Genomic DNA, 54,421 nt, shown 5'->3' with positions numbered 1-54,421 from the left:
GTGATGCCCATCGTCAGTGAGGCGCTCAACGGCGAGGCCCTTTTCGCCGTTGCGTTCGCCGGCACTCTCGCGACCAGCGTGATCGGAATGGTGGCGACCGGAGCGTGGTCGGATGCTCGCGGACCTCGTGGCGCACTGTACGTAGCGGTCACGCTCTTCATCATCGGTCTGCTGATCTCGGGTTTCGCGGTGACGATGCACCAGTTCCTCATCGGTCGTCTGGTGCAGGGGCTCGGAACAGGTGGGCAGACCGTCGCACTGTATGTGGTCGTGGCGAGGCTGTACCCGCCGCATCTGCACGGCCGGATCTTCGCGGCTTTCGCAGCCGCTTGGGTCGTACCCTCGATGGTCGGTCCGTTCCTCGCCGGAGCGGTGGCGGAGTACCTCGATTGGCGTTGGGCGTTCCTGGGCGTCGCCGTGCTCACGGCTGCGGCGTTCCTGATGATCGCCGTCCGGCTCCGCGGTGTCGATCTGGGGAGAGGGGAGCCGCAGGACCGGCGAGCGCTCATCGTGCGACTGGTGCTCGCCGTCGTAGTCGCCGTGCTCGCCGTCGTTATCGGCTTCTCGGCGGATATGGACCCCGGTATCGGCTGGCCGGTGGCGCTCGGGGCCGTACTGGCGATCGGATTCGCCGTCCTGCCGTTGTTGCCCCGGCGCACGCTTCGGGCGGGGCCGGGGCTGCCGAGCGTCGTGCTGATGCGAGGCATCGTGGCGGGGGCGTTCTTCGCCACGGAGGCCTACATCCCGTATCTGCTGATGAGGAAGTTCGATTTCAGCGCGACCTGGGCCGGGATCGCCCTGATGCTCGCCGCCCTGGCCTGGGCGGGGGCATCGGCTCTGCAGGGGCGATACGGCGAGCGGCTGGGGAATCACCGGATCACGGTGATCAGTCTCGGCTCGCTCCTGATCGCGATGCTGTGCGTGCTCGCCGCCGCAGCGTTCGATGTCTCGGCTGCCGTCGTCGTGCTGGGTTGGGCGTTCGCCGGAGGCGGGATGGGGCTGCTCTACCCGCGCCTGACCGTGCTGACGCTGGCCTACTCGAACGTCACCAACCAGGGTTTCAACTCATCTGCGCTGTCGATCTCCGACGCCACCGGGTCGGCCGTCGCGATCGCATTGGCCGGGCTCGGTGTCGCCTCCCTCGGCGGTGAGGCGGGAGCGTTCGGCGCGGTGTTCGCGTTCTGCATCGCGCTCGTCGTGCTTGCTGTGGTTCCCGGCCTCAGACTCGGGCATGCGGCGGAGTCGCCGGCGCACTGAGTTCTCCGGCGAGGGCCGTGATCCCGAGATCGAACACGCGATCGAGTCCGGCGGTGACGTCGACCTCTCCCGCGTCGGGGAGGGCCCCATAGCTGTCAGCGTGCATGCGCTGCTGAACAAGCGTGGCGTGTCCGAGCACGAAATGCAGGATCGCTGCGCCTCGGTCTTCAGGGGCGGAAGCACCTTGCGCGTGCAGCGCCTCGGTCAGTGCGCTCTGGGCCTGTGAGGAGCCGAGCTGGAGGGCATAGGTGCTGAGGACCAGCTCAGCGCCGTCGCGGTAGGCGAAGAGCGCGTCGCGAATACCGCGTGCGGTCGCCAGCACGTCGGCGCCCCCGCGGGGGATCGATGCCGTGATCCGATCGGCGAGCTCGGCGAGCAGCTCCTGCTTGCTCGCGAAGTGCCAGTACAACGCGCTCGGCTGTACGTCCAATCCTGCGGCGATGCGCCGCATCGAGAGGTCTGCGAGCCCGACTTCGTCGAGCAGGGCGAGTGCGCTCCTGGCGACGCTGTCGCGATCGTGTCGTGCCGGATTGGGGTCTGGGCTCATCCTCCGATTATAGTGAACGACGTTCAGGTGAACACTGTTCAGGTCGAAATGCACGAGAGGTAGTCGCGGTGACGAGTTCCGCAGAGGTCACTCTCACCCCGATCGTCTTGGACGCGGTGTCTGTGCAGTTCGACGGCCGTTCGGTGCTTCATGACGTCTCGGTCGCGATCACGGCGCAGACCATCGCCGTCATCGGCGCGAACGGCTCGGGGAAGTCGACGTTCGCGCGACTCCTGAACGGCCTCGTCGCTCCCAGCAGTGGCACGGTGTCTGTGCACGGACTCGACACCGTGCGTGAACGCGCAGCCGTCCGCAAGCGTGTGGGCTTCGTGTTCACCAACCCGGATGCGCAGATCCTCATGCCGACGCCCGCCGAAGACCTCGCGTTGTCGTTGCGAGGGCGGCCGAAGGCGGAAGTGGCGGCTCGCGTTCGGGAGACCCTCGATCTGCATGGGCTCGGCGACCATGCCGACATCCCCGCGTCGAGCCTGTCCGGGGGCCAGAAGCAGATGCTCGCGCTGGCTTCCGTGCTGATCGCCGCACCACGACTGATCGTCGCCGACGAGCCGACGACGCTCCTCGATCTGCGCAACTCCCGCCGGATCGGAGATCTGCTGCTCGCGCAGACCGCCCAGGTCGTGGTGGTGACGCACGACCTCGAACTGGCCGCACGGTGCGAGACGGCAGTGTTGTTCGACGAGGGGCGGATCGCCGCCTGTGGGGCCCCCACGGCAGTCATCGAGACGTATCGACAGGCGTGTGCATGATCACGCTGTACCGACCGGGAACCGGAATCCTGCACCGCGCTCCCGCCTGGGCCAAGCTCGCCGCCCTGGCGGTCGGAGCGTTCGTCCTCTCCGTCTACCCGCACGACTCGGTGAGTATCGCCGTATCGCTCCTCGTGGTCCTGGCGCTGTACGCAGTCGCTGGACTGCCCTTCCGGGTGCTGTTCGCGGAGATCTGGCGTCTGCGCTGGATCGCCCTCATCCTTGCCGGAGCCCTCGTGATCTTCGTGTCGCCGGTGGCCGCGTGGATCAGTACAGGGCGAGTCGTGGCGGTGCTCCTGCTGGCCGGACTGCTGACGCTCACGACCCGGATGTCCGATCTCCTCGAGGTGCTGCACCGGCTTCTGCAGCCCATTCGTCGGTTCGGGAAGGACCCGGAAGCGATCGCACTGACGTTGTCGTTGACCCTCACGACCATTCCGGTGATCGCGGGGTTCGCCGAACGCGTGCGGGAAGCGGAGCAGGCTCGAGACGTACGGCTGGGCGTTCGCACCGTGGTGCCGTTGCTGGTGCTCGCCCTGCGGCACGCGGATGAGGTCGGCGATGCGCTGGCGGCGCGTGGCGTCGGCTGAGTCTCAGACGGCGGCGAGCACTCCCGCGCCCGGAAGCGGTCGAGGTGCCGTCCGGGATGCGAGTCGCAGCGCACCCGCGATCAACGCGATCGCGATGAGTGCGGTGGCGACCGAGGTGCCGGCAGCCAGGAGCAGCACGATGCCGATCAGGCCGATCAGGGTCCCGATGGCGAGTCGGAGCGCCGACGCCGTCGCTGGTGGCGCGGGCTGCGACTCGAACCGGGTGAACAAGACGGCGACGAGGGCCGTGAGCGCGAGCGCGGTCGCGAGCCAGAGCGGCCGACCTGCCCACCACTCTGCGCTGTCGAGTGCAGGCAGCATCGCGCCGGTCGCGAGGGCGTAGATCGCGGTGGCCCCCGCCATCAGGAGCAGGACTGGCATGTGCCAGAGATAGATCGTCATGGCGCGCACGGTCACGAAGCCGGTGAACGCTGCTACCTGAGGGCGACGACTGAACCGTTCGAGACGGTCGCGATTAAGTGAGATCAGGCTGGTGTGCGCGATGCCGACGAGCAGGAGGGCCGCGGTGGGCGGGTTGATGTTCGCGATGAGGTCGGGGGAGTACATCCCGGTCAGGAAGGTCGTGACGAGGAGGACCAGGGCGCCGATGCCGGCGATCACACGGACGCGGACGCTCAGCGCATCGATGCGTCCGTCGGCGAGGAAGAAGCCGAGCTGCTGCAGCGTCATCCACACGAAGGCGAGGTTCAGGAAGCCGAGCGCTTCGATGCCGGATGCGGCGCGCAGGACATCGACGGCGATCGAGGCGATGGCGAGAACGCCGATCGCGCGAAACGGAGCGCGCTCGTGGGCGGCGGCGAAGAGGGGGAGCAGCGCCTGGCACAGCAGGAAGACACCCAGGAACCACAGCGGTTGTCCGTACCGGAATCCCGCCGTGGCGATGAGGTCGGCAGGCACCCCGAAGACGGTGAGCAGCGCGAGTGCGAGGCCGATGACGGCGATCGTGTAGATGGCGGGGCGCAGCAGCCGGTGCACACGCCCTGCGATGAATCCGACGGACGTACCGCCGCGCTGCCGCATCCGTCGATAGGCGAGTAGCCCCGAGAACCCACCGATCACGAAGAACAGCGGCATCACCTGGAGGAGCCAGCTGAGTGGGGCGATCCATCCGGTTCCGTCGCTGGCGTTGTCGAATACGGGCGCCGAATCGGCGACGGTGACGCCGACCATGATCGAGTGCAGGAGCACGACGCCGAGCACACAGAGCGCGCGGACGAAGTCGATCCCGGTGTCGCGGGATGCGCGCGGGGGAGCAGTGGTGATGACGGCGCGCGGTGCCTGGACGATGGCCATGATTCCTCCTCGGGAGCGGTGTCCCAGGAGACTATGGACGCGGTGTCGGTGGGGGCATCACCCTCGGGTGCCGTTACGACCCCCTACGACGGGGTGAGTCAGGAGGATGGCTCCACGAGTCCGGTGTCGTAGGCGAGGATCACGGCGTGCACGCGGTCACGCAGGTTCAGCTTCGCGAGCACCTTGCCGACGTGCGTCTTGACCGTCTGCTCCGCGATGAAGAGGTCGGCGGCGATCTCGGTATTGGAGCGCCCCTTGCCGATGAGCACCAGCACCTCGCGTTCGCGATCGGTGAGCTCGGCGAGTGAAGTCGCCGATCGGGGTGAACGTGGCCGCCGTCCGGCGAACTGCTCGATCATGCGTCGCGTCACACTCGGCGCGAGCAGAGCATCTCCGCCGGCGACGACGCGCACCGCGTGCACGAGCTCTTCGGGCAGCGCATCCTTCAGCAGGAATCCGCTGGCACCCGCCTCGAGTGCGTCGTACACGTAGTCGTCGATGTCGAAAGTCGTGAGCATCAGGATCCGTGGCACATGCGCGGCAGGGTAGGAGGGGCCGAGGATGCGTCGAGTCGCCTCGATACCGTCGAGCTCGGGCATCCGCACGTCCATGAGGATCACATCGGGATCGAGACGCGCCGCCAAGGTGACGGCTTCGGTGCCGTTCGCGGCTTGCCCGACCACTCGGATGCCGTCGTGGGCATCGAGGAGGGCGGCGAACCCGGCACGGACCATGGCCTGGTCATCGGCGATGAGCACGCTGATCGTCATGGATTCTCCTTGTCGAGCGAAGGGACAGCAGTCGTGGCAGTCGAGTCGCCGTCGAGGGGGAGCACGGCGGTGACATCCCATCCGCCACCCGCTGCGGGTCCTGCGGATAGGCTCCCGCCGAGGATCTCGGCCCGTTCACGCATGCCGCGGAGTCCGTAACCGCCACCGTGGCCTTCGGGACTGCGCGGTGGGGCGGCGTTATGCACCAGGATGCGGATGCTGCGGGCTTCGGCATGCAACCGCACGGCGATCCGTGCACCCGGCGCGTGTCGAACGGCGTTGCTCAACGCCTCCTGGACGATACGGAAAGCGGCGATCTGCACGGCAGGGGTGGCGGTGACCGCGGCTTCTCCGCCTTCGAGCGCGAGCCCGACCTCGACCCCGGCGCGGCGGATGCTGTCCACGAGGGTCGGGATGTCGTCGATACCCTGCTGCGGCGCGAGCTCGGCGTTCTGGTCCTCCGTGCGGAGCACGCCGAGCATGCGTCGCATCTCGGTGAGCGAGCTTCGGGCCGTTGCCGCGATGTCGTCGAACTCGGCGGTCGCGGCGTCGTCGAGGTCCGGGATCCGATACTTCGCGGTCGAGGCCTGCACCTGGATTACCGACATGCTGTGCGCGACGACGTCGTGAAGCTCTCTGGCGATCCTCGTGCGCTCCTCCACGAGCGCGCGTCTGGCCTCCTCGAGCGCGCTGTGCTCCTTCTCGCGGGTCAGCTCGGCTGCGACCCTGACCCGGCCGGCGACCAGTGCCGCGATGAGGAACATGGCGGAGGCGACGGCCGTCGTCACGATGAGGTCGGCTGTCGCGCTGGCGGACGACTCCGGCAGCGCGACCATGTCGGGCCGGAGCACGGGGGCGAGAAGTGAGGCGATCACGCCGAGGATCAGGGTGTAGGCGCCCAGCCGTGCACCGTGGACGAACGTGACGACGCCGACGAAGAGGACGAAGACGAGAAGGGCGGGGACGGCCCAGGGCCACGGCGATCGGATGGCGAGTTCCGGCGCGACGGTCAGCGGCATCGTGAGCGCCCCGGCGGTGAAGAGCACGATGGCCCAGTATGGGCGGGAGATCGCGAGCACCGGCGAGACGCACAGTGCGGCTCCGAGAATGAACGACAGCGGCAGCGGCGTGCCGTACAGCACGGTCTGCAGCGAGACGATGAGAGCGTACAGCGCGACGACCGCCGCATACAGCGCCCCGAGGGCTGCGGTGCGGCGGCTGATCCGTTGGCGGCGCGGTGTGCGCTCTCGGCGGCGGGCCATGACCCTCATCCTGCCAGCTGCGGAGCGGGCTCACGGCGGCGACGGACCGCGGCGATCCGATCGATCACGATGCCGATCACCAGTGCGATGACGATTCCGAGCCCGGCGCTGAGCAGGGGCTGGTCCTTGATCCAGGCGCCGGCGAGCAGCCCGATAGCGAGACTGAACACGCTCCAGCTGAGCCCGGCGATCAGGCTCAACGGGAGGAACCGGCGCCAAGGGAAATCGAGCGCGCCTGCGGACATGTTGACGGCGACGCGCCCGACCGGGATGTATCTGGCGCCGAGGATGAGCGTGGCGCTGCGCCGATCGAGCGCGCGTTGGGCGTGAGCGAACGCCGCAGCCACTCTCGGCCGTCGCATCCACGCGAACCGGGTCGTGCCGAGCCCTCTGCCGATCAGGTAGGCGATGTTGTCTCCGATCGCCGCCCCGATCGCGGCGACGACTCCGAGCAGGACCAGGTTCCCCTCACCGGTGGACGCGGCGACGGCCGCAGCTGCGACGAGGACCGTCTCGCTGGGAACCGGCGGGAAGAAGCCGTCGATGATGGTGACGGTGAACAGGACCAGATACAGCCAGGGCGAGGCGATCGCCTGCATGATGAGCTCGTTGAGGATGTCCACTCCCGCACGCTATGCAAGGGGTGCGGGTGGGGGCATCCCTCTGGGGTATCGGACGCGTCACTCTCCGGACTGATCTTGCTGGAAGCGACTCCCGGCCACGCGGCTTATACTGGGAGGCTGGCCGATCGGCCGAACAACCTCCCTGAAAGAACGGACGTCCGCTGTGCTCGCCGTGCACGACCTCGAGATCCGCGTTGGTGCGCGCCTGCTGATGGAGAACGTCTCGTTCCGCGTCGCCGACGGAGACAAGATCGGACTCGTCGGCCGCAACGGGGCCGGGAAGACCACACTCACGAAGGTGCTCGCGGGCGACGAGCTGCCCTCCGGGGGTAACGTGACCCGTTCGGGTGAGCTCGGCTACCTGCCGCAGGACCCTCGCTCCGGGAACCCGGAAGACCTCGCCCGCACCCGCATCCTGGACGCGCGCGGGCTCGGACAGTTGAACCTCGGGATGACCGAGGCGTCGCTCGCGATGGGATCGGAAGACCCGGCCGTCGCCGAGAAGGCGATGAAGCGCTACGCAGCTCTGACCGAGAAGTTCGAGGCTCAGGGCGGTTACGCGGCTGAGGCTCAGGCGGCATCGATCGCGCACAACCTCTCTCTTCCCGACCGGATCCTCGACCAGCCGCTCTCCACTCTCTCGGGTGGCCAGCGTCGCCGTATCGAGCTCGCCCGCATCCTCTTCTCGGACGCACAGACGATGATCCTCGATGAGCCCACCAACCACCTCGATGCGGACAGCGTCGTGTGGCTGCGCGAGTTCCTCAAGGGGTACAAAGGCGGGCTGATCGTGATCAGCCACGATGTCGAGCTCGTCGGCGAGACGGTCAACCGGGTGTTCTACCTGGACGCGAACCGCCAGGTGATCGACACGTACAACATGAACTGGAAGAACTACCTGCGCCAGCGCGTCGCCGACGAGGAGCGTCGCAAGAAGGAGCGAGCCAACGTCGAGAAGAAGGCGACGACGCTGCAGCTGCAGGCGGCGCGCTTCGGCGCAAAGGCCTCGAAGGCCGCTGCCGCCCACCAGATGGTCGCCCGCGCCGAGAAGATGCTCGCCGGCCTCGATGACGTGCGCCAGGAAGATCGCGTGGCGAAGCTGCGGTTCCCGAAGCCGGCCGCGTGCGGCAAGACCCCGCTCATGGCGACGGGCCTGTCGAAGTCCTACGGTTCGCTGGAGATCTTCACCGACGTCGACCTCGCGATCGATCGCGGTTCGAAGGTCGTCATCCTCGGCCTCAACGGTGCGGGAAAGACCACTCTGCTGCGGATGCTCGCCGGCGTCGACAAGCCCGACACCGGACAGCTCGAGCCAGGGCACGGGCTCAAGGTGGGCTACTACGCCCAGGAGCACGAGAACCTCGACGTCAACCGCTCGGTCCTCGAGAACATGGTCTCTGCCGCGCCGCACATCACCGAGACCGAGGCGCGCAAGGTCCTGGGGTCGTTCCTCTTCACGGGAGACGATGTCCTCAAGCCTGCGGGCGTTCTGTCCGGTGGGGAGAAGACGCGACTGTCACTCGCGACGCTCGTCGTCTCGTCGGCGAACCTGCTGCTCCTCGATGAGCCCACCAACAACCTCGACCCTGCGTCGCGCGAGGAGATCCTCGGCGCACTCGCGCACTACGAGGGCGCTGTCGTCCTCGTCTCGCACGACCCCGGTGCCGTGCAGTCACTCAACCCCGAGCGCGTGCTGATCCTCCCGGACGGCGTCGAGGACATCTGGAGCCAGGAGTACCAGGACCTCATCGAGCTCGCCTGACCTCTCGTCGACCAGTGTCGGCGGCCGGGGATAGCGTGGGCGGATGGATCTGGACCACATCCGGGCCGTGTGCTGGGATTGGAACGGCACGCTGCTCGACGACGCGGATATCTGCCGCCAGGTGATGAACGTCGTGCTAGAGGAGCACGCGCTCTCCCCTCTGCCCGATGGGCATGCGTACCGGTCCGTTTTCCACTTCCCGATCCGGGATTTCTATCGTTCGGTGGGGGTCGCCGACGACCGGTTCGTCCCGGCTGCGACCGCATACCTCGAACTGCTCGACTCGCGGGTCGGAGAGGCGCGCCTGCACGTCGATGCCCGCGCCACGCTCGCGGCGCTCGGGGAGCGTGGTCTTCGCCAGGTACTCGCCTCTGCGACGCTTCCCGATGCTCTCGCGCGACAGATGGCGCCGTACGACCTTGATGATGCGTTCGAGGAAGTGCTCTCGATCGATGACCCCTATCGCGCGTCTAAGCACGACGTGATCGCGCGATGGCTGTCGAGGTCCGGGCTCGAAGCCGGAGAGGTGCTCATCGTCGGCGACACCAATCACGATCGTGAGATCGCGGATGACCTCGGCGCGCAGTTCCTCCACTTCGATGGCGGCCATCAGGTCTGGTCCGGTGACACCCGCCGGATCGCGGCACTCGGCGAGTTGATGGAGCTGCTGGCACCGATCGCCGATCATCGCGACCCGGTGGACCACGCCTCACTCATCGGCCGAACAGCCGATGGTTCCGTGGCATAGTCGAGAACATGACGACCGAGCAGGCTCCCCTCCCGTCAGAGATCAGCGGGTGGCTGCGTGCCCAACCTTCGCTCACGGGGACGGCACCACCATTCGGCTCCGCAGGGGTTCCGGATGGCCCGGTTCCGCTCTTCCTCGAGTGGATCCGAGCGGCGGTAGCCGCAGGCGTCCCCGAGCCGCAGGCGGCGACTCTGGCGACGTTCGACGTCGACGGCATGCCGGATGCCCGCATGTTGATCCTCAAAGACGTCGATGAGCGTGGATGGGCATTCGCCGGAGCACGTTCTTCGCGCAAAGCCGCCCAGCTCGCAGCGAACCCCGCGGCAGCGCTGAACTTCTGGTGGCAGCCCGTCATGCGCGCAGTTCGAATCCGCGGCCGTGTCGAGGAGGCGTCTGCCGAGGAGAGCGCTGCCGACCTCGCGGCCCGGTCCGCAGACGCACGTGCAGGGATCGCTCCGGGGGATTGGGTGCTCTGGCGGATCGTCGCCGCGCGGGTCGAGTTCTGGCAGGGCGCGTCTGACCGGAACCACGCACGGATCGTCTTCGAGCGCGCGGACGACGGCTGGAGTCGCGCGGAGTCGTGATCGGGGCCGAAGCGGGACGGTGATCCGCGGAGGCGTTCAGCGCACGTCGAGCAGCTCATCCTCGACATCGGCGTCGTGGTCTTTGCGTCGGGACTTCTTCACCGGGGCAGGAATGCCCTCGACCTCTTCGCGGTGCTTCACGATCTCGGTGCGGATGATGTATCCGATGAAGATGAAACCCATCAGGGCGAACAGGATCCACTGGATCGCGTAGGAGAGGTGCGGACCCGGGTCATCGGTGGGGGAGTCGAAGCCGCCCAGCGTGCCTGACCCCGCCGGAACTTCGCTGATGATGCGCCCGTAGGCGCCGGTGATCACATCGCCCTCGATCAGCTTCGCAATCGTGGGCAGGTTGATGGTCGGCACCTGTCCCTCCGGTGCGCCACGACCTGAAGCCGGAACCTGCTCACCGGGACGCAACCGCACGGTCACCTCGACCTCGCCCTTCGGCGGCGCCGGAACCGCGTCCGGGGCATCGCCATCACCGGGCGGAACCCAGCCGCGATCGACGATGAACACACGTCCATCGACATCGCGGAACGGAACCAGTACCTCGAACGCGCTCGTTCCGCCATGAGGACGGTTCCTCACCAGGAGCTGCTGGTCGGCCAGGTACTCGCCCTGCAGAAGCACCGGGTGCCACTCGTCGCCCGGATCGAGGACGCCGTCATCGCCGATGAGGTCCGCGAGCGGCACGGGGGTGGCGTCGTAGTTCTGCTCCACGAGCTCGATCTGCGCCGCGCGGGTCTCGTTCCTCTCGAACTGCCAGTTCGAGAGGAAGACGCACGCGACCGCGAAGCCGATCGCGATGAGCACATAGACAGCCCATCGGGTCCATCGTCGGCTCATGCGGGAACACCGTCGCGCACGCTCACGGGGAAGTCACGAGCCGCGAGGTAGTCGTGGAGGAAGTCGACGTGTTCATCGCAGGCCAGCCAGATCTTCTCGCGATCGGCGGCATGGATGCGGGGATTGCGCCACACCACCTGCTTGGTAGCCGCGCTCCGGCAGCCGGCACGCGAGCATTCATGATCTGTCATGCGTCTTTCGGGCCTTCGTGAATCGTGAACACCGGAGGTGCGGTCGTGTCGCCTTCGATCGGAGCCGGCCTCGGGGCATCGAGTTCCTGCACCGGGGACTCCGCGGTGGTGTCGGTGCTGTCACTCCCCGCGTTCGCGAAGACGACGGCGATGTACGGCAGCACGGCAGCCGAGATCCCGAAGACCCAGGTGTACCACCCGTAAGGCTGCACCAGCACCATGAGAGCGAAGCACACGACGCGGATCGACATCGTCAGGACATAGCGGCGCACACGATGGTCTGCCTCATCCCGCGGAGACCGCGGCAGTGAGGTGACGGCCGGGACTTCACGCGCGTTCTTCACGATGCCTCAAGCCTACGCCGGTGCGGACCTCCCGGCGTGCCCGTTCGGTGGCGGTCAGCTCGAGAAGAGGTACGGAAGACTGAACGCGCCGACGAACAGGAAGCTGATGATGGTGCTGACGAGCACGAAGGCGCCGACCGCGACCACCAGATAGCCGAGGATCAGGCCGGCGATCGCCATGCCCCGGCCGCCGAGCGCCGGGTCGCGCTTGGTCTGGCCGAGCGCCATGTGACCGGTGATGACGGCGGTTATCGATGCCAGCACGGGGATGATCGCCCAGAACAGGACGATTCCGGCGATACCGCACACCAAGGCGGTGATGGCGAGTCCGCTCGTGGGGCGCGGCGTCGTCGAAGGGTAGCCCGGTGCGGCGTATGGCGCGTAGCCGGACTGTGCTGGTGGCGTGCCGTACTGTGCTGGTGGCGTGCCGTAACCCGGGTGCGCCGGCGGCGGGGCATAGCCGGGCTGCGGTGCAGCGGCAGGCGGGAGCCCATAGGCCGGCTGACCTGGCTGAGCGTAGGTGGGCGGTGCGCCGGGATAGCTCTGAGTAGGCTGCGGGCCGGGCGGCACTGGGTAGGCCGCAAGCGCGGGTGCGGCAGCCTGCGTTGCAGGAGGTGGCGGCGGTGGCGGCGTGAGCGGCGACGCGTCACCTGAGGGAGGAACCTGGTTTTCGCTCACGATGCAGCCTTTCGTCTCGCTCAGGCTTTCAGCAGCGTTCGAGTCTGTCAAACGCAGGAAGCCAGCCGGCCCGGGCATCGTCGGTAGGATCGATGACGGCTCGGAAACCCCAGGCCACCGGCCCAGATCAGGAGTACCCCCAATGAGTGCTGACCGCGTCGTCCTCGTCACCGGCGGAAACCGCGGCATCGGCCGCGCGATCGCGGAGCGATTCGTACGCGATGGCTACCGAGTGGCGGTCACTGCTCGCAGCGGTGAGGGCCCCGAAGGCACGCTGACGGTTCGCGCGGATGTGACGGATGCCGTGGCGCTCGATGCCGCGTTCACCGAGGTGGAACAGCAGCTCGGACCGGTCGAGATCGTCGTCGCGAACGCCGGGATCACGAAGGACACGCTCCTCATGCGCATGAGTGAAGACGACTTCGACAGCGTGGTCGCCACGAACCTGGGCGGTACGTTCCGCGTCGTCAAGCGCGCATCGAAGGGCATGCTGCGCGCGCGCTTCGGGCGCATCATCCTGATCTCGAGCGTCGTGGGTCTCTACGGCTCCGCGGGCCAGGCGAACTACTCGGCATCCAAGAGCGCTCTCGTGGGATTCGCCCGTTCGATCACCCGTGAGCTCGGAGCCCGTGGGATCACGGCCAACGTCGTGGCTCCAGGATTCATCGAGACCGACATGACGGCGGAGCTCCCCGAGGAGACACAGAAGCAGTACAAGGCGAGCATCCCCGCGGCACGATTCGCCACGCCCGATGAGGTCGCAGGTGTGGTCACCTGGCTCGCAGGCGACGACGCCGGCTACATCTCGGGTGCGGTCATCCCGGTCGACGGCGGCCTCGGGATGGGGCACTGACCCCGGCTCTCGACTTTCAGCGAGCGATCGCGGAGTTGAGGAGCTCGCCCAGTCTTTCCGGGACGGAGAACTGCGGCCAGTGGCCGGAGCCGATTCTGATGACCTCAGCATCGTCGATTGCCCGGTACTCGTCGGCGTAGGACCCCCACTGATCGATCATCGCTTCGAACGCGGGCTGGTCGAGGTCGCCCATCAGCAGGGTTACGGGTACCCGATATCGGGCCGGGTTGTCGAGTGCGATGCCGTCGGTCGGCACTCGCGCAGGAACGCTGCGAGTATGCGGCTCCGTGCGTGCCCGCGTGGCATCGTCGAGATCGCTCACGTCTTCGTCGGGGAAGAAGCCCCAGCCGGGGAAGGGCACGACCCCGTCGACGATCTCGAACTCGCTGATCCCGCTCCCGGGCGGCGGCGGAACGGTATCGACGAAGACGACCCGGCTCACGTGATCGGGGCGTGCGTCGGCGACGCCCCAGGCGACGTTCCCCCCGCCGCTGTGACCGACCACCACGACGTCGCCCGGCACCGCGTCGACGGTTGTCACGGCGGCCGCGATCCATTGCGCGATGCCGATCTCGGAAGAGGTCGACGCCGGTTCGTCGAGGCCGGGGAGCGTGAGGGCGTGCACGCGATGGCCAGCCTGTTCGAGCGCCGGCGTCACGTCGTCCCAGCTGGAGGCATCGAGCCAGAGTCCCGGTATGAGGATGATGTCCATGAGCAGACGCTAGCGGCCGGCACGGACGTTCTCCATGGGGATACGCCTACGGCAGCAGCGCGATGACCTCAGACAGGTCTTGCGGACCGATCACGAGACTGGCCGCCTCGCGCACCGCGGGCTTCGCATTGAAAGCGAGCCCGAGGCCCGCGACCGCCATCATCTGCAGGTCGTTCGCGCCGTCGCCGATCGCGATGGTCGCGTGGGGTGCGACACGGAGTTCCTCTGCCCATCGCTGGAGCGAAGACGCCTTCGCGGCTCCATCCACGATGTCGCCGTCGACTCGTCCGGAGAGGAACCCGTCAGCAGTCGAGAGACGGTTCGCTCGCCAGCGATCGACACCGAGAGCGGGTGCGACGTCGTCGAGGATCTCGTGGAAGCCGCCGGAGACGACGCCAACCACACCACCGCGGTCGTGGACGGCCGCCGTGAGTTCGCGCACGCCGGGTGTCGGCTCGATCCGCGCACGCACTCGATCGAACGCAGAGACGGGCACGCCTTCGAGGGCGGCGACTCGGGAGCGCAGACTCGCCGCGAAGTCGACCTCACCACGCATCGCAGCTTCGGTGGCCGCCTGCACCTCGGCGCGGCGACCGGCCTCGTCGGCGAGCAGCTCGATCACCTCGTTGCGGATGAGGGTGGAATCGGCATCGAGGACGACGAGGAATCGCGCGGTGGTCACCCGTCGAGCCTAGCGAGCGCCCGAGCGGTCGATGCGCTGCGTGACGTCTTCAGCGTTCGATGAAGACGCCCTTGCCTACGACGGTGATGCCGGATTCAGTGACGGTGAAACCACGGGCCAGGTCGCGTTCGCGGTCCACGCCGACGGTCGCTCCATCGGCCAGCACCACGTTCTTGTCGAGGATCGCCCGATGGATGCGCGCTCCCTGACCGACATGCACGTGGTCGAACACCACGGAGTCCGTGATGGTCGAGCCGCCACCGGCGAGAGTCCACGGACCCACCACGCTGCGTTCCAAGTGGGTGCCGGACAGCACGGACCCGAGCGAGACGATCGAATCGATCGCGTTGCCGATCCGACCGACCGAGTCGCGGACGAACTTCGCCGGAGGGGAGTTGACCGCCTGCGAGTGGATAGGCCACTCCATGTTGTAGAGGTTGAAGATCGGCAGCGTCGAGATCAGGTCGCGGTGCGCGTCGTAGAACGAGTCGATCGTCCCGACGTCGCGCCAGTAGGAGCGGTCGCGAGGAGACGACCCAGGCACCTCGTTCTGCTTCATGTCGTAGTAGCCGGCCTCGCCGCGCTCGACGAAGTAGGGAACGATGTCGCCGCCCATGTCGTGCCCGGACACCGGCGATTCTCCGTCGGCCTCGACTGCGGCGATCAGCGCGTCCGCGTCGAAGATGTAGTTGCCCATCGACGCGAGCACTTCGTGCGGGGAGTCTTCGAGACCTGCGATATCGGTCGGCTTCTCCAGGAACTGCTTGATCCGCCCCGATTCCGCGTCGGCGTCGATGACGCCGAACTGCGACGCGAGCGCGAGCGGCTGACGGATGCCGGCTACGGTCGCCTTCGCGCCCGACTCGATGTGCGCCTCGAGCATCTGCCGGAAGTCCATCCGGTACACGTGATCGGCGCCGATGACCACGACGATGTCGGGCTTCTCGTCGTTGATCAGGTTCATGCTCTGCAGGATCGCGTCGGCTGATCCGGAGAACCATCGCTTGCCGAGTCGCTGCTGCGCGGGGACCGAGGTCACGTAGGAGTCGAGGAGGGCCGACATCCGCCAGGTCTGCGAGATGTGCCGGTCGAGGCTGTGGGACTTGTACTGCGTCAGCACCACGATCTGCCGGAGGCCGGAGTTGATGAGGTTGGAGATCGCGAAATCGATGAGTCTGTACTGTCCGCCGAACGGCACTGCGGGTTTCGCTCTGTCGGCCGTGAGAGGCATGAGGCGCTTGCCCTCGCCGCCGGCGAGGATGATCCCGAAGACCTTCTTTGGAGCGGACATGGCTCCACCATAGATGCCTTCCTCCTCGCTGTACTAGCGTTCAGACATGCGAGTTGAAATGATCACGAAGGAGTATCCGCCGGAGGTGTACGGCGGTGCCGGCGTGCACGTCGCCGAGCTCGTCGCAGCCCTCAGGGAGCACATCCAAGTGCGGGTCCGCGCGTTCGGGGCTCCGCGTGAGGAGACGGATACGTTCGCGTACCGCGCACCCGTGGAACTCGCCGGCGCGAATGCCGCGCTGCAGACGCTGGGCACTGATCTCGAGATCGTGTCCGCGATCGCGGGTGCCGACCTCGTGCACAGCCACACCTGGTACGCGAACTTCGCCGGGCACCTCGCTTCGCAGCTGCATGGCATCCCGCATGTACTGACGGCGCACAGCCTCGAGCCCCTCCGACCGTGGAAGGCGGAGCAGCTCGGCGGTGGATACGCCATCTCCAGCGGTATCGAGCGGCTCGCCTACGAGAATGCCGCAGCGGTGATCGCCGTGAGTGCCGGGATGCGTGCCGACATCCTGCGCAGCTACCCCCAGGTCGACCCTGCGAAGGTGCGCGTGATCCACAACGGGATCGCTGTCGAGCGGTGGCGTCCGGTGAAGGATGCGGCATTCCTGGAATCGATCGGGCTGGATCCCGCACGACCCTCTGTCGTGTTCGTCGGGCGCATCACGAGGCAGAAGGGCCTGCCGTATCTGCTGCAGGCCGCCCGACTCCTGCCGCCGGAGGTGCAGCTCGTGCTGTGCGCCGGCGCTCCGGACACGCCGGAGATCATGGCGGAGGTCCAGGAGGGTGTCCGGCTGCTCCAACAGACGCGCGACGGCGTCATCTGGGTGGAGCGGATGCTGCCGCGCGACGAGCTGTCGGCGATCCTCACGGCGGCGACGACGTTCGTCTGCCCGTCCATCTACGAACCGCTCGGAATCGTGAACCTCGAGGCGATGGCGTGTGGCGCAGCCGTGGTGGGAACGGCCACGGGTGGAATCCCCGAGGTAGTCGCCGACGGTGTCACCGGTCGACTCGTGCCGATCGAGCAGCTGCAGGACGGCACCGGCACGCCCGTGGATCCGGAGCGCTACGTGGCCGACCTCGCGGCCGTGCTCACTGAAGTGGCGATGGATCCGGAGCGGGCACGCGCTTACGGCGAGGCCGGACGCGAGCGGGCGCGCGATGACTTCAGCTGGGCGGCGATCGCGGAGACGACGCGCGCGCTCTACGCGGAGCTCACCGCCTGAGCCGATAGGCTTGATGCATGCCGAGCGCTCTGGAATTCACCGACGTCGTCGTGCGCCGTGAGGGGCGCAACATCATCGATCACGTGACGTGGGAGGTCGATGACGACCAGCGATGGGTGATCCTCGGCCCGAACGGTGCGGGCAAGACCACGCTTCTGCAGCTGGCCGACACGCTCATGCACCCGACGGCGGGAACGGTGACGGTACTGGGGGAGACCCTCGGTCGCACCGACGTGTTCGAGGTGCGTCCGCGCATCGGCTTCGCCTCGTCGGCGATGGCCAAGCGTGTGCCTCGTGATGAGACGGTCCTCAACACCGTGCTCACCGCCGCTTATTCCGTGCTGGGCCGCTGGAACGAGAACTACGAAGACATCGACGAGCGCCGTGCACTTCGGGTGCTCGGCGACTGGCGCCTCGACCACCTGGCTGAGCGCACTTTCGGCACACTCAGCGACGGCGAGCAGAAGCGCGTGCAGATCGCGCGAGCGGTGATGACCGACCCGGAACTCCTGCTGCTCGACGAGCCGACGGCCTCGCTCGATCTCGGCTCTCGCGAAGAGCTCCTCGCGCTGCTCAGCGGATACGCATCCTCGCCGACCACCCCCGCCATGCTGATGGTCACGCACCACGTCGAAGAGATCCCCGTGGGGTTCACCCACGTCATGCTGATCCGTGACGGTGCCGTCGTCGCGGCGGGCCCGATCGCCGAGACGCTCACAGCCGAGGCGCTCACCGACACGTTCGGCATGCCGATCGTGCTCAGCAGCGAAGACGGCCGCTACGCCGCCCGCGCAGCATCATGATCTGCGTCTGATAGAATTGACCCTTGGTGCTCTCTGCACCGCAGACTTCCCTCGTCCCTGGCACAATCCAGGGCAGCAACTAAGGAATCCCATGAAGACTGACATTCACCCCGAGTACAAGGCTGTCGTGTTCCGCGACCTCGGCTCGGGCGAGACGTTCCTCACCCGCTCGACCGTGACCGGCGACAAGACCATCGAGTTGGACGGCGTCGAGTACCCCGTCATCGACGTCGAGATCTCGTCGGCTTCGCACCCGTTCTACACGGGTAAGCAGCGCATCATGGACTCGGCCGGCCGCGTCGAGAAGTTCAACCAGCGCTTCAAGGGCTTCGGCGGCTCGTCCAAGTAACGACTGCCATGAAGAAGGCCCCATGCTCCTCGGAGCGTGGGGCCTTCTTTCATTCTCAGACGTGCGCTTCACATCCGGCCGTGTTCCGAGCCCTCAGATGTCGAGTCGGATCCGGCCGTCGTCGATCGCGTCCGGGGGATCGCCCGGCGACGGCGCCGGGGCGGTCCGCTGCGTCTGGCGGTCGCGCTCCATCCCCGCTTCGTGCGCAGTCGGCGACCAGACGGCATCGAACGCGCCGCCGAGCCCGCCGCCGCTGGTCTCGTACTTCTTCTCGATGGGTACCTTCGAGAATCCGAAGGCGATCATGACGATCACGACGGAGACCAGGAGCAGCAGTACTCCGACCGTGATGATCACGCCCACACCCTGTTCCATGGGTCCAGCGTAGGCGGCGGGTGGGACGAGGGCATCCTCCTCGAGGCGGAGATGTCAGCGGATGCGACGACCGTGCGCGAGGTCGATCAGATGCGATAGCACCGGTCCCGAGCGCAGGCCGTTGTGCTCGTGCTCGCTCGTCTGCCAGAGCTGCACGCCCGGGATCAGCTTCGCGGTCTCGAGAGAGAACTCGTAGGGCACGTAGACGTCATTGACGTAGACCGCGGCCGCACCAGTCGCCCCGGACGCGGCGATAGCTGCGGCATCGTAGATCTGAGGCCACTCGAACTCGGCGAGTTCGAGCGTGACATCGCGCCACGGCTGGAACGCGGGCACCGTCTCGGTCCACTCACGGCGGATGTGCTCGCCCGTGAACAGTGTCGGGTCGTCGCGGAAGTCTGCGGGCTCTGTGCGTTCGGCCGACCACCGGGTGGCGTGGCCGTCGGCGTAGCTCGACTCGTGGAACGCGAAGTACAGCGGGTTGCGGCCGTCGTAGGGCATGGCGTGCATCAGGTCGTATCGGAAGGCGTTGGAGGACGGATCGCGCTCGAGGAGGGACCACACGGCCTGCCAGCCGTCGTTCGTGCCGAGGGCCGAGCCCATCGATCGCAGCCGCGACCGCGAGACGACCTCTCCGTCTGGAAGGACGATGTCTCCGGCATCCGCCAGCTCGACGAGCCGTCGCATGACGTCGCGGTGCTCGGGGAAGCGTCGGTAGTAGCGCTCCGAGGAATCGCGCATCTTGTCGTAGCAGAGCGCGTACACATCATCGGGGTGGCGTCCGACCGCACTGAGACCGCCTGTGATGAAGACGTCTTCGAGGGAGTCGGCGTCGGTGGAGAGGTACGCCAGGGTCGTGAAGCCGCCGAACGACTGCCCCAGCACGCTCCAGGTCGTGGCGCCCAGGTGCTCGCGCACGGCCTCGCAGTCACGCACGATCGCATCGGCGCGCAGGTGGGTGAGGTGCTCGGCCACGGCTGCGGCGCCGCGATCGAGGTCCTGGTCACCGACCGGTGTCGAGCGTCCGGTACCGCGCTGATCGAGAAGCACCAGACGGTAGTGGGCGAGCGCTTCGTCGAGCCAGGCAGGGGAACTCGACGAGTGGAACGGACGCGGAGCCTCGTGCCCCGGTCCGCCCTGCAGGAACACCAGATAGGGGAGCGCTTCACCGCCCTCGCGGGCGACCACGCGCGCGAAGATGTCGATCGTGCGGTGGTCGGAGGGGTCTCCCCACACCAGGGGGACGGTGAGCGTGTGCTCTTCGACGGTGAGATCCTGCAGTTTGCGGACGACGGTGCTCATGTTCACATCACATTTCCGATGTAGGAGTACTTGACGAAGACCTCCGAGGCGATGCCCGACTCCTCGAGCACACCCTGCACAGCGGTCATCATGTAATTGGAATCCCAGCCCATGTAGAGGAAGTGGCCCTCGCCGAGCTCGTCCCACTGGCCCTTCCAGGCCATGTCCTGGTAGATCGGGCCGCCGTGGGCGGCGCAGTAGGCCAGAGCAGCGGTCCTGTTGTCGGTCCACGCACGGCGGAATACCCGGTTGAACAGGTACTTGACGTCGGGAACCTCCCAGCGCTCACCGCGGTACTCGACGTAGTCGAACTCTCGCTCCCACCCGGTCGGCCATCCGCGGCGTCGCACCGCATCCAGGATCGGCGTCAGGCCGTCGTCGTCGATCTCCGGCAAGGCGGGCCGCGCCCAGATGCGGATCAGCTCGGCCGTGAGGGCGATCGTGCGCCGTGTGATGGCCGCCGTGTTCCAGGAGTCGACGTCGGTGAGGTCGCGCGTCGCCGGCACCGAGCTGCGTGGGTACGCCTCCGTGCGCTTCACGGGGAACGGGGCGCCGAACACCCGTTCGGTGAGACCCTGCTCGAGCAGAGTCAGGTTGCCGAGGGTCGGGGCAAGGGCACGATGGCTGTTCTGCTCATCCTCGGAGTAATCGATCCAGGTTCGCTCTCCGTCGCCCGACCAAGAGTCGCCCGGCGCGGTCGGGACGATGTGCTCGATGTCGAAGGAGTCGAGGTCGTCGACGCCCTCCAGCCGTCCCAGGACGTAGGCGGGGTGGGGGAGTTCGCTGTACTTCAGGACCGCGCTCACGCGTTCGTCGGAGGGGGTGATGCGCGCGAACGCGCGTGCGAGCGCATCGCGACCGTCGCGACGTGCACGGCAGAGCCTCGCGACGAGTCTCTCCGCCGGCAGATTCACCAGAGCGCGGCGGAGGAACAGGGCCTGCAGCCACTCCAGGGTCTCGATGAGCTCGGAACGGTCGATGATGCCGCGGGTGTGATCGCTGTAGGCGCTCATCACGAGCGGATAGGAGGAGCGTCCGAACGTGTTGATGTGGCGGAGCTGCCGAGCGATCTCGGGATCCTGCTCGCGGGACGGGTCGAGGAGGACCCCGTAGATCTCGGCGTAGTGCCGCCACTGCGTGGCATCGGCCTGTAGGTGGGCGACGTCGACACGGGGGAATGACTGCCGGAACGCGCTGTAGACGCCGTGTTCGCCGTTGGCCGCGACCTCACGGCCGGTGACGAGCACGAGGTAGTGCCGCCAGAACGCGCCGATGGCCTCGCCGGTGTGATGTTCGATCGGCACCCAGAAACGGGCCTCGACATCGACCTGCTCGGCGTGGCTCAGACCCATCAGGATGTAGTTGTGGATGAGTTCGTGGTCGCGCAGCGGCTCACCCGTCGAGTTCAGACTCTCGAAGATCTGCTGCGCATTCGCCTGGGCGCCGAGGGTGATCGACACGTGTTCGAGCTTCTGCAGCCCGCGCCAGATGGCCGGTACCTCGTCGACGTGGATCTGGCTGCGGAAGAAGGCGTAGTTGTCGTCGAAGCGCGATTCACGGTCTGCGTCGTCGCGGCGATCGAGCACCACGGATTCGTACAGGTCGGCCCAGGCAGCATGGGGGCGCAGCTTCGTACTGCCCGGAGCGTCGGAGCGCACCAGCACACGTTCGAGGGCTGTGGCCAGAATCGGATCGGTGTCGCGGACCGCGTGATGCAGCGCGGCGACGAGGAGCATGAGAGTGGTGATGCGCTGCTGGCCATCGATGAGGATCAGATCGGAATCGGCGGATGCGCCGTCTTCCGCGGAGAGGATCGAACCGATGAAGTGACGGTGGGCGTCGTCTTCGCGCGCCACGGAACGGATGTCGGAGAGAAGCCGTTCGCAGCCCCCGATGTCCCAGCGATACTGCCGTTGGTATACCGGGACGACGATGGTCTTCGTGCCCGCCGCGAGCCACTCGATCGTGTTGACTGCTGTCGCCTCGACGTTGGTCGCGGTGCTCATGCTGGTGTCTGGTCCTCCCGATTCGACGGGTGCCGAGGCCTCGCCGGGGCGCCCCGATCAGTCTATTCGGTTATGCACGGCCGACCTCCGAAGGGCTCGCGGGAGTCGCTGTTAGGCTTGCCTTATCAGGGCCTGTTAAAACGTGCTGGCCCCCGATGAAAGGAACATGACTCGATCATGGGTTACATCAAGTCCGCTGCCCTCGAGGAAAAGGGATTCGTCGTCCTCGACAGCTACAACCAGGAGCTCGACCCCAAGGAATGGCTCGACATCGAGTACAACGACTGGAAGTCGTCGGGTGACACCCGCTTCGCGCCTCTCGCCAGTGCCTTCGGTGACATCGAGTGCAACGGGTTCTGGAACCACAAGCCGCCGCGCACCGACAAGGACGGCGTCTGGATCGACTCGCAGACCGAGAAGGCCCCGAACCTGACGCGTCGTGCACAGGAGCCGGGTGCCAATGTCGGGCGCTGCCGCGTCATCGAGCTGCAGCCCACCCCCTACGGTGAATGCCTCTACAACCTCCACCAGGACGACAACAACCGTCTGAACCCGGACGGGACCGGTTGGGTCGTCCGCGGCTTCTTCAACCTGACGGACGACAAGGACAGCTACTTCGTCCTGCGCGAGAACCGCACCGACCCGAGCATCGAGTACCGCATCGCTCTTCCGGCCGGCGCCCAGCTCATCGTCGACACCCAGCGCCTGTGGCACGCCGCGACGCACAACGGCACCGAGCCGCGTTACTGCCTCATCACGTCGTGGACCTCGGGTCCGGAGCTCGACGCCTACATCGAGAAGTACAACGGCACCGATGACGTGCCCAACTACGAGGTCGACCAGGAGACGCTCGAGCTCGGCTATGCAGAGCAGGCGCGGAAGGACGCCGCTCGCGCCGCCTACTATGCCGCGAAGGGCCAGCAGGTCAAGCAGGCCATGAGCGAGGCCTGACCCTCGTCAGACTCACGACCGGTTTCCGGTCCGAAGGCCCCGGTCTCCGTGACCGGGGCCTTCGTCATGAATGACATGCTTGTGATTTCCGGGGAACTCGGCGAGAATGGGCGCACAACCGCATATTCTCGCCACTTCGTGGTTCAGGTCGTTGGGGAAGACGCACCTGATGAAACGGAGAGATCATGGCGACGGCTTACGCACGCGGAGTGGTGTTCATCCACTCTGCGCCTCGCGCGCTCTGCCCGCACCTCGAATGGGCGGTGGGTCGCGCTATCGGGCGTGCAGTGAACTTCGACTGGACCGAGCAGCCCGTACTCAACGGTGCGCGACGCGCGGAGTTCTACTGGGACGGCCCCGTCGGTACCGGCGCTGCCCTCGCGACGTCCATCCGCGGATGGGAGCACCTCCGCTTCGAGGTGACCGAGGACCCGACACCTCGAAGTGACGGCGGTCGCTGGCTGCACACACCCGATCTCGGCATCCACTATGCCCAGACTGACGCTGCCGGCAACATCGTCATCGGCGAGGATCGGATTCGCTACGCCATGGAGATCGCGGCAGGAAGCGCGGTCGAACTGCAGCGCGAACTCGACATCGCGCTCGGCTCCGCCTGGGACGAAGAGCTCGAACCGTTCCGCCACGCCAGCGACGACGCCAGAGTCGTCTGGCTCCACAAGGTCGGCTAGCCCGACATCACAGACCGGGAGCGGGGGAGGCGTGAGTATCGGATGCCGGTGAGTGATCCCGGACGCTGAGAAGACGTATCCCCGCTCCGCACGACGAGGACCCCGCCCCGGGAACGAGGCGGGGTCCTCGTCGTCGGGTCAGATCACCGCGGCGTGCTGGAGCTCCTCGGAGGGGGATGCGCTGCCTCCGCGTACGTCCGCCCAGGCGAGGGAGAGCCGCTGCATCGCCTCTGCCGTGCGGTCGGGCGGGAGAGTGATGGGGATGCGCAGTCGGCGTTCGAGTACGCCGCCCGTCGTGAAGCGGGGACCGGGCGGCAGGATGAGACCCTGCTCGCGTGCGGCGAGCGAGAGTGACGTCGAAAGCGGTGCGCCGATGTCCACCCAGGCGGAGAGCCCTCCCGGTGTCTGCGGCATCCGGAAGCCCGGGATCTGCCTGATGCCCTCCTCGACTGCGGTTCGCCCTGCATGGAGGCGCCGGCCGACATGGGCGGTGAGGGCGGGCATGTCGGCGAGCAGTTCGATGGCGATGCACTGCTCGAGCAGGGCGGTTCCGAGTTCGAACGAGGGCCGGACGGCGAGCAGCCGGGCGATGATCGAACGCTCAGCGCGGATCCAGCCGATACGCATCCCGCCCCACGCGATCTTCGACATCGAGCCGACGGTGATGACGTTCGGTCCGCTCGCGGCCATCGGCGACGGCGACCATCCGCGGTCGATGTCGAGTTCTGCTGTCGTCTCGTCGACGATGAGGTGCGTGCCCACGTTGCGCGCGGTCGTCACGACGCGCGACCGCTCCTCGTCGGGCAGGGTCGCGCCGGTGGGGTTGTGGAAATCGGGGATCAGATAGGCCACATGCGGGCGCGCGCCGAGCAGCGTCTCATTGAGATGCCGGATGTCCCACCCCTCGACATCGACGGGCGTGGGCACCAACCGGTATCCGTGGCGGTGCAGGGCTTCGAGGGCATGCGGGAAGGTCGGCTGCTCGACCAGGGCCCGCTCGCCGCGTCGTCCGATCGCGGTGAGGATCAGATTCACCGCGTTCAGTGCCCCCGAGGTGATGATGATCTCGTCGGCGGAGGTGGGCGCGCCGCGCTCGCTGAAGCGCCGGGCGACGGCTTCCCTGAGCTCGGGGAGGCCCTGGAGTGAATAGCCGCTCGTGCCTCGCAGCGCGGCGAGACGGGGGAGGGAGCGCACCGTCGCGTCGTACAGTCCGGGCGTCGAGTCCATCGAAGCGATGGATAGATCGATCGCGTCGTCGCCGGCATCCCCTCCCGGGGCGGTGTGTCCGTTCGGAAGGGTCACGCGCGTGCTTCCGCCGTGCAGGCGGGAGACGTACCCGTCGGATTCCAGCAGTCCGTAGGCGCGGGTGATGGTCGAACGGGATCGGCGCAGTTCGAGGGCGAGGGATCGTTCGCTGGGCAGTCGCTCGCCGACCGTGAGCCTGCCGTCGAGGATCAGCGCCCGGATCTGCTCCGCCAGGGCAGTCGCCGCTGCGCCGGCGACGTTGTGCGCTCCGAGCTGTTCGACGAGTCGTGATCCCATACTTCCAGCATGGCGCAAAGTGGCCTGTTCTGGGCGGGCCACTTTACGCGCAGTGGACTCGCCCTGGAGAGGGTTCCGGCGGCCAGAGTGGAAGAATGCTCCTGCGTGCCATGTTCCTCCCCGTCACCGCCACCAGTCGGCGCGACCTCGTCGAGCGGCTGGGACAGCTGGTTCTTGGTCTCTTCCTCTACGGCGTTGCGCTCGGTTTCATGGTGCGTGGCGGCATCGGCGTAGCTCCGTGGGACGTGCTGGCACTCGGTCTCGCCGCGCAGTCGGGCCTTGGATACGGCGTCATGACCGTGATCATCTCGGTCGTCGTGCTGCTGCTGTGGATTCCGCTGCGTCAGCGTGTGGGTCTTGGCACGGTGCTGAACGCGCTCCTGGTCGGGCCGAGCGCCGATCTCGCACTCCTCCTGATCCCGAATCCCGCTTCAGTCTGGATCGGAGCCCCGATGTTCATCTTCGGGCTCCTGCTGCTGGCCTTCGCGACCGGGCTCTACATCGCGGCCGACTTCGGTCCCGGCCCCCGCGACGGCCTCATGACCGGGTTGGTTCGCCGCACCGGATGGGCCGTGTGGCTCGTCCGCACCCTGATCGAGGGAAGCGTGCTGCTCATCGGCTTCCTGCTGGGCGGCCCGGTGGGTGTGGGTACAGTGCTCTTCGCGTTCGGTGTAGGCCCGCTCATCGGATGGTTCCTGCCGCGAATCACGCGGGCCCGAGAAGCGCGCTCACGGCAGCTCGGGTCGCTGCGCACCGCCTGACGCTCCCGCTGATCCCCTTGCGGATACGAAGAGAGGCCCTCGGAATCCCGAGGGCCTCTCTTCGTCGATCGGTGCAGACGTCAGTCTGCGCTGGCGACCACCAGGACGGCGTTGTGCCCGCCGAAACCGAAGGAGTTGCTGATCGCGATCTGCGGACCGTCCCCGAGAGGCGCGGCCTCGCCGGAGAGATTGAACGGCACAGCCGGGTCAGGCTCGGTCATGTTGATCGTCGGTGGAGCGACACGATCGCGGAGCGCGAGGAGCGAGAAGATCGCCTCGAGAGCGCCGGTTCCGCCGAGCAGGTGCCCCGTCGATGCCTTCGTCGCGGACACCGGGATCTCATCGATCCGGTCGCCGAAGACCTTCTTGAGCGCGACGTACTCGTTGGGGTCGCCGACCGGAGTCGACGTCGCGTGCGCGTTGATGTGCGTGATCTGATCAGCGGTGACACCGGCCTCGTCGAGCGCCAGAGTGACCGCGCGGGCGGCGCCGTTGCCCTCGGGGTCGTTGCCGGTGATGTGGTACGCGTCGGCCGTGACGCCGCCGCCGAGGACGTACCCGTAGATCTTGGCGCCGCGGGCCTTGGCATGCTCCTCGGTCTCGAGGATCAACACGGCAGCTCCCTCGCCCATGACGAATCCGTCACGGTCGATCGCGCCGGGGCGGGAGGCGTGGGCCGGGTCGTCGTTGCGTCGCGACAGCGCCTGCGCGGAGGCGAAGGAAGCCATCGTGATCGGGTGGATCGCCGACTCGGTTCCTCCGGCGATCACGACGTCGGCGAGACCCTCCTGAAGGTGGTGGAAGGCGTGGATGATCGACTCGGTGCTCGAGGCGCACGCGCTGACGACTGTCTGCGCGTAGGCGCGCGCGTGGAACTGCAGCGACAGGTTTCCAGCGGCGGCATTCGGCATGAGCATCGGGACCGTGAGCGGCATGACCCGGCGGGGGCCCTTCTCGCGGAGAGTGTCCCAGGCGTCGAGGAGGGTCCAGAGACCGCCGATGCCGGTCGCGAAGTCGATTCCCAGGCGCTCAGGGGCGACCTCGGGGGATCCTGCGTCAGCCCACGCCTCGCGCGCGGCGATCAGCGCGAACTGCGACGAGGGATCGAGTCGCTTCGCCTCGTGGCGTGGAAGAACCTCTTCGGGACGGACGATCGCCTCAGCGGCGAAGGTGACGGGAAGCTCGTACTGCTTGACCCAGTCGTGTTCGAGGGAGCGGGTACCGGACATGCCGGCCAGCAGGTTCGTCCAGTTCTCGGGGGCCGTGCCGCCGATGGCGGACGTGGCGCCGATGCCGGTGACGACGATGCGCTTGGTCATGGGGTGTGGTTCCTTGTCGAAACGAAGTCGAACGGGTGAGAGGGCAGGTCGGAGGATGCCACTCCCCGCGAGGTGCGGGGGTGGCATCCTGCCGGGATTACTCCTGGCCCGCGACGATGAAGCTGACGGCGTCGCCGACGGTCTTCAGGTTCTTGACCTCGTCGTCGGGAATGGTGACGCCGAACTTCTCCTCGGCGTTGACGACGATCGTCATCATCGAGATCGAGTCGATGTCGAGGTCGTCGGTGAACGACTTCTCCAGGGCGACCTCGGAGGCGTTGATGCCGGTCTCGTCGGTGATGAGTTCTGCGAGGCCAGCGAGGACCTCATCGTTGGTGAAAGCCATGTGGTCTTCCTCTTTCTTGCGGGTTGTTTTCGGAACCGTGGAACAGTCTAGGGAAAGTCAGCGCATTCTCAGGGAAGGACGACGACCTGTGCGGCGAACACGAGTCCCGCACCGAACCCGATCTGCAGCGCGAGTCCGCCGGAGAGCTCGGGGTGCTCAGCCATCAGACGGTGGCTGGCGAGCGGGATCGAGGCAGCAGAGGTGTTGCCGGTGGTCTCGATGTCGCGGGCGATCACGGTGGTCTCCGGCAGCTTCAGCTGCTTGGCGAACTCGTCGATGATGCGCATGTTGGCCTGGTGCGGGATGAACGCGGCGATGTCCGTCGGCTCGACGCCGGCCTTGTCGAGTGCCTCGCGTGCGACCTTGGCCATCTCCCATACCGCCCAGCGGAAGACCGTCTGGCCTTCCTGGCGCAGAGTCGGCCACGGCACGACGCCGTCGCGGAAGTCGGTGAGCGTGCCGTTCATGCCCACTGCATCGGCCTTCGAGCCGTCGGAGCCCCACACGGCCGGAGCGATACCGGGAGTGTCGCTCGGGCCGATCAGCGCGGCGCCAGCACCGTCGCCGAGGAGGAACGAGATGCTGCGGTCGGTCGGGTCGACGACATCGGACAGCTTCTCCGTGCCGATCACGAGGGCGTATCGAGCGGCGCCGGCTTTGATCAGCGCGTCTGCCTGGGCGATCGCGTAGGCGTATCCGGCGCATGCGGCGTTGATGTCGTAGGCCGCTGCGGGGTTCGCGCCGACGCGGTCGGCGACGATGGCCGAGACCGACGGTGTCTGCTTGGGGTTGCTGATGGTCGCGACGATCACCAGGTCGACCTGGTCTGCCGGGACGCCGGACTTCTCGATGGCCTCCGCGGCCGCCGTCGTCGCGAGGTCGATCGCGTCGGTGCCCTTGTCGGCACGGGCACGGGTGATGATGCCGGTGCGCTGACGGATCCACTCATCACTGGAGTCGATCGGGCCGATCAGGTCTTCGTTGGGCACCGCATTCTCGCCACGGGCGGCGCCGTACGAGTAGATGCGCGTGTACGCGGGACCGGTGAGCTGGGCGAGGGTGACGCTCATGCGGCTACTCCGTTCAGCAGCGCGACGGCTGCGTCGAGGTCTTCTGGGGTCTTCACGGCGACCGTGGGCACGCCGCGCAGGCCGCGCTTGGCGAGTCCGACCAGTGCGCCGGCCGGGGCGAGTTCGATCACTCCGGTGACACCCGCGTCGGCGAAGGACTGCATGCAGAGGTCCCAGCGCACGGGGGAGGAGACCTGGTCGACGAGATAGTTGAGCGCCTGCCCGCCGTCCGTGACGGCAGAGCCGTCGCGGTTGGTCCACAGCGTGATGTCGGGGTCCGCAGGGGTGACATCCGCGACGGCGTCTCGGAGCGCGGCGACAGCTGCGGCCATGTACCGGGTATGGAATGCACCGGCCACCTGGAGTGGGATGACGCGGGTGCCCTTGACGGGCTCTTCGGCGAGAGCGGCGAGGGCGGGGAGGGCGCCGGCGACGACGATCTGTCCGCCACCGTTGTAGTTGGCGGGGAAGAGGTCGAGCTCGGCGAGACGGGCGAGAAGGGTTTCCTCATCGCCGCCGAGGACGGCGCTCATGCCGGTCTGCTCCTGCGCTGCCGCATCGGCCATCGCACGGCCGCGGATGCCGACCAGACGCATACCGGTGTCGGCATCGATCGCGCCGCTGCCCACGAGAGCGGCGATCTCGCCGACGGAGTGCCCGGCGATCCCGTCCGCACGACGCCCGGCCCGCTCCACGAGAGCATCACCGGCGATCAGGGAAGCGGCGACGATCAGCGGCTGCGCGATGCGCGTGTCGCGGATCGTGTCGGCGTCCGAGACCGTGCCGTGTTGGCGAAGATCGACCTCCGCAGCGTCGGAGTACGCGGCGAGGCGCTCGGCCACACCGTCGAGCTCGAGCCAAGGGGCGAGGAATCCGGGGGTCTGCGAGCCCTGACCTGGGCATACGACGACAATCACCAACCCAGTCTGCCAACGATTCCCGCTAAGTGGTGGATGATCCATCACAAGATTGCGAGAAACCCTTGTGTGTGGCGCACAGAGGCAGGCTGAATGTGCTCAGCGCTGCGGGCGTCGGAGTGGCGGGCGTCGACGCGATTGCTCCCCGGCTCCGATGGAACCGAGGACCAGGGCGGTCTGCAGGATGAGCGCCTCGCGGGGCCCGGTGGCGTCCCAGCCGATGACCTCGCTCACGCGCTTGAGCCGGTAGCGCACGGTGTTCGGGTGCACGAACAGCTCGCGGGCGGTCGCCTCGAGTGAGCGCCCGTTGTCGAGGTAGCTCCAGAGCGTGGTGACCAGATCGGTGGAATGTGCCTGCAGCGGGCGGAAGATGCGTTCGATCAGCGTGTGCTTGGCGAGCGGGTCTCCGGCGAGTGCCCGCTCCGGGAGCAGGTCGTCGGCTTCCACGGGACGAGGGGCTCCGCGCCAGGCGCGGGCGACCGCGAAACCCGCGAGCGCGGCGCGTGCGCTCTGGCTCGCGTCGACGAGGGCGGCCACGGCTGGGCCGAGCACGACATATCCCGGGCCGAACGACGGTTCGAGGCGGGTGGCGATCTCCTGGAAGCCGAGTTCTTCTCCTTCGCCCTCCTGGCCTTCGACGCGTGCACGTCCGAGCACGAGCACGAGGCGGGAGCCCTGGACGCCGATGAGGACATCGACGGCGAGCTTCCTGGCAGTGCGGCGGACCAGGTCGACGTCGAACTGCGCTGGCGTGGTTCCGACGAGAACGGCGACCTCACCGTGACCGTGCCAACCGAGCGCGGCGATCCGGCTCGGAAGCTCCTCGTCGGCTTCGCCGGTGAGGATGGAATCGACGACGAGTGCTTCCAGGCGCGCGTCCCAGAGGCCACGGGCCTCGGCGGCCCTGGCATACACATCGGCCGCTGCGAATGCGACATCGCGCGAGTAGAGCAGGATCGCCTCGCGGAGATCGTTTCCTCGACCCGCGACGCGCTCCTCGGTGACCTCGACGGTGACGCGGATGAGTTGCAGGGTCTGCTGGAGGCTGACGCTGCGCAGCAGTTCACGCGGAGCCGCGGCGAAGATGTCGGCCGCGATCCATGGCGTGGAGGTGGGGTCTTCGTACCACTGGATGAACGACGTGATGCCGGCCTGAGCCACCAGCCCGACCGCAGAGCGGCGGGCTGGTGGCATGTCGGCGTACCACGGGAGGGTGTCCTCCAGGCGCTTGATGGTCACCGAGGCGATGTCACCGGAGATCCGGCGCAGCCAGGTGAGCGTCGCGGCCTTGTCCATGCCGGAAGGAGAAGAACCTGTCACCGAGGGCTCAGCTTTCGCCGCCCGCGTTGCCGCTGGTCCCGGCGTTCACGTCGTGCAGTCGATACTTCTGGATGGCCTGCGCCGCGAGCGAGCGGTCGACGACGCCGTCTTCGGCGAGCGACTGCAGGGTGCGGACGACGATCGACGGTCCGTCGATCTTGAAGAAGCGACGTGCAGCGGCACGTGTGTCGGAGAAGCCGAAGCCGTCAGCACCGAGTGTGGCGAAGCGGTTCGGAACCCACGGACGGATCTGGTCCTGCACGGCGTGCATGAAGTCGCTGACGGCGACGACCGGGCCCTCTGCGCCCTGCAGCTTCTGGGTGAGGTAGGCCGTGTGGGGCTCCTCCTCCGGGTGCAGGAAGTTGTGCTCGTCGGCGGCGAGGCCGTCGCGGCGCAGCTCGGTCCACGAGGTGACCGACCACACGTCGGCGATCACGCCCCAGTCGTTCTTCAGCAGCTCCTGCGCCTCGAGGGCCCAGGGGAGTCCGACACCCGATGCGAAGAGCTGGGCGCGGGGACCCTCGCCCTCGCCGACCGAGATGCGGTGGATGCCGCGCACGATGCCGTCAACGTCCACGTTCTCCGGCTCGGCGGGCATCACGATGGGCTCGTTGTAGAGCGTGATGTAGTACATCACGTTCGGGTCCTCGTGGTTGCCGCCGTACATGCGCTCCAGGCCGGACCGCACGATGTGTGCGATCTCGTAGCCGTAGGCGGGGTCGTACGAGACCGTCGCGGGGTTGGTCGCGGCGAGCAGGTGTGAGTGTCCGTCGGCGTGCTGCAGACCCTCACCGGTCAACGTCGTGCGACCGGCGGTGGCGCCCATGATGAAGCCGCGCGCCATCTGGTCACCGGCCGCCCACTGGGCGTCACCCGTGCGCTGGAACCCGAACATCGAGTAGAAGAGGTAGATCGGGATGAGCGGTTCGCCGTGCGTGGCGTACGAGGTGCCGGTGGCGGTGAACGCCGCGAGGGCGCCGGCCTCGTTGATGCCGACGTGCATGATCTGACCCTGCGGGCTCTCCTTGTAGGCGAGGAGGAGTTCGCGGTCGACCGAGGTGTAGTGCTGGCCGTTCGGGTTGTAGATCTTCGCCGTCGGGAAGTACGCGTCCATGCCGAAGGTGCGCGCCTCGTCGGGGATGATCGGCACGATGCGGTGACCGAAGTCCTTCGAGCGGAGCAGGTCCTTCAGCAGTCGGACGAACGCCATCGTGGTGGCGATCTCCTGCGTGCCCGAGCCCTTCTTGGGCAGGGCGTATGCCGTGTCATCCGGCAGCGAGAGTCCGACGTGCGTCGAACGGCGCTCGGGCAGGTGGCCGCCGAGGGCCTGACGGCGCTCGAGCATGTACTGGATCGTCTCGTCCTGGGGTCCCGGGTTGTAGTACGGGGGCAGGTACGGGTTCTCCTCGAGCTGCGCATCCGTGATCGGGATGTGCATGGCGTCGCGGAACGTCTTGAGGTTGTCCAGCGTCATCTTCTTCATCTGGTGGGTCGCGTTGCGGCCCTCGAACTGAGGACCGAGACCGTAGCCCTTGACGGTCTTCGCCAGGATGACGGTGGGCTTGCCCTTGTGCTCGGTCGCGGCCTTGAACGCGGCGTAGACCTTGCGGTAGTCGTGGCCACCCCGCTTGAGGTTCCAGATGTCGTCGTCGGACATGTCCTTGACGAGAGCGGCGGTGCGCTCGTCGCGACCGAAGAAGTGCTCGCGAACGTAGGCACCGGACTCGGCCTTGTAGGTCTGGTAGTCACCGTCGGGGGTGACGTTCATCAGGTTGAGCAGCGCGCCCTCGGTGTCGCGGGCGAGCAGGTCATCCCACTCGCGACCCCAGACGACCTTGATGACGTTCCAGCCGGCACCGCGGAAGAACGATTCGAGCTCCTGCACGATCTTGCCGTTGCCGCGAACCGGACCGTCGAGGCGCTGCAGGTTGCAGTTCACGACGAACGTGAGGTTGTCGAGGCCCTCGTTCGCTGCGACCTGCAGCTGGCCGCGGCTCTCGACCTCGTCCATCTCGCCGTCGCCCAGGAAGGCCCAGACATGCGATGCGGAGGTGTCCTTGATGCCACGGTTCTCGAGGTACTTGTTCGACATCGCCTGGTAGATCGCGTTGATCGGACCGAGGCCCATCGACACCGTCGGGAACTGCCAGTACTCCGGCATGAGACGCGGGTGCGGGTAGGAGGGGATGCCGTTCGGGCCGTGCGACTTCTCCTGACGGAAGCCGTCGAGCTGGTCCTCGCTCAGGCGTCCCTCGAGGAAGGAGCGTGCGTAGGTACCGGGGGAGGCGTGACCCTGGACGAAGATCTGGTCTCCGCCGCCGGGGTTGTCGGCACCCTTGAAGAAGTGGTTGAAGCCGACTTCGTAGAGCGCGGCAGACGACGCGTAGGTCGAGATGTGGCCGCCGACGCCGATGCCGGGGCGCTGTGCGCGGTGCACCGTGATCGCTGCGTTCCAACGGATCCAGGCGCGGTAGCGGCGCTCGACCTCTTCGTCACCGGGGAACTCCGGCTCGTTCTCGCTCGCGATGGTGTTGATGTAGTCCGTGGTGGGGACCATGGGCACACCGAGGTGCAGCTCCTTGGAGCGCTTCAGCAGGCTGAGCATGATCTCGCGACCACGGCCGTGGCCCTTCGCATCCACCAGCTCATCGAGCGACTGCTGCCACTCGCCGGTCTCTTCCGGATCACTGTCCTGGGGGCCCTGGGAGTATGGATCCTGATCGTGAACGGTCACGGGTGGAGCCTTTCGTCAAGCTGGCAGGTCATGCCAAGGAAACGGGAAGCGACACGGGCAGCCTTGTCGGCTGTGCACAACGCGCGCCTGGTTCAGCCTAGCCCTGTTCCACGACAGCGTCGCGCATCGGGCACCGGATAGACTGTTGGGCACCAGGGCCTTTAGCTCAGCTGGTAGAGCGCCACGTTTACACCGTGGATGTCGTCGGTTCGATCCCGGCAGGGCCCACCTAGAAAGCCGTGGGATCGACCGAAGGTGATCGGTGCCGTGAAACGGTGCGCGACCCCCCGGCGGCCCCCGAGCCAGCGGTCCGCGTTGGCGCGCTTCGCGAGGGTATCCGTTGGATGATCCTTGATCAGTGCCGCTGGTTCGACCTAGCCCGTGTGTCTCGGCGTCTACGGTTATAGGCTTGATTCGGTTCAAGACCGATAGGACCGCGACGTAGTGCGTTTCGATCGACACTGCGCTTCCGGAAATCAGAGCTTCACCTATGCTCGCTTCGGGAGGAAATATGACATCCATGGACTACGAGTTGAGCCTCGATCTGCCGCAAGATGATCATGGGGGGGACCCGGACTCGTTCAGCGCCCACGTAGCTCGAATCGCAGTTCAGGATGGTGAGCCCATCGCGCTCGGTGCAACAGGAGTGACTCTCATCGTCGGGGGGAACAACGCCGGAAAATCGACTCTGCTCAAGCAGATCCACGCGCGGATCACCTCGAGCTGGGGAGGCAGTCCCGGCAATCCCTCACCTCGGCTCCTCACCACATTGGATGTGGCCACGACCGGCACTAGGGCGGACGTTTTCGCGTGGCTCGCGTCCGAGGGCCATGTGAGCGAAAACTCCATCGTCCGAAACGGGATCGGTATCAGCCCTGCGGTCGTGAATGTCGTGTGGAACACGTCACGGGCCCAAGGGCGTTTCGACACGCTCGGACAGGTGTTCACGCTCGCGCCGAACGCGCGTACACGCTTCAACGCTGTCGCCGCAGCACCTCGCCGTCCAGACCTCTCCGACCCGCCAGCCACAGACTTGCACTACTTCGAAGACGATCCCGCGCTGATGGCCGAACTCGATGAGTACACCAGGGATATCTTCGGCGTTGGACTCACCCTCGACCCGCTCAGCGGAAGCCTCATCCTCCGATTCGGGCATGTGAACGTCGAGGCACCAAAGGTTGACAACATCTCCCCTGAATACCGGCAGGCCTTGGCTGCCTTGACGCCGTTGGAAAAGCAAGGAGACGGGATCAGTAGCACCCTCGGCCTTCTTATTCCGCTCCTGGCAGGGCGTCGTCCCATCACTCTCGTGGACGAGCCCGAGGCGTACCTGCACCCTCCGCAGGCCTACAAGCTCGGCCAGATCGTCGCTCAAATCGCGGACCGGCACAAAATTCAAACGGTCATCGCCACTCACGACCGCAACTTTGTCGCCGGAGTCCTCGCCCATCGAGACGCTTCGCCAACTGTCATTCGGCTAGAACGACATGGCGACACGACCGCTGCATTTGCCGTCGACCCACAGCGGCTGCGGGACATCTGGTCCAGCGCCTTGCTCCGGCATAGCAACGTCCTTGACGGACTTTTCCACCGCGCCGTGATCATCGCCGAACAAGAACGTGACTGCGTCTTCTACCACGCTGCCCTCGAATCAGCGGGGGACCTCCCCGGAGATCTGCTCCCCAGCGACGTCCTATTCGTCTCCGCTCACGGTATGGGCGGGATTCCAGAGATCGCGTCCGTGCTGAGGTCCGCACACGTTCCCGTTGTTGCTGCCATCGACATCGACGGGTTACGAGATAAAGCAGCTCTTCGGAGGATCGTTGCTTCCCTCGGCGGAACGTGGACCGAAACAATTGACAAAGCTTTCACGGCGGCGACCGCGGAATTTCGAACTGTGCGCAAGCCCCTGACGCGTCAGCAAGTACTTGCTGCAGTCGCCACCGTGCTCGACGACGATCGAACGAACGTATATGACGCCGATGCCCAGAGAGCCGTGAAGGCGGCGCTCTCTGTGGATGACCCGTGGGCGTCCGCCAAGTTGCATGGACTCTCGGCGTTCCACGGTGACCGCCCTGCCGCCGACCGGCTGTTCGCAGAACTCGCCGAGCAAGGCGTGGTCCTCGTTCCCGTCGGTGAACTTGAACGGTTCGCGCCCTCCCTCGGAGTCGCAAAGGGGAAGAACTGGCTCCCCGCTGCTTTGGAGGCATTCGCTCATGAACTAGACGCGTCGACGAGTTACGCATCGTCCCTGGCCGCCGCAGCCATTATCGCCGAGACGCGATCAGCGCCCGCATGAGATACGCCAGGCGTGACTTGATCGCAAGCAGTCCTTCGCAGGTGGCTCTCGCGACTGCCCGGGATGCTGCCCGATTGAATCCTCTATCAGCATCACAGGTGGCGGGCTGTGGTAAATCCGCCTCAAGTCGAGCTACCACGGCGGAACGCACGTTCGACCTGGACAGGTCGAACGAAGGGCTCGCTGTGCCATTCAAGTGGCTGGTCTCACAAACGATGGTTCGGTGAGAGCGTGTGAGAGTCCAATTTTGAGACACTTCCGACTGGCGTGTCTCGGTGATCGTATTGAGAGTTGAGTTATGCGACAATCGACCAATGACCAGGTTCGCGTACATCCGCACCTCGACCAAGGATCAGCACGCTGATCTCCAGCGCGACGCCATCGCCAAGGTGGACGGCATCAAGCGCGTGTACGCCGACGAAGGCGTGTCCGGCACGCTGGTATCCAGGCCGCAGTGGGACGAGCTGATCGACCGTCTCGAAGAGGGCGACGAAGTCGTCGTTTGGAAACTCGACCGCATGGGCCGCAACACGATGAACGTCCTCGAAGCAGTCAAGAGGATCACCGACGCGGGCGCATCCTTCTACTCGATCACCGAGAAGATCGACACGAGCGGCCCCATGGGCCAGGCGATGCTGACCATCATGGCCGCGTTCGCGCAGCTCGAACGCGACACCATCGTGGAGCGCACACGCGCCGGTCTCGACGCGGCCAAGGCACAGGGCCGTGTGGGGGGTCGCCCCACCAAGGCGGATCCGAAGAAACTGGCGACGATCAAGGAACTCATCGCCTCCGGAGACCACAGCCGCGCCGACATCGCCCGCATGGTCGAGATTAGCCCCGCGACTCTCTACCGTGTGATCTCGTCGCTTTAGAACCCTCCGGCGCGAAGTGCGCGAGCCTTGACGACTTAAATCGGGATCGCGGGTTTCCATTCGACGGTCCGTGCTTCGGTCCACAGACCGATTGCAACCTCTTGCAGTACGTAGAGCGATTCGGCGAGCGAAGGCAGATCGGACCTCTTGATAACCTCGGCGCGCACGGACCCACGCACGTGTTCCCTGCTCCGCCGTGTCGTCAGGGTGAGTTCACTCGGATCAAGCGCGCCTCCACTGACCCCAACCGCCCCATGGAGGACCTTGTTTCGCTCCCTGACCGCCTCGTCAGCGGCGTCCAGGAATTCGCTCATGCGCCACTTCGTGGCGAACTCTACCCAGTCCGAATCCCGACAGATCGCACGAAGCATCGCTGTCACGCGACTAACCGGCAAGTCCCGAGTCAGGTGATAGGTCGCGGCGGTGTCTCCTCCAGAGATTTGCCGCAGCAGCCGCCACAGGTAGACCTCCAGCGACCCCGCGTAGGCGGAGATCACAGCCAATGCTTCGAAGTCGGCGGCTTTCATCCCGCTGTAGTAGACCGCTTCGTCGTACCTGGATTCATGCTCGGGTTCGTCGCCCAGCGGGCGCAGCCACCAGGCGGAGGCGTACGGCTCCTGGGATAGATCGATAGGCACGAAGCCGACCGTACACCTCATCAGTGTCAGAATCGCCAGCCCAGTTCGGTAGCCATTCCGAAAAAGTTCAAGCAGCGCACGCCACGAGCGCGAGCCACATTCGGAACCTTCTGGTTCCTCGGGGTTACGTTCGCCCCGGCCTCGCGCTCGTCGCTGACAATGGTTAGACCGGTCACCTCGGCGTGAGCGATAAGGAACGGGTCTGCCGCGTTCTGCGACTCGCGCACCCACTCGGGGTAGTCCTCAGAGATCTCCGCGGCGAGCGCGATCTCTTCGCCCCCCACATCGCAGACGAAACCGTCCTGAGCTTTTGCCCACTCGTACAGCTCGTCGGTGCCTCTGTGGACCTCTTCGTGCACCTCGTCGCAGATACACGCCGCCCTTGCATCGATCAGCTCCTCCAGGCGCTCCCAGACGCTGGGGAAGATGTCGCGTGGGTACTGAGCGGCCATGCGGATGAGGATGTTCGTGTCCAGGGTGAAGCTCATCGCCCACCGGTCCGGAAGTACTCATCCTGCATCTGCTGGATCATCGGCATCCGAGCGTTGAGCAGGTACGTAGCGTCCAGCGCGCTGAGTCGATCCTGTTCGACAGCTCGCAGAACAGCTCCGAGATACCGGGGACCGAGGTCCCGGTACCGCAGCTTCCAAGGCGGAACGAAGCCATCGCCAGATGCCTGAATACGCCGGACCTCGTCCCACTCGGCGTTGGACCGCTCGCGGTACTCGTCCAGGCTTTCTTGGCTCATCAGACCCGCGGTTCGCAGCCTCACCGCAGCAGCGAGAGGGCTCACCCTGAAGTAGCGCGCGAGGGCGTCAGGGGTGATCTCCGCCCTGACCGTCAATAGCTCACGCATGGCTTCCGTGGGCATAAGGAACTCGGCAGCGAAGGAATTGCAGAGAGCTTCTTCCGCGACATGATCGTTCAGCACGCACAGGCCACTGGTGCGGTTGGCGACGTGTGCTACTTCGTGGAACAGCGTGAACGTCTTCCCGTTGGGAGCGTCGGCACCGTTGAGCACGATGATGGGGAGCCGGTCGGCGTGGATGGACAGCCCGCGGAACGCCTGCAAGGCGATGCCCGTGGTCTGGAAGATCAGGTACCCAGCTGCTTCGAGCTGACCGCGCCAGAAGTTGAACACGGCGTTCGGCTGGTTCTCCGTAGGCCGAAAATCGGGCATCAGTCCGAGCATCGTTCGGAACTCCCGAGCCCTCTCATGGATCGCCGGGCGCGTGATGGCTTGCGGCACCTTCAGTGCAGGGACCTCGTCGGCGATATCCAGAAACGTGCTCCGATGCGCCGCAGCGCGCTTCAGCTCACGAGCGAGTTGCGGAGGGATCTCGTCACCACCGCGGCCACGGAAGTCTGCCGTCTCGGGCACATCGGATTCAGAGGGAGCAGGGGCGAGGAAGTAGGCGAGGGAGCGATCCAGCTTGCGAGCGAGCTTCTGCATCTGCTTGTAGGTAGGTTCCGTCGCCCCCGCTTCGAACTCCTCGATGCGACTCGCCGCCACGTTCGCGGCGCGCCCAAGTTCCTCGCGAGACATGTGCAGCATCTCGCGAGCAGCCGTGAGGGTGTCCCCCTTGATCGGCACTCGAACGCTCATCGGCGCAGCTCCGGTTCTGATCCTTTTCGCTTGACTCTAAGGCACCGTACGCCGTGCATGCGACACCGCGGCCGCGGTCCGAGCGGCCCCTGTGGGCTCAGTCCTGCCACGTTGCATCGGGCGCCTCAGAGCTTCTGAATGCACGGGCGCGCTAATCGCTGACGTCCGAGTCCCGCCAGACGCTTGCGCTCGAAGTGTCGTAGAACTTGATTCTGAGACGCCGACCGCCGTTCTTCTCTCTCTGCTGCGCGAGATCCTCCGACCGCTCGATTAGCTTTTTCGATGCGCGCGATTCGGCGGTACCGTGCACGCCGACGTAGAGGCGCGTGATGTTGCTGTCTTCGGCTTCGAGTCGCTCGAGGATGTGACTGTCGTTCTCGTGCATGGACATGCCGTGAACAAAGAGAGCGCCGCGCTGCTCGCCGAATCGATTGAGGCCCGTTCGCAGGTAGGCGCTTCGCCCAATCCGTTCTCGTTTGTCCTCACTCGAACCCTCCGTGACCACGAGCGGATAGTCTCCGTTTCGAAGGCGGCGACGTATAGACCCGACTATCGGCCCGCTCTCGTTGTAGGACATCTTGTGCAGGCGGCGATCTTCGACGAAGAGGTGGAGAGCGCCGTGCAGATAGAAGATCCGCTGTCGTTGAGTCGGCGTCGAACTCCATATCAGCGAATGGTCGCTCGACGACACCCAGCCGAAGCCATCCTTCTTGGGCACCCGTGAACCATGTTCTGTCGCCATGACCACCCAGTAGAGCAACAGGTCGTAGTTCAGCGTGTAGATGTTGCTGAAGTTGGCGAGAAATCGCCGGGCATGAACGATCTGGTCCGGTTCGAGGTTGTGCGCCCTCGCAGGGTGACGTGTGGCGAGGACGTCCGCGAGTCCGTTGCGAACCACGCGAGCGTCGGACTTCATGGCTTCTGCGCGTGCTGCGCTGCCTCCGTATAGTTCTTCGATCGCGGCGCTGCTCTTAAGTCGATCGATCACCACTTCGAAGTTTGATGATCCGAGAGCTCCGAAAAGCGCCTCCTTCGACACAGATAGATCCGAGAGGTTCGCTTCCTCTGCCAGTGATTCGTACTTGAAGATGGTTGGGTCGTAGTCAATGCTGAAGCCGTTGCCAAGCAGCACTGACACCTCATCAGCGTGGTTGTCGGCGTGGTCGAGAGCGGCCTGAAACGTCTTTATCTTGGGCATCGAGTGTCATCGTATCGGCGGGCGGAGGGAGGAGCGTCTATCAGCTGCAGAGCTCAGCGTGCTGAGGTGCCCCGTGGGATGCCTACCCACCCGCGGCCACCTCCCCGTCGTTACGCGGGCCACATTTTTTTGCGACGAAACACTACGCTCGAGGCTCGATAGATAAGGGGATTCATCTCGGCGGGCAAACGGTTCGGCATGCTCAAGGTTCCGACTTTTCACTCAGAGCAGGCCACCCGATGCGGTGGGCGCGGCACTTGCGCCGTGGTGGCAGCTTCGTCTGACACGCCTCTCCGCGGGCGCATGTATAACTTCGCGTTGAGCTAGTGCGCATCTCAACACGGTCGAGGTGTCGCGTACCCCTGGCGTACCCCCCCCAGCATGAAGAATGTTCAGATTCCGGGGATGGGTGCAACGTCAGAAACGCCTGAAATCAAGTATCCGCGTGACCCGAGCACGTTTACACCGTGGATGTCGTCGGTTCGATCCCGGCAGGGCCCACCACAGAAGCCTTACGGTGGTGGCGGAGTATGACCGACTCGCCCCGTGCCCTCCGGCTCGGCCACACATCCTCATGGCCGACGAGGGGCTGAGTCCTCTTGCGCCCACGGGCCATCCGCGGGAATGTGGTGCTCGAGGGCGCTCGTCGCCTCCTCGATCCGTCTCTTCGCCAAGGAAGGCAGCCATGTCGCGAGACGCCGGTGTGCGAGTGTCCCGAAACGGGGGAGCGATCGTGCTCGCTTTCGCCGTCCTATTGGCCAGCGGTTGCGCCGGAACTGCGGACGATGCCACCTCGACGAAGGAGTCGGAGGGTGCGGTCACCCGCCCGGCAGCTCCCGAAGGCGAGCTTTCCGCTGAGCTCCAGGATCAACTGCGCAGTGCGCTCGACCAGGTGATGAGCGAGTATGACGTGCCGGGCGCCGCTGCCGGAGTCTGGATTCTGGGCCAGGGCTCATGGACGACCGCGGCCGGCGTCGCAGACCTCGACGGCGACGTCCCGGTGACCCTCGATATGACGTGGCCCATCCGGAGCATCACCAAGTCGTACACGGTCACGCTTCTGCTGCAACTGGTCGATGAAGGCGAGATCAGCCTGGACGACACCATCGATCAGTACGTCGACGGGGTCACCGACGGTGACACGATCACGCTGCTCGAGCTCGCGAACATGTCCAGCGGCAACGCCGACTACATCAACCAGGAGTTCCTCGACGACTTCTCCGCCGACCCCACCAAGATCTACTCGATCGGCGAGCTGAACAGCTTCATCGTCGGAGAGCCGGCACAGTTCGCACCCGGTACCGAGTACCTCTACACGAACGCGAACACGAACCTGCTCGGTGCCGTGATCGAGAAGGTCACCGGCAAGGAGTATGCAGAGGTGCTGGACGAGCGCATCCTCACTCCGCTCGGACAGACCGGAACCGCGTACGTCACCGACCCGGCGGACTGGAGAGTTCCGCACGCCGTCGGCTACATCGCCGCGGAGGGCGTGCGGGAAGCGCAGACCGAGACTCCCTCGATCCTGGGTGCGGCCGGAGCGATGTTCTCGACTCTCGACGACGGGCGCGTGTGGGCCGAGACGCTGGGCACCGGTGCTCTGCTCACCCCCGACACACAGAAGCTGCGGCTGATCGGCCATCCGATTCCCCGCCCGCCGTACGACGAGTATGCCGTGGGCATCGGTGAGACCGGCGGGTGGTGGGGGCACAACGGCGAGGGGATCGGCTTCACGGCTGCGACGTTCCACGACCCGGACTCCGGCGCGAGCATCGTCGTGTACATGAATGAGTCGAACATCCCCGACGCTCATCCGGCCGATGCTGCGTTCCGCGCCCTCGCGGCGGTCCTCGACGTGTCCGCGGGCGGATGAGGCCGGGCCGTCCACATGCATTGTCGTCTCCTGTGCGACGCGACACGCACACCCTGGCGAGCGTCGCGCTGCACACCTAGGCTCCCCGCATGGGACTTCTGACTTTCAGCATCAACGTCACCATCGACGGCTGCGTGGATCACCAGGAAGGGATCGCCGACGACGAGACCCACGCCTTCTTCACCCGCCTCCTGCGGGAGTCAGGTGCGATGCTCTGGGGCCGCACGACCTACGAGATGATGGAGGTCTACTGGCCAGCGGTCGCGCGCGGTGATGTGGAGGCGCCGCCGGCACTGCAGGAGTGGGCGGTCGCGCTCGATGCCAAGCCGAAGTACGTCGTGTCATCCACGCGCGACGTCTTCTCATGGACGAACAGCCATCGGCTCATCGGTGACCTCCGTGCGAGCGTGCAGAGACTCATGGACGAGACGCCGGACGGCGTCCTCCTCGGAAGCGGCATGCTCGCCACCGAACTCGATCGGCTGGGCCTGATCGACGAGTACCGGTTCCTCGTCCACCCCCGGATCGCAGGCCACGGCCCGACGCTGTATCAGGGAGGGCTGCCGGGCGCTCGTCGGCTCGACCTCGTCTCGGCGACGCCGCTGCGCAACGGGGTGATCGCGACGCACTACCGGCGCGCAGACTGAACCCGACCGTCATGACGACGTCGCGGCGCGTACGCTGGAGCGCACGACTCGACTCGACGATCGGAAACGGGGCTCTCAGACATGGCGGGACGCATCGTCATAAGCGGGGCATCGGGCCTCATCGGCTCCGCCCTCGCTTCATCCCTCCGTGCCGACGATGTCGAGGTCACCACGCTCGTGCGGCGTGCCCCACGGTCGGACGACGAAGTGCAGTGGGCGCCGGGGGAGAGCGTGCTCGACCCCGAGGTGCTGACCGGAGCCGACGCGGTCGTCGCGCTCGGAGGCGCCAGCGTCGGGCGTCTGCCCTGGACACGCGGCTATCGCCGTGAGCTCGTCGATTCGCGTCTGCAGGCGACGCGTACGCTCACGACGGCCCTGCGGGCTCTGCGCTCCGACGCTCCGGCCCTCGTCTCGGCATCCGCCGTCGGGTACTACGGCTCCGCGCCCGGCGAGGTACTCACCGAGGATTCCGCTGCAGGGCAGACCTTCCTGGCCGATCTGACGGTGCGATGGGAGGCCGAGGCCCGACAGGCAGAAGACCACACCAGGGTCACGCTGCTCCGCACCGCCCCGGTCATCCACCGGCGCGGCGTCCTCAAGCCGCTCATCCAGCTGACCCGATTCGGTGTCTCCGGGCCACTCGGTCGAGGAACCCAGATCTGGCCGTGGATCTCCCTCGACGATGAGGTGCGAGCGATTCGCCATGTGCTCGACAGGAAGATCGCCGGGCCCGTGAACCTCACCGGCCCCACGTCGGCCTCCGCGAATGAGATCGGCCGTGCCCTCGCCGCGCATATGCATCGCCCGTTCTGGCTGCCAGCTCCGACGTGGGCGTTGCGATTCGCTCTCGGCGACGCGGCGGACTCGCTGTTGCTGCCGGACGCGGATGTGCACCCGCAGGTGCTGGAGAACTCGGGATTCCGGTTCACCCACGCCACCGTGACCGAGGCCATCGCGTCAGCGCTCTGACTTTGTTCCGGTGAGGCCCCTCCCGAATCGGGACCCTCCACTGCAAGACTGAGCGCATGGAGATCATCGAGAACTCGAAGCTCACGGTCGTCGGCGCGGGAAGCGTAGGATCGAGCGTCGCGTACGCCGCTCTCATCCGAGGATCGGCTCGCCACGTGGCCCTCTACGACATCGCCACCGAGAAGGTCGAGGCGGAGGTTCTCGACCTCGCCCACGGCACACAGTTCACGGGCTCCAGCGACATCATCGGCGGCAGCGACATCTCGGTGGCGGCGGGTTCGCACGTCGTGGTGATCACCGCGGGCGCGAAGCAGAAGCCCGGCCAGACGCGGATCGAGCTCGCCGAGGTGAACGCGGGCATCATCCGCAGCATGATGCCGGACCTGCTCGAGGTCGCCCCGAACGCGATCTACGTGATCGTGACGAACCCGTGCGACGTGCTCACGGTCATCGCGCAGGAGGAGACGGGTCTTCCACCCGAGCGGATCTTCGCCTCCGGGACGGTGCTCGACACCTCGCGGTTGCGGTGGAAGCTCGGCCAGCGCGCAGGAGTCTCGACCGCCAGCGTCCATGCGCACATCATCGGTGAGCACGGCGACACCGAGTTCCCGCTCTGGTCTCGCGCGACGATCGGCACCGTGCCGATCCTCGAGTGGGAGACTCCCGGCCACCCCCGCTTCAGTCTCGACGAGCTGCAGGAGATCGCGGTCGACGTGCGCGACGCCGCATACAAGGTCATCCAGGGCAAGGGCGCGACCAACTACGCGATCGGACTCTCGAGTGCGCGCATCGTGGAGGCGATCCTGAGCGACGAGCATGCTGTGATGCCGGTGAGCACCGTATTGCGCGACTTCCACGGGGTCGACGGCGTCGCCTTATCGGTGCCGTCGATCGTGAGCGCCACGGGCGCCGTGCCGATCCGGAACACCTCGTTCTCAGACGACGAGCTGGCGCTGCTGCGACAGTCGGCTGACGCGCTCACAGCCGCGGCGGCATCACTGCGTCCCTGAGCGGGGTGCCGGTGCGGATCCGACACCCCGCCCCGGATCAGCGCCCGTGCGGGTCCGTGCCGTTCAGCGTGGCGACGACCTGGTCGTAGTCACCTCGGACCTCGGCGTAGCGGAGGAACTTCACACGCTCTACCTGGATCTCGGTCGCGTCGGGCTGTGTCTCGATCAGCGCCATGACCTCATCGATGAACTCGTCGAGCGGCATGGCCGACTCGTTGTCTTCGTGTCCGGGCATGAGAGGTGTGCGAACGGCCGGCGGCTCCAACTCGAGCACCGACACGCTGCTCCCTTCGAACTGCAACCGCAGGGACTCGCTGAGCATGTGGATCGCTGCCTTGCTGGCGTTGTAGGTCGGCGTCACCCGCAGCGGGGCGAACGCAAGCCCCGAAGAGACCGTCATGATCGTCGCATCCGGTTGTGCACGCAGGTGCTCGATGAAGGCGGCGATCAGCCGGATCGGCCCGAGGATGTTCGTGGTCACGGTCTCCTCTGCGGTGGACAGGAAGCCCGCTGGCGTGCTCCAGTCCTCAGCGCGCATGACGCCGGCCATCGTGATGAGCACGTTCAGCTCAGGGTGCTCGGATATGACGGTTCGGGAGGCCTCGTGGATGCTGTCCGCGTCGGTCGTGTCGATCCGCACCGTGTGGATGCCGGGATGCTCAGTCGCGATCGCCGTGAGGCGGTCCTCGCGACGCCCGCCCACGATGACGGTGTTGCCACGGTCCTGCAGACGCAAGGCCATGGCGAGTCCGATGCCGCTCGTCGCACCCGGGATGAAGATGGTGTTTCCGCTGATGTTCATGCTCCTAGCCTCGGCCCCTCACCACAGGCGCTCCAGAGACCGGTCATCCAGGGATCGGTGGTCCCTGGAACGTGCACCTGGGGCGGGGGATACTTCAGGAGTGGATCGTGATGCATTGGCCGAATTCCTCCTCCGTCGGCGCGAGGCGCTGAGGCCCTCCGACGTCGGGCTCTCGGCCGGGCCGCGGCGTCGCACCGCAGGGCTCCGCCGAGAAGAGGTGGCGCAGCTGGCAACCATGTCCACCGACTACTACACCCGCCTGGAGCAGCGGCGGGGTCCCCAGCCGAGCGTGCAGATCCTCGCCTCTCTCGCGCGGGCATTGCGTCTGACCGAAGACGAGCGCGACTACCTCTTCCGCCTCTGCGGCCACAGCGCCCCCGACCGGGCCCACGTGACCGAGTACGTGCGCCCTGGCATCCTCCGTGTACTCGACCGGTTGCACGACACCCCTGCTTTCGTGGTCTCCGTGCTGGACGAGGTCCTCGTGCAGAACGACGCCTCTCGCGCGCTCGTCGGCGACTCGAGCGCGCTCACCGGGCTCGATCGCAGCGGGATCTACCGCTGGTTCGCCTACCCCGACGTCGAACGGCGTCGATATCGGGAGGCCGACCACGCGCGACAGGCCCGCGCGCTCGTGGGTTCGCTGCGCGCCGCGCACGGAGTCATGGGCGCCCGCTCCAGGGCGGGGGAGATCGTCACCGCGTTGACCGCCCGAAGTCCGGAGTTCGTCGAGCTGTGGGATGCGCACGAGGTGAGTCGCCGATTCGAGCAGCACAAGGTGATGGTGCACCCCGAACTGGGCGAGATCGAAGTCGACTGTCAGGCACTCTTCACCGAGGACGAGTCGCATGCGCTGATCGTGCTCACCGCCGCACCGGGAAGCGAATCGGCGAGCAAACTCGAGTTCCTACGGGTGCTCGGAACGCAGAACGTCTGACGCGGGTCGGCGTCAGGACTCCTCGTGGGTTCGCGGATCGGCGTCGAACAGGCGTCCATCCGGGCGTCCGAGTGCGGTGATCTCCGCGACCTCTGCATCGTCGAGCGCGATCTCCGCGGCTGCGAGGTTCGCCACCTGGTGCTCGAGAGATGAAGCCTTGGGGATCGAGACCGTGCCTCGGGCGACGTGCCAGGCCAGGACCGTCTGTGCTGTCGTGATACCCCGGGCGGCGGCGATGTCGTGGATCACCGCTTCGTCGAAGAGCTCCTTCGCGCGTCCCAACGGGCTCCACGCCTCGGTCAGGATGCCGCGCTCACGGTGATAGGCGAGCTGCTCCTCCTGAGGGAAGAAGGGGTGCACCTCGATCTGGTTGACGACGGGCCGGACCCCTGTTTCCTGCTCGATGCGCTCCAGGTGCTCCGGGAGGAAGTTCGAGACGCCGATCTGCCTGACGACGCCGCGTGCCTGGGCGTCGACGAGCGCGGCCCATGCCTGGACGTACTCGTCCTGGATGGGGTTCGGCCAGTGGATGAGGTGCAGATCCGTCACGTCGAGACCGAGGCGGGAGCGGCTCTCCTCGATGCTCGTGCGTGCCTTCGCCGAGGGATGATGGCGCCCGGGGAGCTTCGTGGTGACGATGATCTCGGGGCGCGCGACATCGGCGGCGGCGACTCCACGGCCGACGGAGCCCTCGTTCTCGTAGTTGAACGCCGTGTCGACCAGGCGATAGCCCGCGCCGATACCGCCGGCGACGGCTTCTGCTCCGGCATCGCCGTTGAGACCGTAGGTGCCGAGGCCGATGGCCGGGAGGGCGAACCCGTTGTGGGAGGTGAACGAGGGGACGACGGGCTGAGTGGTCACGGTGCTCCTTCTTGGCCTTTTCGTCGAGCGTACGCTGAGGGAATGACAACGGAGGCGGAGAAGGCGCCGGATGACGTCGCGATCGCGGACCAGGACCGCTGTCCGTGTTCGTCCGGGGACGTGTTCGGAGGATGCTGCCGACCGCTGCTCGATGGTGCACTTGCTCCGACGGCGGAGCGTCTGATGCGCTCGCGCTACACCGCCTTCGCCCTCCAGGACGCGGTGCACCTCCTGCGCACCTGGCACCCGACGACGCGGCCGGAGACTCTCGACTTCGACCCGGACTTCGAGTGGCGGCGGCTGCTCGTGCTCGATCGCGTGGCCGGAGGGCCCTTCGACCGCGAGGGTGTCGTGGAGTTCGAGGCGTTCTGGCGTCAGGGGACGGATCGTGGCTCCCTGCATGAGCGCAGCCGCTTCGCGCGGGAAGACCGGCACTGGTACTACGTCGACGGCGACGTGCGCTGATGGGCGGATGTCGCGACAGCGACTAGATTTGGAAGCGTGAATGCCAGCCCCGAGAACCAGCGCACCCTGCTCGACATCGCCGACCTCGACCGGCGCATCGCGCAGGCCGAGCGTGCCCGAACGAAGCCGAGCCAGGCGGGGCGGATCACCGAGCTCGTCGCCATCCGCCAGGGGCAGCTCCGCGAGCTGACCACTCTCGCCGGCACGCGCGACGACGTGCGCACCGAACTGAAGCGTCTGGAGTCCGATGTCGCCGTCGTCGAGGCGCGCCGGAATCGCGATGCCGAGCGCCTCGCCGCGTCGACGAGCTCGAAAGACGCTCAGGCCCTCGAGCATGAACTCGCGAGTCTCGCCCGCCGTCAGAGTGACCTGGAAGACGCCGAGCTCGATGTCATGGGCCGGCTCGAAGAGGCAGAAGCCGCCCTCGCCGCTCAGCAGGCGCTCCTCGACACGACGACAGCCGAAGGCTCCGCACTCACCGCGCAGGCGAAGGCCGACGTCGCCGCCGCAACCGATCTCGGTGCACAGCTCGCCCGCGATCGTGCTGCCGTCGCCGAGAGCGTGTCGCCTCAGCTGCTGGCCGAGTACGACCGTCGTGCCACGAACAGTGCCGGTGCGGCGCTGCTCACCCGCGGCACCTGCGAGGGCTGCCGCATCCTGCTTCCCAGCACCGACCTCAACGACATCCGTCGCGCTGCGGACGACCTCGTGGTCTCCTGCCCCGAGTGCGGCTGCATCCTCGTGCGCACCGAGGAGTCCGGGCTCGCATGAGCGGCACCTGCCGACGCCGGTGATGACTGCACCGGCGTCGGGCGTCGAACGACGCATCGCGCTGAGCTCCATCGGGTCGCAGCAGTATGTGGCGATCGAGCTCGACGGGAACGACCAGGAGCAGAATCGCACGTCTCTGCGTGCCGATGAGCTCGCGGGGTGGGTCGGCGCTGTCGAGGCGGCCGATGCCCCGCGATGGATCATGCGCTCTGCCGCGGAGACCTATGCTCTCCTTCTCGGCGACGGAGTGCGGATCAGCCGCAGTCATGATCTGGTCCTCTGCCATGCGATCCTGCGCGACACCTCCGCGGTGCCGACCCCGTTGCCCGCATCTCAGGATTGGGTGCGGCGGGAGCAGACCGTGGCGGCGCCGTCGCTCTTCGACGTGTTCGACGACGTGAGCGGCGACGACGCGATCGCGACGATGCTCGATCAGTACCGGGCGCAACGCGAGGTGATCGCTGCGGCACCGGACGGACGCCTCACGCTGCTCTGCGCAGCGGAGTCGGCGGGCGGACTCATCGCGGAGGAGATGCGGGCCGCGGGATTGCCCTGGGACGAGGGCGTGCACGATGCGATCCTGACCGACACCCTGGGCACCCGGCCGGTCGCCGGTGGAGTCCCGAGTCGCATGGTCGAGCTCGGCGATCGCGTGCGTGAGCTCCTCGGCGACGCATCGCTCCACCTCGACAGCCAACAGAAGCTGCTCAGGGCACTGCATCGTGTCGGGGTGCAGGTGGAGTCCACGAGCCGGTGGGAGCTTGCGGAGCATGACCATCCCGTCGTCGAGCCGCTGCTCGCGTACAAGAAGCTCTCCCGCCTGCTCAGCGCCAACGGATGGGCGTGGCTCGCGGAATGGGTTCACGAAGGCCGATTCCGCCCGGTGTACATCCCCGGCGGCGTCGTCACCGGGCGCTGGGCTTCGGCCGGCGGGGGTGCCCTGCAACTCCCGCGCAGTCTGCGCCCTGCCGTGCGTGCTGACCCGGGATGGACCCTTGTCGTGGCGGATGTCGCGCAGCTCGAGCCGCGGATGCTCGCCGCGATGGCAGCGGATGAGGCGATGGCTCGGGCTGCGCGGGGGACTGACCTCTACGCCGGCGTCGTCGCCTCCGGTGCGGTCGCGACCCGCGAAGAGGCGAAGTACGCGGTCCTCGGCGCGATGTACGGCGCGACGACCGGCGACAGCGGCAGGTTGGTTCCGCGGCTGCGGAAGGTGTATCCCCGAGCCATGGCTCTCGTCGACGCCGCAGCGCGCACGGGGGAGGACGGGGGCATCGTCTCCACCTGGCTCGGTCGGTCCTCGCCTCGGCCGTCGGCGGAGTGGATGCGGCTGCAGTCAGAGGCGACCGATGCGGACGCCGACCCCGCGGTGGTGGCCCTCGCCCGGCGCAGAGCGCGCGACTGGGGGCGGTTCACACGGAACTTCGTGGTGCAGGGCACGGCTGCGGAGTGGTCGTTGATCTGGCTCGCCGAGATCCGTCACCGGTTGCAGCAGATTCCGGAGGTGTTCGCCGAGGCAGCGGCATCCGGTCCGTTCGCGCGCTCCCCGCACCTGGCGTTCTTCCTGCACGACGAGGTGATCCTGCACGTTCCGCTCGAACACGCCGAGGCGGCCGCTGAGGCCGTGCGAGAAGCTGCGGCCACCGCGACGACGCGACTGTTCGGCTCCTTCCCGATCGACGTGCCCCTCGATCTGCGCATCGCGGAGTCGGCGGAGAAGTAGCCGCAGGCCGCGGGTTCCGGAGAACGTAGACTGGAGACGCGAATGGGTCGACTGGACGGTCGCGTTGCGGGCAACCGCACCGAGGAACGTCCGGGCTCCTCAGGGCAGGACGGTGGGTAACGCCCACCCGGAGCAATCCGCGAGAAAGTGCCACAGAGAGTAGACCGCCCCGCAAGGGGTAAGGGTGAAAGGGTGGTGTAAGAGACCACCGGGGGCCATGGTGACATGGCCCGCCAGGTAAACCTCGTCCGGAGCAAGGTCAGACAGAGGATGTTGACGCGGCTCGCCGAGTCCTCGGGTAGACCGCTAGAGTGCCACGGCAACGTGTCGCCGAGAGAGATGGCCGTCGAAGGGGCGAAGAACCCCGGAACAGAACCCGGCGTACAGGTCGGCCCATTCGCATTCACGATCTGATCAAGTTCATTTTGATTCTGTACGTCGAGCTGGCGCCTGGGGACCTCGCAGCGACATGCTCGGCGTCCGCTGCTGGTTCGCGGGCCGGGTGCCCGGTAGCGTTCGTTCATGTCGTACCGCACCCCCGCCGCGACCACGGCGCTTCTCTTCGGCTTGTCCGCCGCAGTGCTCACCGGCTGTGGCGCGCCGACCCCGGGAGTCATCGAGCCACCTGCTGAGGCGCAGCCCACCCTGGCGCCGAGCACCGAGCCGACGTCGGGCGCCGACCCGGCCCCCGCGGCGACACCCCAGTGCCGGCGGCCAGGCGGAGATGGGACGATCTCCAACGGCGAGCCGCTGAACGTCGGCCTGTACGACGGCATGGTCGACCTGGGACCGCGCGTAGGAGCGAATGGGACCGTCGCGTCCGCGGATGACGGCTCACTCGCGTCGTACGTGGTCGCGTCGGGTGACTACAAGGATGCGATCCTCGAACGGCTCTGTCTCGGCCCGTACTCCTACGAAGCGCTGAATGCCGTTCGTCGCGGGAGCCTGCACTCTGTCGACCCTACGAACCAGACGTACCTGACCCCGCTCTACGCCGGTGACACGCTGAACCTCAGCCCGTACACGATCACGAGCGTGGGGGACGTGAACGGCGAGGTGCATTCGTATGAGACCGTGTTCATCCTGCCGCCGCAGCGCTGAGCGCATCGGACCTTTCGCGCAGGATCGGTCGTCTCCTCCCCAAAGGGTGAGCTCGGCATTCCGGTGCGAAGAGCATCTTGCTAGCTTCTGCTCCATCGTGCACGAATCGACGGAGGAGATCTCATGACGAAGAAGCCCAACATCATCCTGTTCATGTCTGACGACGTCGGCTGGGGTGATCTCGGATGCTACGGAGGCGGGGAGAACCGTGGTGCCCCGACTCCGAACCTCGACCGACTCGCTGCCGAAGGCCTGCAGTTCATGTCGTTCTACGGGCAACCCAGCTGCACCCCGGGGCGCGCTGCCGCGCTGACGGGGCGCCTGCCGATCCGCAGTGGCATGACCACGGTCGCGTTCCCCGGGGACGGCGGAGGTCTCCCTGCCCCGGAGTGGACGCTGGCGAGCGTGCTGAAGAAGGCCGACTACAACACGTGCCACATCGGGAAATGGCATCTGGGTGAAGCGGACTACGCCATGCCCACCGCGCACGGGTTCGATGAGATGTACAACACGACCCTCTACCACCTGAACGCCTACACGTACACGGACAAGGGCTTCAACCCGGACTTCCCGTTCGACGACGAGGCGACCATGAAGATGTGGGGCAACATCATCGGGGCGCTCGACGGAAAAGCAGGCGAGGCGCCCACCGAGGTGGAGAAGCTGGATTCGGCGAACATCCCGTTCATCGACGAGAAGTCCACCGACCACGCGCTCGGCTACCTCGAGGCGCACGCAGACGACGATGAGCCGTTCTTCCTGTACCTGAACACGGCGAAGCTGCATCAGCCGAATCTCCCGCACCCCGACTTCGAGGGGGCTTCGATGGGGAAGTCGAAGTTCCTCGACTCGCTCGTCGAACTCGATCATCGAGTGGGAGCTGTCATCGACAAGGTACGTGAACTCGGGATCGCCGAGGACACGCTGGTCGTGTGGACGACGGACAACGGGGCCTGGCAAGACGTCTACCCCGACTGCGGGTACACGCCGTACCGCGGCACCAAGGGCACGGACTACGAGGGTGGCAGTCGCGTCCCCGCCATCGCGTGGTGGCCCGGGACGATCGAAGCCGGCCGCCGCAACTCCGAGATCGTGGGATCGCTCGATCTCATGGCGACGTTCGCGGGTCTGGCGGGCGTGGAGCTCCCCACCGAAGACAGGGAGGGCGAGCCCACGATCTTCGACAGTTTCGACCAGTCGGCGCTGCTGAAGGGGGAGGCAGGCTCGGCCAGGGACCACTGGCTCTACATGACCGAGACAGAGATGATTCCCGGAGCTGTACGGGTCGGAAAGTGGAAGGCGATCTGGAACGTCCGAGACCAGTGGCGAGGACCGTCGTCGTACACGGCGATCGTCCCCGAGCTCTTCGACCTCTGGCAGGATCCGCAAGAGCGCTACGACATCTTCATGACCAGCTTCGCGGAGAAGACATGGCAGGCACCGCAGATGGCCGCCCGCCTGCTGAGCGTTCTCCCGAGCTATCAGAAGTACCCGAACCGACCGCTGCAATCGGCCGGGATCAGTTACGCCATGTTCGATGTCGAGGACGCTCAGGTGCAGCAGCAGATCCAGAAGATGCTGCACGGCCTGACGTCGAGTGCCTGACGCCGCCTCAGACCGACGAAGGCCCCGATGACTGCATGGTCATCGGGGCCTTCTGCGTCAGGATGTGCGCGGATCAGTCGCCGGCGAGAGAGGCCGCGCCGATGATGCCCGAGTTGTTGCGGTGGATCGCCGGGACGATCGGCGTCTTGAGGTCGAGCAGCGGGAGGAAGTCTCCGGCGTTCTTCGACACGCCGCCGCCGACCACGAACAGGTCGGGGCTGAACAGGAACTCGATGTGCGAGTAGAACGCCTGCAGGCGCTCCGCCCACTCGGCCCAGCTGAGCCCCTCGCGCTCACGCGCAGAGGTCGCTGCATACGTCTCGACCGACTCGTACTCACGGAAGTTCAGGTGGCCGAGCTCGGTGTTCGGAAGGAGCACGCCGTCATTGAGGAACGCCGATCCGATCCCGGTGCCGAGCGTGGTCAGCAGCGTGAAGCCGCGGACGTCCCTGGCTGCACCGTGGCGCGCTTCGGCGACGCCGGCCGCGTCCGCGTCATTCACGAACACGATGTTGCGACCGAGTCCGTCGCGGAAGAACCGCTCGGCATCGAAGTCGACCCATTCCTTCGACACGTTCGCAGCGGAGAGCGTCTTCCCGCGCTTGACGATCGCCGGGAAGGCGACGCCGAGCGGCAGCGTCGAGTCGTCCACGTCGAGTGTCTTCAGGACGGTCTGCACCGCCACGAGGACGTCCTGCGGCGATGCGCCCTCAGGGGTGGGGACCCGCACCCGGTCGGACGCCATGATGCCGTGGTCGAGGTCGACGATTCCTGCTTTGATTCCCGTGCCGCCGATGTCGACGCCGATCGCTTTTGCCATGGGGGATAGCTTAGCGACCGCGGTGCGCGCCAGTAGGATCGATGACATCACGTGAAGAAGGGGCAGACATGACTGACGGCGACCACAAGTACTGGTACAACTCCGAGACCGGTGAGATCGAGTTCGGCATGATCTCGCCATCCATCGACCGCATCGGTCCGTTCGACACGGAGGCTGAGGCCCGCCGTGCTCCTGAGGTCGTCAAGGCGCGTTCGCGCGCCTGGGCTGAGGAAGAAGCCGTCGAGCAGGGCTGGGATGTCAAGGGCGACGCAAAGGGCCAGGGCGCAGAGTAGTCATGGACAAGCAGAGGGACTTCGTCCTCCGGACCATCGAGGAGCGCGGCGTCAAGTTCGTTCGGCTGTGGTTCACCGATGTGATCGGCACTCTCAAGTCGGTGGCGATCGCCCCGGCCGAGGTCGAGGGGGCGTTCGCGGAGGGCATCGGGTTCGACGGCTCTGCGATCGAGGGGCTGACTCGCACCTACGAGTCCGACCTGCTCGCCCAGCCTGATCCGACGACGTTCCAGACTCTTCCCTGGCGTGGGGAGATCGATCCGACCGCGCGTATGTTCTGCGACCTGACGACACCTGACGGACAGCCGGCCGTCGCCGATCCGCGGCATGTGCTCAAGCGCACGCTGGCCAAGGCTGCCGACGCCGGATTCACGTTCTACACGCACCCG

At 66.6% G+C, this 54,421-nt stretch carries 56 protein-coding genes, 1 tRNA gene, 1 other RNA gene and 1 pseudogene (2 of these 59 cut by a window edge); 29 read left to right on the top strand and 30 right to left on the bottom strand.

Annotation, left to right across the window (positions count from 1 at the left end; genetic code table 11):
- On the top strand, positions 1–1,257 hold the 3' portion of the coding sequence (locus ACIQTX_RS12800) for an MFS transporter (protein ID WP_402972535.1). 114 nt of this gene lie to the left of the window's left edge; the window shows 1,257 of its 1,371 coding nt (coding positions 115–1,371); its start codon lies beyond the left edge, outside the window; the stop codon is at positions 1,255–1,257.
- Here ACIQTX_RS12800 and ACIQTX_RS12795 read toward each other — a convergent pair.
- Positions 1,220–1,804 carry a TetR family transcriptional regulator gene (locus tag ACIQTX_RS12795; protein ID WP_402972533.1) on the bottom strand — a complete coding sequence of 195 codons (585 nt, stop codon included), beginning with the start codon at positions 1,802–1,804 and terminating at the stop codon, positions 1,220–1,222. The two genes, ACIQTX_RS12800 and ACIQTX_RS12795, sit on opposite strands and share 38 nt — an antisense overlap.
- A 68-nt stretch (positions 1,805–1,872) precedes the next feature.
- Between ACIQTX_RS12795 and ACIQTX_RS12790 the strand changes: the two genes are divergently transcribed.
- On the top strand, positions 1,873–2,571 hold the full coding sequence (locus ACIQTX_RS12790; RefSeq protein ID WP_402972531.1) for an energy-coupling factor ABC transporter ATP-binding protein: 699 nt from the start codon (positions 1,873–1,875) through the stop codon (positions 2,569–2,571).
- Positions 2,568–3,161 (top strand): CbiQ family ECF transporter T component, encoded by a 594-nt coding sequence (locus ACIQTX_RS12785; RefSeq protein ID WP_402972529.1) that lies wholly within the window; start codon positions 2,568–2,570, stop codon positions 3,159–3,161. Before ACIQTX_RS12790 ends, ACIQTX_RS12785 begins: the two co-directional genes overlap by 4 nt.
- Before the next feature lie 3 nt (positions 3,162–3,164).
- Here the strand turns inward: ACIQTX_RS12785 and ACIQTX_RS12780 are convergent, their stop codons facing one another.
- From ACIQTX_RS12780 to ACIQTX_RS12765, 4 genes are all read right to left on the bottom strand, one after another.
- Positions 3,165–4,475 (bottom strand): acyltransferase, encoded by a 1,311-nt coding sequence (locus tag ACIQTX_RS12780; RefSeq protein ID WP_402972527.1) that lies wholly within the window; start codon positions 4,473–4,475, stop codon positions 3,165–3,167.
- Between the two features lie 98 nt (positions 4,476–4,573).
- Positions 4,574–5,245, bottom strand: a complete 672-nt coding sequence (locus tag ACIQTX_RS12775) for a response regulator (RefSeq protein ID WP_402972526.1) — start codon at positions 5,243–5,245, stop codon at positions 4,574–4,576.
- Positions 5,242–6,507, bottom strand: a complete 1,266-nt coding sequence (locus ACIQTX_RS12770; protein ID WP_402972524.1) for a sensor histidine kinase — start codon at positions 6,505–6,507, stop codon at positions 5,242–5,244. Before ACIQTX_RS12770 ends, ACIQTX_RS12775 begins: the two co-directional genes overlap by 4 nt.
- A gap of 5 nt (positions 6,508–6,512) precedes the next feature.
- Complete coding sequence (locus ACIQTX_RS12765) at positions 6,513–7,130, bottom strand: DedA family protein (RefSeq protein ID WP_402972522.1); 618 nt, start codon at positions 7,128–7,130, stop codon at positions 6,513–6,515.
- A gap of 163 nt (positions 7,131–7,293) precedes the next feature.
- On the opposite strand from ACIQTX_RS12765, the gene ACIQTX_RS12760 reads away from it, so the two are divergent.
- From ACIQTX_RS12760 to ACIQTX_RS12750, 3 genes are read left to right on the top strand one after another with little or no spacing between them, the layout of a single operon-like run.
- Entirely contained in the window at positions 7,294–8,892 is a 1,599-nt protein-coding gene (locus ACIQTX_RS12760) for an ABC-F family ATP-binding cassette domain-containing protein (RefSeq protein ID WP_028501700.1), read from the top strand.
- Positions 8,893–8,935: 43 nt separating this feature from the next.
- Complete coding sequence (locus ACIQTX_RS12755; RefSeq protein WP_402972520.1) at positions 8,936–9,640, top strand: HAD family hydrolase; 705 nt, start codon at positions 8,936–8,938, stop codon at positions 9,638–9,640.
- Between the two features lie 8 nt (positions 9,641–9,648).
- The gene (locus tag ACIQTX_RS12750) at positions 9,649–10,224 is read left to right on the top strand and encodes a pyridoxamine 5'-phosphate oxidase family protein (RefSeq protein ID WP_402972518.1); all 576 of its coding nucleotides are present in this window, start codon (positions 9,649–9,651) and stop codon (positions 10,222–10,224) included.
- 36 nt (positions 10,225–10,260) lie between these two features.
- On the opposite strand, the gene ACIQTX_RS12745 is transcribed toward ACIQTX_RS12750, so the two are convergent.
- Genes ACIQTX_RS12745 through ACIQTX_RS12730 form a run of 4 tightly spaced genes read right to left on the bottom strand, consistent with a single transcriptional unit; the run spans position 10,261 to position 12,286 of the window.
- Positions 10,261–11,073 carry an SURF1 family protein gene (locus tag ACIQTX_RS12745; RefSeq protein ID WP_402972516.1) on the bottom strand — a complete coding sequence of 271 codons (813 nt, stop codon included), beginning with the start codon at positions 11,071–11,073 and terminating at the stop codon, positions 10,261–10,263.
- A complete protein-coding gene (locus ACIQTX_RS12740; protein ID WP_028501704.1) occupies positions 11,070–11,264 on the bottom strand; it encodes a hypothetical protein in 195 nt (64 codons plus the stop codon). The genes ACIQTX_RS12745 and ACIQTX_RS12740 overlap by 4 nt, the downstream gene beginning before the upstream one ends.
- Positions 11,261–11,608 carry a DUF3099 domain-containing protein gene (locus tag ACIQTX_RS12735; RefSeq protein WP_402972513.1) on the bottom strand — a complete coding sequence of 116 codons (348 nt, stop codon included), beginning with the start codon at positions 11,606–11,608 and terminating at the stop codon, positions 11,261–11,263. Before ACIQTX_RS12735 ends, ACIQTX_RS12740 begins: the two co-directional genes overlap by 4 nt.
- Before the next feature lie 54 nt (positions 11,609–11,662).
- Positions 11,663–12,286: a DUF4190 domain-containing protein gene (locus ACIQTX_RS12730; protein WP_181156704.1), complete on the bottom strand. Its 624-nt coding sequence runs from the start codon at positions 12,284–12,286 to the stop codon at positions 11,663–11,665.
- Between the two features lie 142 nt (positions 12,287–12,428).
- On the opposite strand from ACIQTX_RS12730, the gene ACIQTX_RS12725 reads away from it, so the two are divergent.
- Positions 12,429–13,139, top strand: a complete 711-nt coding sequence (locus ACIQTX_RS12725; RefSeq protein WP_105525860.1) for a beta-ketoacyl-ACP reductase — start codon at positions 12,429–12,431, stop codon at positions 13,137–13,139.
- A gap of 16 nt (positions 13,140–13,155) precedes the next feature.
- Here ACIQTX_RS12725 and ACIQTX_RS12720 read toward each other — a convergent pair whose 3' ends face one another.
- Genes ACIQTX_RS12720 through glgC form a run of 3 tightly spaced genes read right to left on the bottom strand, consistent with a single transcriptional unit; the run spans position 13,156 to position 15,824 of the window.
- Complete coding sequence (locus tag ACIQTX_RS12720; RefSeq protein WP_402972511.1) at positions 13,156–13,851, bottom strand: alpha/beta fold hydrolase; 696 nt, start codon at positions 13,849–13,851, stop codon at positions 13,156–13,158.
- 46 nt (positions 13,852–13,897) lie between these two features.
- A complete protein-coding gene (gene serB, locus ACIQTX_RS12715) occupies positions 13,898–14,533 on the bottom strand; it encodes a phosphoserine phosphatase SerB (RefSeq protein ID WP_402972509.1) in 636 nt (211 codons plus the stop codon).
- Positions 14,534–14,582: 49 nt separating this feature from the next.
- On the bottom strand, positions 14,583–15,824 hold the full coding sequence (gene glgC, locus ACIQTX_RS12710; RefSeq protein ID WP_017830423.1) for a glucose-1-phosphate adenylyltransferase: 1,242 nt from the start codon (positions 15,822–15,824) through the stop codon (positions 14,583–14,585).
- 46 nt (positions 15,825–15,870) lie between these two features.
- Between glgC and glgA the strand changes: the two genes are divergently transcribed.
- From glgA to ACIQTX_RS12695, 3 genes are all read left to right on the top strand, one after another.
- On the top strand, positions 15,871–17,055 hold the full coding sequence (gene glgA / locus ACIQTX_RS12705) for a glycogen synthase (protein WP_402972507.1): 1,185 nt from the start codon (positions 15,871–15,873) through the stop codon (positions 17,053–17,055).
- Between the two features lie 17 nt (positions 17,056–17,072).
- The gene (locus ACIQTX_RS12700; RefSeq protein ID WP_028501711.1) at positions 17,073–17,858 is read left to right on the top strand and encodes an ABC transporter ATP-binding protein; all 786 of its coding nucleotides are present in this window, start codon (positions 17,073–17,075) and stop codon (positions 17,856–17,858) included.
- A gap of 91 nt (positions 17,859–17,949) precedes the next feature.
- The gene (locus ACIQTX_RS12695) at positions 17,950–18,207 is read left to right on the top strand and encodes a type B 50S ribosomal protein L31 (protein ID WP_028501712.1); all 258 of its coding nucleotides are present in this window, start codon (positions 17,950–17,952) and stop codon (positions 18,205–18,207) included.
- Between the two features lie 93 nt (positions 18,208–18,300).
- Here the strand turns inward: ACIQTX_RS12695 and ACIQTX_RS12690 are convergent, their stop codons facing one another.
- Genes ACIQTX_RS12690 through ACIQTX_RS12680 form a run of 3 tightly spaced genes read right to left on the bottom strand, consistent with a single transcriptional unit; the run spans position 18,301 to position 21,890 of the window.
- Complete coding sequence (locus ACIQTX_RS12690; RefSeq protein ID WP_028501713.1) at positions 18,301–18,582, bottom strand: hypothetical protein; 282 nt, start codon at positions 18,580–18,582, stop codon at positions 18,301–18,303.
- 54 nt (positions 18,583–18,636) lie between these two features.
- Positions 18,637–19,890: an alpha/beta fold hydrolase gene (locus ACIQTX_RS12685; RefSeq protein ID WP_402972504.1), complete on the bottom strand. Its 1,254-nt coding sequence runs from the start codon at positions 19,888–19,890 to the stop codon at positions 18,637–18,639.
- A complete protein-coding gene (locus ACIQTX_RS12680; RefSeq protein ID WP_402972502.1) occupies positions 19,887–21,890 on the bottom strand; it encodes a DUF262 domain-containing protein in 2,004 nt (667 codons plus the stop codon). Before ACIQTX_RS12680 ends, ACIQTX_RS12685 begins: the two co-directional genes overlap by 4 nt.
- Before the next feature lie 177 nt (positions 21,891–22,067).
- Here ACIQTX_RS12680 and ACIQTX_RS12675 point away from each other — a divergent pair, with 177 nt between their 5' ends.
- Both ACIQTX_RS12675 and ACIQTX_RS12670 read left to right on the top strand, forming a co-directional pair.
- Complete coding sequence (locus tag ACIQTX_RS12675; protein WP_028501716.1) at positions 22,068–22,841, top strand: hypothetical protein; 774 nt, start codon at positions 22,068–22,070, stop codon at positions 22,839–22,841.
- 185 nt (positions 22,842–23,026) lie between these two features.
- Positions 23,027–23,530 (top strand): DUF3145 domain-containing protein, encoded by a 504-nt coding sequence (locus tag ACIQTX_RS12670; RefSeq protein ID WP_028501717.1) that lies wholly within the window; start codon positions 23,027–23,029, stop codon positions 23,528–23,530.
- Positions 23,531–23,668: 138 nt separating this feature from the next.
- Here ACIQTX_RS12670 and ACIQTX_RS12665 read toward each other — a convergent pair whose 3' ends face one another.
- The gene (locus ACIQTX_RS12665; protein WP_402972499.1) at positions 23,669–25,072 is read right to left on the bottom strand and encodes a PLP-dependent aminotransferase family protein; all 1,404 of its coding nucleotides are present in this window, start codon (positions 25,070–25,072) and stop codon (positions 23,669–23,671) included.
- A 95-nt stretch (positions 25,073–25,167) separates the two neighbouring features.
- On the opposite strand from ACIQTX_RS12665, the gene ACIQTX_RS12660 reads away from it, so the two are divergent.
- Complete coding sequence (locus ACIQTX_RS12660) at positions 25,168–25,833, top strand: YitT family protein (protein WP_402972497.1); 666 nt, start codon at positions 25,168–25,170, stop codon at positions 25,831–25,833.
- Positions 25,834–25,913: 80 nt separating this feature from the next.
- On the opposite strand, the gene ACIQTX_RS12655 is transcribed toward ACIQTX_RS12660, so the two are convergent.
- From ACIQTX_RS12655 to aceE, 6 genes are all read right to left on the bottom strand, one after another.
- Entirely contained in the window at positions 25,914–27,152 is a 1,239-nt protein-coding gene (locus tag ACIQTX_RS12655; protein ID WP_028501720.1) for a beta-ketoacyl synthase, read from the bottom strand.
- 97 nt (positions 27,153–27,249) lie between these two features.
- The gene (locus tag ACIQTX_RS12650) at positions 27,250–27,498 is read right to left on the bottom strand and encodes an acyl carrier protein (RefSeq protein WP_017830435.1); all 249 of its coding nucleotides are present in this window, start codon (positions 27,496–27,498) and stop codon (positions 27,250–27,252) included.
- 68 nt (positions 27,499–27,566) lie between these two features.
- Positions 27,567–28,568 carry a beta-ketoacyl-ACP synthase III gene (locus ACIQTX_RS12645; RefSeq protein WP_028501721.1) on the bottom strand — a complete coding sequence of 334 codons (1,002 nt, stop codon included), beginning with the start codon at positions 28,566–28,568 and terminating at the stop codon, positions 27,567–27,569.
- Positions 28,565–29,485 (bottom strand): ACP S-malonyltransferase, encoded by a 921-nt coding sequence (locus ACIQTX_RS12640; protein ID WP_402972495.1) that lies wholly within the window; start codon positions 29,483–29,485, stop codon positions 28,565–28,567. Before ACIQTX_RS12640 ends, ACIQTX_RS12645 begins: the two co-directional genes overlap by 4 nt.
- A 99-nt stretch (positions 29,486–29,584) precedes the next feature.
- Positions 29,585–30,781 (bottom strand): PucR family transcriptional regulator, encoded by a 1,197-nt coding sequence (locus tag ACIQTX_RS12635; protein WP_402972493.1) that lies wholly within the window; start codon positions 30,779–30,781, stop codon positions 29,585–29,587.
- Positions 30,782–30,812: 31 nt separating this feature from the next.
- Complete coding sequence (aceE, locus tag ACIQTX_RS12630) at positions 30,813–33,539, bottom strand: pyruvate dehydrogenase (acetyl-transferring), homodimeric type (protein WP_105525872.1); 2,727 nt, start codon at positions 33,537–33,539, stop codon at positions 30,813–30,815.
- A gap of 155 nt (positions 33,540–33,694) precedes the next feature.
- Between aceE and ACIQTX_RS12625 the strand changes: the two genes are divergently transcribed.
- From ACIQTX_RS12625 to ACIQTX_RS12615, 3 genes are all read left to right on the top strand, one after another.
- Positions 33,695–33,767 (top strand) — tRNA-Val (locus ACIQTX_RS12625).
- A gap of 292 nt (positions 33,768–34,059) precedes the next feature.
- On the top strand, positions 34,060–35,838 hold the full coding sequence (locus ACIQTX_RS12620) for an ATP-dependent nuclease (RefSeq protein ID WP_402972490.1): 1,779 nt from the start codon (positions 34,060–34,062) through the stop codon (positions 35,836–35,838).
- A 314-nt stretch (positions 35,839–36,152) separates the two neighbouring features.
- Positions 36,153–36,713 carry a recombinase family protein gene (locus ACIQTX_RS12615; protein ID WP_402972488.1) on the top strand — a complete coding sequence of 187 codons (561 nt, stop codon included), beginning with the start codon at positions 36,153–36,155 and terminating at the stop codon, positions 36,711–36,713.
- A 35-nt stretch (positions 36,714–36,748) separates the two neighbouring features.
- Here the strand turns inward: ACIQTX_RS12615 and ACIQTX_RS12610 are convergent, their stop codons facing one another.
- The 5 genes and pseudogenes from ACIQTX_RS12610 to ACIQTX_RS12590 all read right to left on the bottom strand — a co-directional run bounded on the left by ACIQTX_RS12610 (position 36,749) and on the right by ACIQTX_RS12590 (position 40,155).
- Positions 36,749–37,372, bottom strand: a complete 624-nt coding sequence (locus ACIQTX_RS12610) for a hypothetical protein (protein WP_402972486.1) — start codon at positions 37,370–37,372, stop codon at positions 36,749–36,751.
- 5 nt (positions 37,373–37,377) lie between these two features.
- Positions 37,378–37,839: a DUF4411 family protein gene (locus ACIQTX_RS12605; protein WP_402972484.1), complete on the bottom strand. Its 462-nt coding sequence runs from the start codon at positions 37,837–37,839 to the stop codon at positions 37,378–37,380.
- Entirely contained in the window at positions 37,836–38,732 is an 897-nt protein-coding gene (locus tag ACIQTX_RS12600) for an ImmA/IrrE family metallo-endopeptidase (protein ID WP_402973059.1), read from the bottom strand. The genes ACIQTX_RS12605 and ACIQTX_RS12600 overlap by 4 nt, the downstream gene beginning before the upstream one ends.
- Before the next feature lie 39 nt (positions 38,733–38,771).
- Positions 38,772–38,906 (bottom strand): annotated as a pseudogene (locus tag ACIQTX_RS12595) (helix-turn-helix domain-containing protein); the annotation flags it as partial.
- A gap of 202 nt (positions 38,907–39,108) precedes the next feature.
- Positions 39,109–40,155: a DUF4917 family protein gene (locus tag ACIQTX_RS12590; protein ID WP_402972482.1), complete on the bottom strand. Its 1,047-nt coding sequence runs from the start codon at positions 40,153–40,155 to the stop codon at positions 39,109–39,111.
- Between the two features lie 685 nt (positions 40,156–40,840).
- Here ACIQTX_RS12590 and ACIQTX_RS12585 point away from each other — a divergent pair.
- The 4 genes from ACIQTX_RS12585 to ACIQTX_RS12570 all read left to right on the top strand — a co-directional run bounded on the left by ACIQTX_RS12585 (position 40,841) and on the right by ACIQTX_RS12570 (position 44,654).
- Positions 40,841–42,028, top strand: coding sequence for a serine hydrolase domain-containing protein (locus ACIQTX_RS12585; RefSeq protein ID WP_402972480.1), 1,188 nt, complete (start codon positions 40,841–40,843; stop codon positions 42,026–42,028).
- A gap of 89 nt (positions 42,029–42,117) precedes the next feature.
- Positions 42,118–42,675 carry a dihydrofolate reductase family protein gene (locus ACIQTX_RS12580; protein WP_402972478.1) on the top strand — a complete coding sequence of 186 codons (558 nt, stop codon included), beginning with the start codon at positions 42,118–42,120 and terminating at the stop codon, positions 42,673–42,675.
- 81 nt (positions 42,676–42,756) lie between these two features.
- A complete protein-coding gene (locus ACIQTX_RS12575; protein ID WP_402972476.1) occupies positions 42,757–43,644 on the top strand; it encodes a TIGR01777 family oxidoreductase in 888 nt (295 codons plus the stop codon).
- 56 nt (positions 43,645–43,700) lie between these two features.
- Positions 43,701–44,654 (top strand): L-lactate dehydrogenase, encoded by a 954-nt coding sequence (locus ACIQTX_RS12570; protein ID WP_402972474.1) that lies wholly within the window; start codon positions 43,701–43,703, stop codon positions 44,652–44,654.
- 37 nt (positions 44,655–44,691) lie between these two features.
- Here the strand turns inward: ACIQTX_RS12570 and ACIQTX_RS12565 are convergent, their stop codons facing one another.
- Positions 44,692–45,456, bottom strand: a complete 765-nt coding sequence (locus tag ACIQTX_RS12565) for an SDR family oxidoreductase (RefSeq protein ID WP_402972472.1) — start codon at positions 45,454–45,456, stop codon at positions 44,692–44,694.
- 100 nt (positions 45,457–45,556) lie between these two features.
- Between ACIQTX_RS12565 and ACIQTX_RS12560 the strand changes: the two genes are divergently transcribed.
- Positions 45,557–46,393 carry a helix-turn-helix transcriptional regulator gene (locus ACIQTX_RS12560; protein ID WP_028501729.1) on the top strand — a complete coding sequence of 279 codons (837 nt, stop codon included), beginning with the start codon at positions 45,557–45,559 and terminating at the stop codon, positions 46,391–46,393.
- A gap of 12 nt (positions 46,394–46,405) precedes the next feature.
- Here the strand turns inward: ACIQTX_RS12560 and ACIQTX_RS12555 are convergent, their stop codons facing one another.
- The gene (locus ACIQTX_RS12555; protein WP_402972470.1) at positions 46,406–47,254 is read right to left on the bottom strand and encodes an aldo/keto reductase; all 849 of its coding nucleotides are present in this window, start codon (positions 47,252–47,254) and stop codon (positions 46,406–46,408) included.
- 42 nt (positions 47,255–47,296) lie between these two features.
- Here ACIQTX_RS12555 and ACIQTX_RS12550 point away from each other — a divergent pair, with 42 nt between their 5' ends.
- The 6 genes from ACIQTX_RS12550 (at position 47,297) to ACIQTX_RS12525 (ending at position 52,919) form a co-directional block, all read left to right on the top strand.
- Positions 47,297–47,719 (top strand): YchJ family protein, encoded by a 423-nt coding sequence (locus tag ACIQTX_RS12550; protein ID WP_402972468.1) that lies wholly within the window; start codon positions 47,297–47,299, stop codon positions 47,717–47,719.
- A gap of 36 nt (positions 47,720–47,755) precedes the next feature.
- A complete protein-coding gene (locus tag ACIQTX_RS12545) occupies positions 47,756–48,490 on the top strand; it encodes a zinc ribbon domain-containing protein (protein WP_028501732.1) in 735 nt (244 codons plus the stop codon).
- Between the two features lie 22 nt (positions 48,491–48,512).
- Entirely contained in the window at positions 48,513–50,213 is a 1,701-nt protein-coding gene (locus ACIQTX_RS12540; RefSeq protein WP_402972466.1) for a bifunctional 3'-5' exonuclease/DNA polymerase, read from the top strand.
- 43 nt (positions 50,214–50,256) lie between these two features.
- Positions 50,257–50,613, top strand: an RNA gene (gene rnpB / locus ACIQTX_RS12535) — RNase P RNA component class A.
- A 122-nt stretch (positions 50,614–50,735) separates the two neighbouring features.
- Positions 50,736–51,314 (top strand): hypothetical protein, encoded by a 579-nt coding sequence (locus ACIQTX_RS12530; protein ID WP_402972464.1) that lies wholly within the window; start codon positions 50,736–50,738, stop codon positions 51,312–51,314.
- Between the two features lie 123 nt (positions 51,315–51,437).
- A complete protein-coding gene (locus ACIQTX_RS12525; protein WP_402972462.1) occupies positions 51,438–52,919 on the top strand; it encodes an arylsulfatase in 1,482 nt (493 codons plus the stop codon).
- Positions 52,920–52,992: 73 nt separating this feature from the next.
- Here ACIQTX_RS12525 and ppgK read toward each other — a convergent pair whose 3' ends face one another.
- A complete protein-coding gene (ppgK, locus tag ACIQTX_RS12520; protein WP_028501734.1) occupies positions 52,993–53,739 on the bottom strand; it encodes a polyphosphate--glucose phosphotransferase in 747 nt (248 codons plus the stop codon).
- A gap of 68 nt (positions 53,740–53,807) precedes the next feature.
- Between ppgK and ACIQTX_RS12515 the strand changes: the two genes are divergently transcribed.
- Both ACIQTX_RS12515 and glnA read left to right on the top strand, forming a co-directional pair.
- Positions 53,808–54,032, top strand: coding sequence for a hypothetical protein (locus tag ACIQTX_RS12515; RefSeq protein WP_036273930.1), 225 nt, complete (start codon positions 53,808–53,810; stop codon positions 54,030–54,032).
- Positions 54,033–54,034: 2 nt separating this feature from the next.
- On the top strand, positions 54,035–54,421 hold the 5' portion of the coding sequence (glnA, locus tag ACIQTX_RS12510; protein WP_017830463.1) for a type I glutamate--ammonia ligase. It continues 951 nt past the right edge of the window; 387 of the gene's 1,338 nt are visible here — the first part of the coding sequence; its start codon is at positions 54,035–54,037; its stop codon lies off the right edge, out of view.

The sequence above is a fragment of the Microbacterium sp. NPDC090281 genome, assembly GCF_044769635.1.
Classification (GTDB): domain Bacteria; phylum Actinomycetota; class Actinomycetes; order Actinomycetales; family Microbacteriaceae; genus Microbacterium.
The sequence above is the reverse complement of the archived record's forward strand: the minus strand, read 5'-3'. Positions and strand labels throughout refer to the sequence as shown.

What these genes read in the sequence shown, in the direction of transcription:
- ACIQTX_RS12530 (WP_402972464.1), top strand. Translation starts at nt 50,736, where the DNA reads ATGTCGTACCGCACCCCCGCCGCGACCACGGCGCTTCTCTTCGGCTTG.
- ACIQTX_RS12675 (WP_028501716.1), top strand. Translation starts at nt 22,068, where the DNA reads ATGGGTTACATCAAGTCCGCTGCCCTCGAGGAAAAGGGATTCGTCGTC.
- ACIQTX_RS12680 (WP_402972502.1), bottom strand. Translation starts at nt 21,890, where the DNA reads ATGAGCACCGCGACCAACGTCGAGGCGACAGCAGTCAACACGATCGAG.
- ACIQTX_RS12615 (WP_402972488.1), top strand. Translation starts at nt 36,153, where the DNA reads ATGACCAGGTTCGCGTACATCCGCACCTCGACCAAGGATCAGCACGCT.
- ACIQTX_RS12515 (WP_036273930.1), top strand. Translation starts at nt 53,808, where the DNA reads ATGACTGACGGCGACCACAAGTACTGGTACAACTCCGAGACCGGTGAG.
- ACIQTX_RS12575 (WP_402972476.1), top strand. Translation starts at nt 42,757, where the DNA reads ATGGCGGGACGCATCGTCATAAGCGGGGCATCGGGCCTCATCGGCTCC.
- ACIQTX_RS12745 (WP_402972516.1), bottom strand. Translation starts at nt 11,073, where the DNA reads ATGAGCCGACGATGGACCCGATGGGCTGTCTATGTGCTCATCGCGATC.
- ACIQTX_RS12670 (WP_028501717.1), top strand. Translation starts at nt 23,027, where the DNA reads ATGGCGACGGCTTACGCACGCGGAGTGGTGTTCATCCACTCTGCGCCT.
- ACIQTX_RS12795 (WP_402972533.1), bottom strand. Translation starts at nt 1,804, where the DNA reads ATGAGCCCAGACCCCAATCCGGCACGACACGATCGCGACAGCGTCGCC.
- ACIQTX_RS12565 (WP_402972472.1), bottom strand. Translation starts at nt 45,456, where the DNA reads ATGAACATCAGCGGAAACACCATCTTCATCCCGGGTGCGACGAGCGGC.
- ACIQTX_RS12720 (WP_402972511.1), bottom strand. Translation starts at nt 13,851, where the DNA reads ATGGACATCATCCTCATACCGGGACTCTGGCTCGATGCCTCCAGCTGG.
- ACIQTX_RS12755 (WP_402972520.1), top strand. Translation starts at nt 8,936, where the DNA reads ATGGATCTGGACCACATCCGGGCCGTGTGCTGGGATTGGAACGGCACG.
- ACIQTX_RS12635 (WP_402972493.1), bottom strand. Translation starts at nt 30,781, where the DNA reads ATGGACAAGGCCGCGACGCTCACCTGGCTGCGCCGGATCTCCGGTGAC.
- ACIQTX_RS12610 (WP_402972486.1), bottom strand. Translation starts at nt 37,372, where the DNA reads ATGAGGTGTACGGTCGGCTTCGTGCCTATCGATCTATCCCAGGAGCCG.
- ACIQTX_RS12605 (WP_402972484.1), bottom strand. Translation starts at nt 37,839, where the DNA reads ATGAGCTTCACCCTGGACACGAACATCCTCATCCGCATGGCCGCTCAG.
- ACIQTX_RS12690 (WP_028501713.1), bottom strand. Translation starts at nt 18,582, where the DNA reads ATGGAACAGGGTGTGGGCGTGATCATCACGGTCGGAGTACTGCTGCTC.
- ACIQTX_RS12645 (WP_028501721.1), bottom strand. Translation starts at nt 28,568, where the DNA reads ATGAGCGTCACCCTCGCCCAGCTCACCGGTCCCGCGTACACGCGCATC.
- ACIQTX_RS12695 (WP_028501712.1), top strand. Translation starts at nt 17,950, where the DNA reads ATGAAGACTGACATTCACCCCGAGTACAAGGCTGTCGTGTTCCGCGAC.
- glgA (WP_402972507.1), top strand. Translation starts at nt 15,871, where the DNA reads ATGCGAGTTGAAATGATCACGAAGGAGTATCCGCCGGAGGTGTACGGC.
- ACIQTX_RS12620 (WP_402972490.1), top strand. Translation starts at nt 34,060, where the DNA reads ATGGACTACGAGTTGAGCCTCGATCTGCCGCAAGATGATCATGGGGGG.
- ACIQTX_RS12660 (WP_402972497.1), top strand. Translation starts at nt 25,168, where the DNA reads ATGCTCCTGCGTGCCATGTTCCTCCCCGTCACCGCCACCAGTCGGCGC.
- ACIQTX_RS12570 (WP_402972474.1), top strand. Translation starts at nt 43,701, where the DNA reads ATGGAGATCATCGAGAACTCGAAGCTCACGGTCGTCGGCGCGGGAAGC.
- ACIQTX_RS12780 (WP_402972527.1), bottom strand. Translation starts at nt 4,475, where the DNA reads ATGGCCATCGTCCAGGCACCGCGCGCCGTCATCACCACTGCTCCCCCG.
- ACIQTX_RS12585 (WP_402972480.1), top strand. Translation starts at nt 40,841, where the DNA reads ATGTCGCGAGACGCCGGTGTGCGAGTGTCCCGAAACGGGGGAGCGATC.
- glgC (WP_017830423.1), bottom strand. Translation starts at nt 15,824, where the DNA reads ATGTCCGCTCCAAAGAAGGTCTTCGGGATCATCCTCGCCGGCGGCGAG.
- ACIQTX_RS12650 (WP_017830435.1), bottom strand. Translation starts at nt 27,498, where the DNA reads ATGGCTTTCACCAACGATGAGGTCCTCGCTGGCCTCGCAGAACTCATC.
- ppgK (WP_028501734.1), bottom strand. Translation starts at nt 53,739, where the DNA reads ATGGCAAAAGCGATCGGCGTCGACATCGGCGGCACGGGAATCAAAGCA.
- ACIQTX_RS12665 (WP_402972499.1), bottom strand. Translation starts at nt 25,072, where the DNA reads ATGGGATCACGACTCGTCGAACAGCTCGGAGCGCACAACGTCGCCGGC.
- ACIQTX_RS12525 (WP_402972462.1), top strand. Translation starts at nt 51,438, where the DNA reads ATGACGAAGAAGCCCAACATCATCCTGTTCATGTCTGACGACGTCGGC.
- ACIQTX_RS12770 (WP_402972524.1), bottom strand. Translation starts at nt 6,507, where the DNA reads ATGGCCCGCCGCCGAGAGCGCACACCGCGCCGCCAACGGATCAGCCGC.
- ACIQTX_RS12785 (WP_402972529.1), top strand. Translation starts at nt 2,568, where the DNA reads ATGATCACGCTGTACCGACCGGGAACCGGAATCCTGCACCGCGCTCCC.
- ACIQTX_RS12655 (WP_028501720.1), bottom strand. Translation starts at nt 27,152, where the DNA reads ATGACCAAGCGCATCGTCGTCACCGGCATCGGCGCCACGTCCGCCATC.
- ACIQTX_RS12750 (WP_402972518.1), top strand. Translation starts at nt 9,649, where the DNA reads ATGACGACCGAGCAGGCTCCCCTCCCGTCAGAGATCAGCGGGTGGCTG.
- ACIQTX_RS12550 (WP_402972468.1), top strand. Translation starts at nt 47,297, where the DNA reads ATGACAACGGAGGCGGAGAAGGCGCCGGATGACGTCGCGATCGCGGAC.
- ACIQTX_RS12540 (WP_402972466.1), top strand. Translation starts at nt 48,513, where the DNA reads ATGACTGCACCGGCGTCGGGCGTCGAACGACGCATCGCGCTGAGCTCC.
- ACIQTX_RS12775 (WP_402972526.1), bottom strand. Translation starts at nt 5,245, where the DNA reads ATGACGATCAGCGTGCTCATCGCCGATGACCAGGCCATGGTCCGTGCC.
- ACIQTX_RS12700 (WP_028501711.1), top strand. Translation starts at nt 17,073, where the DNA reads ATGCCGAGCGCTCTGGAATTCACCGACGTCGTCGTGCGCCGTGAGGGG.
- ACIQTX_RS12590 (WP_402972482.1), bottom strand. Translation starts at nt 40,155, where the DNA reads ATGCCCAAGATAAAGACGTTTCAGGCCGCTCTCGACCACGCCGACAAC.
- ACIQTX_RS12580 (WP_402972478.1), top strand. Translation starts at nt 42,118, where the DNA reads ATGGGACTTCTGACTTTCAGCATCAACGTCACCATCGACGGCTGCGTG.
- ACIQTX_RS12725 (WP_105525860.1), top strand. Translation starts at nt 12,429, where the DNA reads ATGAGTGCTGACCGCGTCGTCCTCGTCACCGGCGGAAACCGCGGCATC.
- ACIQTX_RS12740 (WP_028501704.1), bottom strand. Translation starts at nt 11,264, where the DNA reads ATGACAGATCATGAATGCTCGCGTGCCGGCTGCCGGAGCGCGGCTACC.